General features: G+C 59.8%; 59 protein-coding genes and 1 riboswitch (1 of these 60 only partly in view). Of the genes, 29 read left to right on the plus strand and 30 right to left on the minus strand.

What is annotated here, in order from left to right; translation table 11 throughout:
* From hemC to hemE, 5 genes are all read right to left on the minus strand, one after another.
* A protein-coding gene (hemC, locus tag LG294_RS11560) for a hydroxymethylbilane synthase (RefSeq protein ID WP_404285850.1) crosses the window boundary here: on the minus strand, positions 1-428 show its 5' portion. The gene continues 547 nt to the left of window position 1, outside the view; only the first 428 of its 975 coding nucleotides appear in the window; the start codon lies at positions 426-428; its stop codon lies off the left edge, out of view.
* On the minus strand, positions 425-1630 hold the full coding sequence (locus LG294_RS11565) for a ferrochelatase (RefSeq protein WP_404285852.1): 1206 nt from the start codon (positions 1628-1630) through the stop codon (positions 425-427). The genes hemC and LG294_RS11565 overlap by 4 nt, the downstream gene beginning before the upstream one ends.
* The gene (gene hemQ / locus LG294_RS11570; protein ID WP_404291736.1) at positions 1627-2313 is read right to left on the minus strand and encodes a hydrogen peroxide-dependent heme synthase; all 687 of its coding nucleotides are present in this window, start codon (positions 2311-2313) and stop codon (positions 1627-1629) included. The genes LG294_RS11565 and hemQ overlap by 4 nt, the downstream gene beginning before the upstream one ends.
* Positions 2314-2392: 79 nt before the next feature.
* Complete coding sequence (gene hemG, locus LG294_RS11575; protein ID WP_404285853.1) at positions 2393-3973, minus strand: protoporphyrinogen oxidase; 1581 nt, start codon at positions 3971-3973, stop codon at positions 2393-2395.
* A gap of 117 nt (positions 3974-4090) precedes the next feature.
* Positions 4091-5146, minus strand: coding sequence for a uroporphyrinogen decarboxylase (gene hemE, locus LG294_RS11580; RefSeq protein ID WP_404285855.1), 1056 nt, complete (start codon positions 5144-5146; stop codon positions 4091-4093).
* Between the two features lie 149 nt (positions 5147-5295).
* On the opposite strand from hemE, the gene LG294_RS11585 reads away from it, so the two are divergent.
* The 6 genes from LG294_RS11585 (at position 5296) to LG294_RS11610 (ending at position 12100) form a co-directional block, all read left to right on the plus strand.
* Positions 5296-6645, plus strand: coding sequence for a glutamyl-tRNA reductase (locus tag LG294_RS11585; RefSeq protein ID WP_404285857.1), 1350 nt, complete (start codon positions 5296-5298; stop codon positions 6643-6645).
* A 134-nt stretch (positions 6646-6779) separates the two neighbouring features.
* Positions 6780-7403, plus strand: a complete 624-nt coding sequence (locus tag LG294_RS11590) for a TetR/AcrR family transcriptional regulator (RefSeq protein ID WP_404285859.1) — start codon at positions 6780-6782, stop codon at positions 7401-7403.
* Between the two features lie 64 nt (positions 7404-7467).
* Positions 7468-7689: a DUF3107 domain-containing protein gene (locus LG294_RS11595; RefSeq protein ID WP_404285861.1), complete on the plus strand. Its 222-nt coding sequence runs from the start codon at positions 7468-7470 to the stop codon at positions 7687-7689.
* Positions 7690-7790: 101 nt separating this feature from the next.
* Positions 7791-9257 carry an RNB domain-containing ribonuclease gene (locus LG294_RS11600; protein WP_404285863.1) on the plus strand — a complete coding sequence of 489 codons (1467 nt, stop codon included), beginning with the start codon at positions 7791-7793 and terminating at the stop codon, positions 9255-9257.
* Positions 9258-9524: 267 nt separating this feature from the next.
* Positions 9525-11144, plus strand: a complete 1620-nt coding sequence (locus LG294_RS11605; protein ID WP_404285865.1) for a DEAD/DEAH box helicase — start codon at positions 9525-9527, stop codon at positions 11142-11144.
* Between the two features lie 149 nt (positions 11145-11293).
* Positions 11294-12100 (plus strand): DNA-methyltransferase, encoded by an 807-nt coding sequence (locus LG294_RS11610; protein ID WP_404291738.1) that lies wholly within the window; start codon positions 11294-11296, stop codon positions 12098-12100.
* On the opposite strand, the gene LG294_RS11615 is transcribed toward LG294_RS11610, so the two are convergent.
* Positions 12085-12930, minus strand: a complete 846-nt coding sequence (locus LG294_RS11615) for a PHP domain-containing protein (protein ID WP_404285867.1) — start codon at positions 12928-12930, stop codon at positions 12085-12087. The two genes, LG294_RS11610 and LG294_RS11615, sit on opposite strands and share 16 nt — an antisense overlap.
* A gap of 66 nt (positions 12931-12996) precedes the next feature.
* Between LG294_RS11615 and LG294_RS11620 the strand changes: the two genes are divergently transcribed.
* The gene (locus tag LG294_RS11620) at positions 12997-14544 is read left to right on the plus strand and encodes an aminopeptidase P family protein (RefSeq protein WP_404285869.1); all 1548 of its coding nucleotides are present in this window, start codon (positions 12997-12999) and stop codon (positions 14542-14544) included.
* Between the two features lie 174 nt (positions 14545-14718).
* On the opposite strand, the gene LG294_RS11625 is transcribed toward LG294_RS11620, so the two are convergent.
* On the minus strand, positions 14719-15561 hold the full coding sequence (locus LG294_RS11625) for a general stress protein (RefSeq protein ID WP_404285871.1): 843 nt from the start codon (positions 15559-15561) through the stop codon (positions 14719-14721).
* A 133-nt stretch (positions 15562-15694) separates the two neighbouring features.
* Between LG294_RS11625 and LG294_RS11630 the strand changes: the two genes are divergently transcribed.
* The 3 genes from LG294_RS11630 to LG294_RS11640 are packed head-to-tail and all read left to right on the plus strand — an operon-like array spanning position 15695 to position 18701.
* Complete coding sequence (locus tag LG294_RS11630) at positions 15695-16945, plus strand: magnesium transporter MgtE N-terminal domain-containing protein (RefSeq protein WP_404285873.1); 1251 nt, start codon at positions 15695-15697, stop codon at positions 16943-16945.
* Positions 16946-16992: 47 nt separating this feature from the next.
* The gene (locus LG294_RS11635) at positions 16993-17598 is read left to right on the plus strand and encodes a DUF1003 domain-containing protein (protein ID WP_404285875.1); all 606 of its coding nucleotides are present in this window, start codon (positions 16993-16995) and stop codon (positions 17596-17598) included.
* Positions 17598-18701: an Mrp/NBP35 family ATP-binding protein gene (locus LG294_RS11640; RefSeq protein ID WP_404285877.1), complete on the plus strand. Its 1104-nt coding sequence runs from the start codon at positions 17598-17600 to the stop codon at positions 18699-18701. Before LG294_RS11635 ends, LG294_RS11640 begins: the two co-directional genes overlap by 1 nt.
* A gap of 5 nt (positions 18702-18706) precedes the next feature.
* Here the strand turns inward: LG294_RS11640 and LG294_RS11645 are convergent, their stop codons facing one another.
* Both LG294_RS11645 and LG294_RS11650 read right to left on the minus strand, forming a co-directional pair.
* The gene (locus tag LG294_RS11645) at positions 18707-19099 is read right to left on the minus strand and encodes a sec-independent translocase (RefSeq protein WP_404285879.1); all 393 of its coding nucleotides are present in this window, start codon (positions 19097-19099) and stop codon (positions 18707-18709) included.
* A 67-nt stretch (positions 19100-19166) separates the two neighbouring features.
* Complete coding sequence (locus LG294_RS11650; protein WP_404291740.1) at positions 19167-19718, minus strand: sigma-70 family RNA polymerase sigma factor; 552 nt, start codon at positions 19716-19718, stop codon at positions 19167-19169.
* Positions 19719-19931: 213 nt separating this feature from the next.
* On the opposite strand from LG294_RS11650, the gene LG294_RS11655 reads away from it, so the two are divergent.
* Positions 19932-20612 (plus strand): O-methyltransferase, encoded by a 681-nt coding sequence (locus tag LG294_RS11655; protein WP_404285881.1) that lies wholly within the window; start codon positions 19932-19934, stop codon positions 20610-20612.
* A gap of 48 nt (positions 20613-20660) precedes the next feature.
* Here LG294_RS11655 and LG294_RS11660 read toward each other — a convergent pair whose 3' ends face one another.
* The 3 genes from LG294_RS11660 to LG294_RS11670 all read right to left on the minus strand — a co-directional run bounded on the left by LG294_RS11660 (position 20661) and on the right by LG294_RS11670 (position 22083).
* Positions 20661-20828, minus strand: coding sequence for a DUF3117 domain-containing protein (locus LG294_RS11660; RefSeq protein WP_096284556.1), 168 nt, complete (start codon positions 20826-20828; stop codon positions 20661-20663).
* A gap of 125 nt (positions 20829-20953) precedes the next feature.
* The gene (locus tag LG294_RS11665; protein ID WP_404285883.1) at positions 20954-21298 is read right to left on the minus strand and encodes a DivIVA domain-containing protein; all 345 of its coding nucleotides are present in this window, start codon (positions 21296-21298) and stop codon (positions 20954-20956) included.
* A gap of 2 nt (positions 21299-21300) precedes the next feature.
* Complete coding sequence (locus LG294_RS11670; RefSeq protein ID WP_404285885.1) at positions 21301-22083, minus strand: TIGR00730 family Rossman fold protein; 783 nt, start codon at positions 22081-22083, stop codon at positions 21301-21303.
* Between the two features lie 177 nt (positions 22084-22260).
* Here LG294_RS11670 and LG294_RS11675 point away from each other — a divergent pair, with 177 nt between their 5' ends.
* From LG294_RS11675 to LG294_RS11690, 4 genes are all read left to right on the plus strand, one after another.
* Positions 22261-22992 carry an amino acid ABC transporter ATP-binding protein gene (locus LG294_RS11675; protein ID WP_404291742.1) on the plus strand — a complete coding sequence of 244 codons (732 nt, stop codon included), beginning with the start codon at positions 22261-22263 and terminating at the stop codon, positions 22990-22992.
* A gap of 33 nt (positions 22993-23025) precedes the next feature.
* Complete coding sequence (locus LG294_RS11680; RefSeq protein ID WP_404285887.1) at positions 23026-23853, plus strand: glutamate ABC transporter substrate-binding protein; 828 nt, start codon at positions 23026-23028, stop codon at positions 23851-23853.
* Positions 23854-23991: 138 nt separating this feature from the next.
* On the plus strand, positions 23992-24669 hold the full coding sequence (locus tag LG294_RS11685) for an amino acid ABC transporter permease (RefSeq protein ID WP_404285889.1): 678 nt from the start codon (positions 23992-23994) through the stop codon (positions 24667-24669).
* The gene (locus tag LG294_RS11690) at positions 24666-25586 is read left to right on the plus strand and encodes an amino acid ABC transporter permease (protein WP_404285891.1); all 921 of its coding nucleotides are present in this window, start codon (positions 24666-24668) and stop codon (positions 25584-25586) included. Before LG294_RS11685 ends, LG294_RS11690 begins: the two co-directional genes overlap by 4 nt.
* Before the next feature lie 80 nt (positions 25587-25666).
* Here the strand turns inward: LG294_RS11690 and dapE are convergent, their stop codons facing one another.
* Positions 25667-26761 carry a succinyl-diaminopimelate desuccinylase gene (dapE, locus tag LG294_RS11695; RefSeq protein WP_404285893.1) on the minus strand — a complete coding sequence of 365 codons (1095 nt, stop codon included), beginning with the start codon at positions 26759-26761 and terminating at the stop codon, positions 25667-25669.
* 74 nt (positions 26762-26835) lie between these two features.
* Between dapE and dapD the strand changes: the two genes are divergently transcribed.
* Complete coding sequence (gene dapD / locus LG294_RS11700) at positions 26836-27792, plus strand: 2,3,4,5-tetrahydropyridine-2,6-dicarboxylate N-succinyltransferase (protein ID WP_404285895.1); 957 nt, start codon at positions 26836-26838, stop codon at positions 27790-27792.
* Between the two features lie 67 nt (positions 27793-27859).
* Here the strand turns inward: dapD and LG294_RS11705 are convergent, their stop codons facing one another.
* The 4 genes from LG294_RS11705 to fdxA all read right to left on the minus strand — a co-directional run bounded on the left by LG294_RS11705 (position 27860) and on the right by fdxA (position 31437).
* Positions 27860-28471 (minus strand): hypothetical protein, encoded by a 612-nt coding sequence (locus tag LG294_RS11705; RefSeq protein ID WP_404285897.1) that lies wholly within the window; start codon positions 28469-28471, stop codon positions 27860-27862.
* A gap of 135 nt (positions 28472-28606) precedes the next feature.
* Positions 28607-29887 (minus strand): citrate synthase, encoded by a 1281-nt coding sequence (locus LG294_RS11710; protein ID WP_404285899.1) that lies wholly within the window; start codon positions 29885-29887, stop codon positions 28607-28609.
* Between the two features lie 98 nt (positions 29888-29985).
* Positions 29986-31101 carry a succinyldiaminopimelate transaminase gene (gene dapC, locus LG294_RS11715; protein WP_404285901.1) on the minus strand — a complete coding sequence of 372 codons (1116 nt, stop codon included), beginning with the start codon at positions 31099-31101 and terminating at the stop codon, positions 29986-29988.
* 12 nt (positions 31102-31113) lie between these two features.
* A complete protein-coding gene (fdxA, locus tag LG294_RS11720; protein WP_404285903.1) occupies positions 31114-31437 on the minus strand; it encodes a ferredoxin in 324 nt (107 codons plus the stop codon).
* A gap of 204 nt (positions 31438-31641) precedes the next feature.
* Between fdxA and LG294_RS11725 the strand changes: the two genes are divergently transcribed.
* Both LG294_RS11725 and LG294_RS11730 read left to right on the plus strand, forming a co-directional pair.
* Positions 31642-31902: a hypothetical protein gene (locus LG294_RS11725; protein ID WP_404285905.1), complete on the plus strand. Its 261-nt coding sequence runs from the start codon at positions 31642-31644 to the stop codon at positions 31900-31902.
* 141 nt (positions 31903-32043) lie between these two features.
* Entirely contained in the window at positions 32044-32541 is a 498-nt protein-coding gene (locus LG294_RS11730; RefSeq protein ID WP_404285907.1) for a helix-turn-helix domain-containing protein, read from the plus strand.
* A gap of 47 nt (positions 32542-32588) precedes the next feature.
* Here LG294_RS11730 and LG294_RS11735 read toward each other — a convergent pair whose 3' ends face one another.
* From LG294_RS11735 to thiO, 7 genes are all read right to left on the minus strand, one after another.
* Positions 32589-33017, minus strand: a complete 429-nt coding sequence (locus LG294_RS11735) for a hypothetical protein (RefSeq protein WP_404285909.1) — start codon at positions 33015-33017, stop codon at positions 32589-32591.
* Entirely contained in the window at positions 32998-34908 is a 1911-nt protein-coding gene (gene typA / locus LG294_RS11740) for a translational GTPase TypA (RefSeq protein WP_404285911.1), read from the minus strand. The genes LG294_RS11735 and typA overlap by 20 nt, the downstream gene beginning before the upstream one ends.
* 141 nt (positions 34909-35049) lie before the next feature.
* Positions 35050-35586 carry a GNAT family N-acetyltransferase gene (locus tag LG294_RS11745; RefSeq protein ID WP_404285913.1) on the minus strand — a complete coding sequence of 179 codons (537 nt, stop codon included), beginning with the start codon at positions 35584-35586 and terminating at the stop codon, positions 35050-35052.
* A gap of 22 nt (positions 35587-35608) precedes the next feature.
* On the minus strand, positions 35609-36757 hold the full coding sequence (locus LG294_RS11750; protein WP_404285914.1) for a ThiF family adenylyltransferase: 1149 nt from the start codon (positions 36755-36757) through the stop codon (positions 35609-35611).
* Positions 36757-37560: a thiazole synthase gene (locus tag LG294_RS11755; RefSeq protein ID WP_404285916.1), complete on the minus strand. Its 804-nt coding sequence runs from the start codon at positions 37558-37560 to the stop codon at positions 36757-36759. The genes LG294_RS11750 and LG294_RS11755 overlap by 1 nt, the downstream gene beginning before the upstream one ends.
* A 2-nt stretch (positions 37561-37562) precedes the next feature.
* Positions 37563-37808: a sulfur carrier protein ThiS gene (gene thiS / locus LG294_RS11760; protein ID WP_404285918.1), complete on the minus strand. Its 246-nt coding sequence runs from the start codon at positions 37806-37808 to the stop codon at positions 37563-37565.
* 11 nt (positions 37809-37819) lie between these two features.
* Positions 37820-38938, minus strand: coding sequence for a glycine oxidase ThiO (gene thiO, locus LG294_RS11765; RefSeq protein WP_404285920.1), 1119 nt, complete (start codon positions 38936-38938; stop codon positions 37820-37822).
* Positions 38934-39039, minus strand: a riboswitch (TPP riboswitch). (Overlaps the previous gene by 5 nt.)
* A 79-nt stretch (positions 39040-39118) precedes the next feature.
* Between thiO and LG294_RS11770 the strand changes: the two genes are divergently transcribed.
* Positions 39119-40087 carry a GNAT family N-acetyltransferase gene (locus LG294_RS11770; protein ID WP_404285922.1) on the plus strand — a complete coding sequence of 323 codons (969 nt, stop codon included), beginning with the start codon at positions 39119-39121 and terminating at the stop codon, positions 40085-40087.
* A gap of 93 nt (positions 40088-40180) precedes the next feature.
* Here the strand turns inward: LG294_RS11770 and LG294_RS11775 are convergent, their stop codons facing one another.
* From LG294_RS11775 to LG294_RS11785, 3 genes are all read right to left on the minus strand, one after another.
* Positions 40181-41464, minus strand: coding sequence for a mechanosensitive ion channel (locus tag LG294_RS11775; protein ID WP_404285924.1), 1284 nt, complete (start codon positions 41462-41464; stop codon positions 40181-40183).
* A gap of 440 nt (positions 41465-41904) precedes the next feature.
* Entirely contained in the window at positions 41905-42351 is a 447-nt protein-coding gene (locus LG294_RS11780) for an OsmC family protein (protein WP_404285926.1), read from the minus strand.
* Positions 42352-42355: 4 nt separating this feature from the next.
* Positions 42356-42865, minus strand: coding sequence for a GNAT family N-acetyltransferase (locus LG294_RS11785; protein WP_404285928.1), 510 nt, complete (start codon positions 42863-42865; stop codon positions 42356-42358).
* A gap of 322 nt (positions 42866-43187) precedes the next feature.
* Here LG294_RS11785 and LG294_RS11790 point away from each other — a divergent pair, with 322 nt between their 5' ends.
* From LG294_RS11790 to LG294_RS11800, 3 genes are read left to right on the plus strand one after another with little or no spacing between them, the layout of a single operon-like run.
* On the plus strand, positions 43188-44336 hold the full coding sequence (locus LG294_RS11790; RefSeq protein WP_404285930.1) for an acetyl-CoA C-acetyltransferase: 1149 nt from the start codon (positions 43188-43190) through the stop codon (positions 44334-44336).
* A 43-nt stretch (positions 44337-44379) separates the two neighbouring features.
* A complete protein-coding gene (locus LG294_RS11795; RefSeq protein ID WP_404285932.1) occupies positions 44380-45996 on the plus strand; it encodes a fatty acyl-CoA synthetase in 1617 nt (538 codons plus the stop codon).
* Positions 45993-46808, plus strand: coding sequence for an enoyl-CoA hydratase/isomerase family protein (locus tag LG294_RS11800; RefSeq protein ID WP_404285933.1), 816 nt, complete (start codon positions 45993-45995; stop codon positions 46806-46808). The genes LG294_RS11795 and LG294_RS11800 overlap by 4 nt, the downstream gene beginning before the upstream one ends.
* A gap of 22 nt (positions 46809-46830) precedes the next feature.
* Here the strand turns inward: LG294_RS11800 and LG294_RS11805 are convergent, their stop codons facing one another.
* Positions 46831-47697 (minus strand): sugar phosphate isomerase/epimerase family protein, encoded by an 867-nt coding sequence (locus LG294_RS11805; RefSeq protein WP_404285935.1) that lies wholly within the window; start codon positions 47695-47697, stop codon positions 46831-46833.
* Positions 47698-48518: 821 nt separating this feature from the next.
* Between LG294_RS11805 and LG294_RS11810 the strand changes: the two genes are divergently transcribed.
* On the plus strand, positions 48519-49217 hold the full coding sequence (locus LG294_RS11810; protein WP_404285937.1) for a nucleotidyltransferase domain-containing protein: 699 nt from the start codon (positions 48519-48521) through the stop codon (positions 49215-49217).
* A 7-nt stretch (positions 49218-49224) separates the two neighbouring features.
* Here LG294_RS11810 and LG294_RS11815 read toward each other — a convergent pair whose 3' ends face one another.
* The gene (locus LG294_RS11815; RefSeq protein ID WP_404285939.1) at positions 49225-49812 is read right to left on the minus strand and encodes an HAD-IA family hydrolase; all 588 of its coding nucleotides are present in this window, start codon (positions 49810-49812) and stop codon (positions 49225-49227) included.
* 137 nt (positions 49813-49949) lie between these two features.
* On the opposite strand from LG294_RS11815, the gene LG294_RS11820 reads away from it, so the two are divergent.
* From LG294_RS11820 to LG294_RS11830, 3 genes are all read left to right on the plus strand, one after another.
* The gene (locus tag LG294_RS11820) at positions 49950-50777 is read left to right on the plus strand and encodes an ornithine carbamoyltransferase (RefSeq protein WP_404285941.1); all 828 of its coding nucleotides are present in this window, start codon (positions 49950-49952) and stop codon (positions 50775-50777) included.
* Between the two features lie 250 nt (positions 50778-51027).
* Positions 51028-51483, plus strand: coding sequence for a DUF6176 family protein (locus LG294_RS11825; RefSeq protein ID WP_404285943.1), 456 nt, complete (start codon positions 51028-51030; stop codon positions 51481-51483).
* A 268-nt stretch (positions 51484-51751) separates the two neighbouring features.
* Positions 51752-51952, plus strand: a complete 201-nt coding sequence (locus LG294_RS11830) for a hypothetical protein (RefSeq protein WP_404285945.1) — start codon at positions 51752-51754, stop codon at positions 51950-51952.
* 196 nt (positions 51953-52148) lie between these two features.
* Here the strand turns inward: LG294_RS11830 and LG294_RS11835 are convergent, their stop codons facing one another.
* Positions 52149-52676, minus strand: a complete 528-nt coding sequence (locus LG294_RS11835; RefSeq protein WP_404285947.1) for a hypothetical protein — start codon at positions 52674-52676, stop codon at positions 52149-52151.
* 410 nt (positions 52677-53086) lie between these two features.
* Between LG294_RS11835 and LG294_RS11840 the strand changes: the two genes are divergently transcribed.
* The 3 genes from LG294_RS11840 (at position 53087) to LG294_RS11850 (ending at position 56180) form a co-directional block, all read left to right on the plus strand.
* Positions 53087-54205 carry a hypothetical protein gene (locus tag LG294_RS11840; RefSeq protein WP_404285949.1) on the plus strand — a complete coding sequence of 373 codons (1119 nt, stop codon included), beginning with the start codon at positions 53087-53089 and terminating at the stop codon, positions 54203-54205.
* Between the two features lie 262 nt (positions 54206-54467).
* Positions 54468-55496 (plus strand): S66 peptidase family protein, encoded by a 1029-nt coding sequence (locus LG294_RS11845; protein ID WP_404285951.1) that lies wholly within the window; start codon positions 54468-54470, stop codon positions 55494-55496.
* Positions 55497-55763: 267 nt separating this feature from the next.
* Positions 55764-56180, plus strand: coding sequence for a hypothetical protein (locus LG294_RS11850; RefSeq protein ID WP_404285953.1), 417 nt, complete (start codon positions 55764-55766; stop codon positions 56178-56180).
* Positions 56181-56256: the final 76 nt, after the last annotated feature.

The following is a 56256-nucleotide window of genomic DNA, read 5'->3' on the forward strand; positions in this document are numbered from 1 at the left end:
ACGACCTGCAGATCTTGGCGGAAGGCCAAGAGCTGGGCGGCGCGCCGCGGTGAACCGGTGCCGATCTTCGCCCCTTCGGGCAGTTCGGCCAAGCTCAGCCCATCCCTGGCGCACAATGCGTCACGCACATCTTCACGCTCTGGAATGGCGGCCAGCACCAGGCCCTCCGGCTGCGTGGTCGGCAGATCCTTCAAAGAGTGCACCGCCAGATCGCAGCCCGAGTCCAGCAGGCGCTGGCGCAGGGCCGCGGCAAATACTCCGGTACCCCCAAGCTGCGAGAGCGGTCCGGTGATCACGTCTCCCTCGGTCTTGACCAGGATCGTCTCCACCTGAAGCCCGGATGCTTCGGCCAAACGCTTGGCGGCCCACCCGGTCTGGGTGGTAGCCAGTGCGCTGCCGCGTGTACCTACACGAAAGGTTTCGCTCATGCCTGCGGCACCCCCACTTCGGAATCGACCGCGGCGATGGTCGGACGCAAAGTCCCATCCAGCGCGCGCTTTTCACAGCAATTCGGGCGGCAGACATCAAACCATGGTCCACCTGCAACGACGCTCGCGCGGCCAGCGCGAAGCGCTTGCCCGTTGGCATCGGCCAGGCGCTCTTCGACAAGGTCGACCAAGCCGGAAACAAATGCCTGGTGGGTACCCGGAGTTGCGACCCGGCTAAAGGCCAACCCCAGTTCGGCGCAGCTGTCCTTGGCTTCGGTATCCAGGTCCCACAGCACCTCCATATGATCGGAGATGAAGCCGATCGGCACCACAACGACACCGGCCACACCCGCGGCGGCATCCTCGGCCAACGCGTCGTTGATATCCGGTTCCAACCACGGCACATGCGGTGCCCCGGAACGCGACTGGTAGACCAGGCTGTGCTCCAGGCCTTGAGCCTGGGGAACATTGGCCAGAATGTGTTCGGCGACCGCGCGGTGCTGCGCGGTGTATAGATTCTCGCTTGCCTGCGCGCGCAGCTGCGCAGGTCCCGCGGCGTCCGCGTCGGCCATCGGAATCGAGTGCGTCACGAAGACGATCTTGATTTTGCCCTCGGCGTTGTTCTTTGCCGCAAGCTGTTCGCGGACCTCGGCCAGCGAGGCGCCCAATCCCTCGATGAAGGGTTGCACGAAGGCCGGAGTGTCGAAGAACTGGCGCAGCTTATCAACCTCGAGCACCCCTTCCAGACCGGTATCGCGCAGCCCCATTCCCAGGTCCTCGCGGTACTGGCGGCAGGCCGAGTAGCCGGTGTATGCGCCGGTGCCCATCAGCAATACCTTGCGGTGCCCGTCGCTGGCGATCTCTTTGAGCGTATCGTTCACGAAAGGGTGCCAGTTGCGATTGCCCCAGTACACCGGTACATCGATGGAACGCGCGGCAAGTTCAGCCTGAAGGGCCGCGAGCAGTGCACGGTTCTGCGCGTTGATCGGCGAGACTCCACCGTTCTTGCGGTAGTGCACCGCCACCTCTTCGAGGCGTTCGTCCGGTATCCCCCGGCCAGCGGTGACGTTGCGCAAGAAAGGGATTACGTCATCCTGGCCTTCGGGCCCGCCGAAGGAGGACAGCAGGATCGCGTCATAGGCTTTGGGCGCCATCCGTCCGTTGGCGTCATAGCCGGTGCGTGGATCGAAATCCTGAGTCACTTCAAAACCTCGATGACCTCGGCAGCCGAGATGCGGCGGCCGGTGTAGAAGGGGGTCTCTTCGCGCACGTGGTGGCGGGCTTCGGTGTAGCGCAGGTGGCGCATCATGTCGACCAGGTCGATCATGTCATCGGCCTCGAGGCAGATCTGCCATTCGAAGTCGCTGAAGGCGAAGGCGGCCACGGTGTTCGCCAGCACATTCGGGAATTCGCGGCCAAGCATGCCGTGATCACGCAGCATCTTGCCGCGGTCCGCCGGATCCATGGTGTACCAGTCGGTGGTGCGCACGAATGGGTAGACGGTCATCCATTCCTTGGCGTCCAGCCCGCGGGCGAAAGCCGGCGAGTGGTCCTTGGCGAATTCCGCTTCGCGGTGCACGGCCATCGTGGAGTACACGATCTCGGTGCCTGCCAGCAGCGAGCTGCGGCGAAGTTGGCGCATCGAAGCCTGCAGCAGCTCGGCGGCCGGTCCGTGCATCCAGAGCATCACGTCGGCTTCTTCGCGCATCATCGACACGTCGTAGATGCCGCGCACTGCCACACCGGATGCGGCCAGTTCGGCGACCAGCGAGTCGAAGGCCGCAGCATCCGCCGCGCCCAGTTCCACGTTGGCGGAGCGTTTGAACACGGTCCACAGGGTGTAGAACATGGTCGGGTTTTCACCAGCGGCGTCGCGGTCTCGCATGACCGGTGAATTGTGCTGTACTTCGTAGCTCACTTAGTGCTCTCCTTGATCAACTGATCTATCTAATGCTTAAAACGAGTTAGCGGGCGCTGATGGCAACTGTCCGGCGAGTGTGGCCGATGACTCGGGCCAGCCCGGTGCCGGCAAGCCAGGCACCGACCAGATCCAGGCCTTCAAACTTCTCGACCGCCGATTCCACCAGCGCCCGGCGTTCGCTGGCGGCTTCACCTTGCAGCGGAACCATGTCTTGGTAGCGCGACACGGCGCTTCCCACGACGTCGTCTTGATGCAATTCAACACCGAGAATCTTTGAAGCATCTTTGACTGCCTGCTCAAGCAACGCCTGATCGTCACCGGACTCGACCAACGCATCCTGCGCTCCAATGCGGCCGAAGGACAGCCGTATCACGTGGGTACCCGGACCGGATTGCTCTGCCAGCCAAGGCCATTTGGCACTGGAATGAGTCAAGGCCTTGGCTACCAGGGGCGCTCCCTTGGCGACCAGCGCTCCGGATCCGCGCGGCGCATCGTCGAGTTCTGGCTTATCGACCACGAGCACTACTAAGGCGATGGAGTTGGCCTCGGCGTCTGCGGCGATCTGCTGCTGCTCTTCGAGCAGCAGATTGAGCAGATCGAGCGCCGCTTGCGCCGGGGTGGCAATGACTACCCGGTCGGCGTGGAGCTCCTGGCCCAGCGTATGCACGGTGTACGGCCGCTGCTCCCGGGCGTCATGGCTTATCTGGGTCACCGGCGAATTGCGCACCAACGCCACCGAGGACTCTTTCAACTGCTCGCTGAGCGTGGTGATCAGCGTGTACATGCCGCCTTCCAGGCCGGCGACTCGCGATCCTGCCGGGGCATCGCCTTGCAGCTGGGCGACGGCTTTGGCCAGTGACCCGGTTCGCTGCATCGCTTCGCGCAGTCCCGGAGCTGCCGCATCGATGTCGATACGGGCCGGATCCGTGGAGTAGATCCCATTGACTACCGGGGCCACCAGAGCGTCAAGCACGCCCTGCCCCATGCGATGGCGCACCACTTCGGCGAGCGAAAGTTTTTCAGTGGCCCATTTCTTGGGCATCGGCGTGACCAGATCGGCTGCGGCACGCACTGTGGCGGCCCGGCCGATAATTCGGCGCACCTCTTCGGTGCGGATCCTTGCGGGGATACCCAGCAGGGAACTCGGCGGCAGCGGATTGGCCTCGACGTTCTCGGACTCCCCCTGGATCAGCCAGGCTCCGACGCCGGACGGCTGAGCGATTTTTTCGCTCAGGTTCAGCTCATCCAGGTAAGAGGCGACAGTTCCGCCGCGCAGCGCGAAGGATTCAGCTCCCGCGTCGATGTCCAGGCCGGCGACTTCGACCCGGCGCAGGCAGCCACCGAAGGTTTCCGAGGCTTCAAGGACCGTGACCCGGTATCCGGTCTGGCGCATTTCCCGCGCGGCAATCAATCCAGCGATACCGCCACCGACAACGATTGCGTGCGGAGTATCGTCTTGCGCAGTGCTGTCTTTAGAAGCGCGGGTTTCCGCGGCTGCACGAACCTTTTCCAGCAGGCGCAGGGCATGTGCTGCCGTGTCCCCAGCGATATCTCGGCGGATTTTTCCCGCTGGACGTTCATTTGGTTTTTCTGCCGCTGGGGCGTTGCGCTGATTCTTGGTCATTGGCGCTGCACCTTCCACCTTCAACTCGATGTTCCCCGCAGTCCGGGACGTGCTGGGATTACCGGCGCGTCCCGGATGTGGAGACCTGTCTTTGAAACCTAGCCTAGCCCTGTGCGCTTAGAGCGAGTGGATGAGTTCAACCACTCGCGTGAGCACCGTCGGATCGGTGGTTGGCGGCACTCCATGTCCCAGGTTCACCACGTGTCCGCGGGCCTTGGATCCGCTGGCGACAACCTGGCGGACGTGGGCCTCAAGTACTTCCCAAGGAGCCGAGAGCAAGGCCGGGTCGATATTGCCCTGCACCGACACGCTCTGGCCCAGGCGCTCGATCGCGGTTTCCAATGGGATGCGGTAATCCACGCCCACGGTGTCCACTCCTGAATCGCGCATGGCAGTGAGCAGTTCTCCGGTACCGGTGCCAAAGTGGATCAGCGGCACGCCGGTGTCGCGGACGAAGTCCAATGCACGCGAAGAATACGGGGCCACGAACTTCTGATAATCCGGAAGCGACAGCGAACCTGCCCAGGAGTCGAACAGCTGTGCGGCGGATGCGCCGGCTTCGACCTGGGCGCGCAGGAACTTGCCCGAAGCGTCGGCCGCCCAGCTCATCAGCTTGTCCCAGACCTCAGGTTCGGCATGCATCATGGTGCGTGGGCCGAGGTGGTCACGGCTTGGCTTGCCCTCAACCATGTAGGCAGCCACGGTGAATGGCGCCCCGGCAAAACCGATCAATGGGGTGTTGCCCAGCTCGGCAACTGTCAGCGCCACGGCTTCGCGAATCGGGTCCAGGGATTCATCGGTCAGTTCCGGCAAATTGGCGACATCTTCCGCGGTGCGGATTGGCTTGTCCAAGACCGGGCCGACACCGGGCACGATGTCCACCCCGATGCCCGCCAGGCGCAGCGGGATCACAATGTCGGAGAAGAAAATGCCGGCGTCAACCTTGTGGCGGCGCACCGGCTGCAAGGTGATTTCACTGGCCATGGCAGGGTCCAAGCACGAATCAAGCATGGTCACGCCTTCGCGGAGCTTGAGGTATTCGGGCAGTGAACGGCCTGCCTGGCGCATGAACCACACCGGGTGGTGGCTCGGCGTGCGACCGGTCAGGGCCTGGATCAATGCGGAATCGGAGGTACGTCCATCAACGAAGGGATGGTTCTGCGACAGAGTCATAATCCAATAATGCCAACTCTTGCAGGCAAAAGCCCATTTGTGCCGTTCACCCTCAGGGGAAGGTGAGCAACATAACGAGTCAAAACCCCATCAAATTAGGTTCGCCTGCGTTGTTCAGATGCCCTAATTCGGCCTATTCTTGGAACATTGTGGTTTTCTTATCTCTTGTCGCATCGCATTCGCAGCTCGATCTGGAGACCGTGGCGCAACTGAGCGCCTCGGCCAGCGGGCTAGCCGCCGCATCCATTAATGGTTCGGCGGCTATCAATGGTGCCGTGGTCCTAGCTACCTGTAACCGGTTCGAAGTCTACGCAGATGTGGAAAACGTCGAAGACGCCACCGAGCATCTGGTAAACAAACTTTCCGAGAACACTGAACTTTCCGCGGACTTCCTCGCTCGCCGACTAACCACCTTGGAAGGGGAACCGGTCATCGACCACCTGTTCTCGGTGGGCGCCGGCCTAGACAGCGCCGTGGTGGGCGAACGCGAGATTGCCGGTCAGGTGCGTCGCGCACTGACCCAGGCCCAGCAGGAGAAAACAGCCACCAGCAGCCTGACCCGACTCTTCCAAAACGCCACGCGAGCCGCGAAGGATGTCGGAAGTAGTACAGATTTGGGCTCCCAAGGAAAATCCGTGGTCTCGGTGGCATTGGATCTCGCCGAAGAGCTAATGGATCACAGTCGCAGCTGGAATGACCAGGACATCGTGCTTTTCGGCACCGGCTCCTATGCTGGCGCCACCATGGCTCTGCTGAAAGAACGCGGCGTCAAGCGCATCAGCGTGTACTCCCATTCGGGCCGCGCAACGGATTTCACCGACAAGCGTGGCGGTTTCCCGCTGAGCGATGAACACCTCACCCAGGCCCTGCGCGAAGCCGACGTCATCGTTGGATGCTCCGGCGGTGGAAACCGTTTGGACAGCCGCACCTTGGACGAAGTGCGTGTTAAGGGACACCCGTTGATTGCCATCGATATGGCCTTGACCCACGATTTTGATCCAACGATGTCGCAGTTGAACGACGTTGAGCTCATCACCCTCGAATCGGTTCGGATGGCTGCGCCGAACGATCAGGCCCTGGCCGTGCATGACGCCACCCGGATCGTCACCAAAGCCGCACGCGAATTCTCCGCCGCGCAGCGCGAGCGCGAAGCGGACCATGCGATCGTGGCCTTGCGCGCGCACACCAAGACCGTATTGGACGCCGAAGTAGCGAAGGTACGTGCGCAGCACGGATGCACCGCCGCGGCCGAAGAAGTCGAGCTTGCGATGCGCCGGATGATGCGCCAGCTGCTCCACGTCCCGACCATGCGTGCCCGTGAATTGGCGGCCGAAGGACGTACCGACGAATATGTGGCAGCCCTCGAGACCCTCTACGGGCTGGACCTGACGGGCTCTGCAGCCCCGGCCGCTATGGTGCCGGCGAAGACTGTGCCCGAAGTCCCCGAACCTGCAGATACCGTTGCCTGCCCAGTACTTCCTTTGGAACAAAGCGCTTAAGCACTTTAGACACCCCGAGTTCGCTGGCGAAATTTTCGGCGCGACATGGAATACTACTTCCAAGTAGGTGGCGGTTTTACCGGCGGAGCATTCGCCTGTAGCCACCACACGCAGCTGGTTGAAAGGTCTTGGTCATGGCGGAACTTGGGGAAATTAAAAATCCACGCACGCAACGGATGCCTCGCGAAGCGCGCCGCCGCCAGCTGCTCCAAGCAGCGCACCAAGTGTTCGTAGCCCACGGCTATCACGGGGCTTCAATGGATGAAATCGCCGAAGTTGCCCTCGTCTCCAAGCCAGTGCTCTACCAGCATTTCCCCGGCAAACGCGAACTTTATCTAGCCTTGCTCGATTCGCATCTGGCAGATTTCACTAAGCTGCTGGATGACGCAATTTCCTCGACGAATGAAAATCGACAACGTGTTTTCGCGACGATCAACACGTACTACCAATACATCAAGCGCGAATCGCAGGCCTACCGGCTGATTTTCGAATCAGATGTGCTCTCCGATCCGCTGGTCGCGGCACGCATCGAGGAGTTCAATAATGCACTGGCGATCTCCATTTCAAAGGTCGTTGTCAAAGACACCGACCTGGACGAGGATGAAGGATTGCTCGTGGGCCGCGCCTTGGCCGGCCTCTCCCAGGTTTCGGCACGTTATTGGGCTACCAGCGGCGAACCTGTGGATCAGGAAACCGCAGTGGATCTGATCTCGCGTTTAGCTTGGCGCGGAATTTCACGGTTCCCGAAGGAAAACTAGTTAGATTTGTTTTAGAGGCCCCCAGACGGGACTCGTAATTCTTTCGAGAGGATCATTGACAATCATGGAAATCCGGATTGGCATTCAGAATGTAGCCCGCGAAGTTGTGCTCGAGTCCGAGCTGAGCAACGCCGAAGTGAACGAGCTGGTATCCAAGGCGATCTCCGAGGGAACGATGCTATCGATGAAGGATCCTAAGGGCCGTGAAGTACTGGTCCCACCGGCAGGTATCGCCTATGTTGAGGTTGGTCCCGAAGAAGCACGCCGCGTGGGCTTCGCCCACTAAGCCAAGCTTTTGAGCACTATCGTGGCCGTCCCCATTTTTTGGGGGCGGCCACGATAAGTTAATCGTGGTTTGAATCACTGTTTTGTGATAATCCTAGGTGTGTGACCAATCCACGCATCCACAGCCCCCGCAAGCATCCGGCAGCCAACCTCGACGAGCTGCTGCTCGCCTTGGAAAGCGAATTGGGGGTTCCAGCGCCCTTCGATGAGCAAACCCTGAAAGCTGCCCAAGAAGCCGTTGACAACCTGCGGGCCCCGGAAAATGACGACACCGCGCTGCCATTTTTCACAATCGACCCCGAAGGCGCCACTGATCTGGACCAGGCCATGTATCTGGAACGGCAAGGCGACGGCTACCTGGTGCACTATGCGATCGCCGATGTTCCGGCTTTCGTCACCTTGAACGGAAAACTCGACGAGGTCACAAGGCAACGCGGACAAACCTATTACCTGCCGCAACGCAAAATCAATCTCCACCCTCCCCTGATTTCGGAAGATCAGGGTTCCTTGCTGCCCGGCGCGGTGCGACCGGTATTCCTGTGGCTAATCACCCTGGATTCTGCTGGGGCCATGACCGATGTGCAGCTGCGACGCACGATGATCAAATCCCGGGAACAGCTGGACTATCAAACCGCGCAAGAAAAACTGAATACAGGCGAAGGCGGCGAGCAGCTGAAGCTCTTGTCCGAAATCGGAGCGGTACGCATCGAGCAGGAACGCCTGCGCGGCGGCGCCTCCCTCAACCTTCCAGACCAAGAGGTTGAGCCCGACAATGGTGGCTACAAACTGGTTAGCCGCCAACCGTTGCCCTTGGAAGGCTACAACGCACAGATTTCCCTGCTCACCGGTATGGCTGCCGCCCGGATCATGCTCGATCACGGCACCGGAATTCTGCGCACCATGCCCGCCCCGGAAAAGAAGGATCTGGCGGAGTTCAAAAAACAAACCACGCTGCTTGGCCACGCTTGGGATGGCGAACTTAGCTATGGCCAGTACTTGCGCACTCTTGACGTGAATGATCCGCGACAGCTGGTCATCATGCACCGGGCCGCCTCGCTGTTCCGCGGCGCTGACTACGACGTGATAAACGGACAAAAAGAAGACGAGCTGGAACAGGCAGCTCTGGCCGCTCCTTATGCGCACACCACCGCGCCGTTGCGCCGCCTAGTGGACCGCTTCGTGCTGCTGTGCTGCTACCTGCAAGCCAATGGCAAGCCCCTCCCAAGCGAGTTGAGCGAAGCGCTGGAGCAGTTGCCTGGCCTGATGCGTGAAAGCTCAGTTTCGGCGAATCAGATCGACCGAGCCGCGATCAACCTGATCGAAGCCTACGTGCTGCAGCACCGGGTCGGAGAGAAATTTGAGGCCATCGTATTGCGCGAGGCCACCGGAACGCACAATGGCGACCCAGCCTCCGCCGATGCCAAGGACCGCCCCGGAAGCCTGCAGTTGGTCACCGAACCGATTACCGGAGAGTTCACCGGAAGCGCGGAGCCAGGCACCCTGGTCACCGTCACGCTGCGCTCCTCGGACCCAACTACGCGCAAGATCATGTTCGACATCGTCAGCTAGCACCGCCGGCCGCCGGGAAACTGGCGTGGAGACGCTATGCTTGGGCTATCACTATTTAGGATGCCCGGTCGCACCGTGCTGAACGAAGAGAACAGTTTCGTGGTGACTTCCCAGCGGTCACCATTCCGACACCCGCCTCTTGTGGCGGTTGGCGTGTATGACGCGATCGGCTCCGCTGGACCCGCACCGGCAGGTGCCGGCCCCCTGAAAGCTCAGGGCTGGCAGCACCAGTTCCGGTGCCACAAATGAAACGAGAACACACACATCGTGACCGACACGACGCTATCGACCGAACAGGTCGAACTCCCCGAACCAATTGATACCGCCGACGTTGAGGTTCCCAAGCAGACCTTCGCCGAGCTCAAGGTCCGCGAAGACATCGTCGCTTCGCTACTCGAAGCAGGCATTGAGTATCCCTTCCCCATCCAGTCCCTCACCCTTCCGGTAGCGCTCGGTGGCAACGACATCATCGGCCAGGCGAAGACCGGCACAGGTAAAACCCTGGGCTTCGGCATCCCGGCTCTGCAACGCGTCATCCGCGAGGGTGACAAGGGCTACGAGAATCTCGAATTCCCAGGTGCCCCGCAGGCACTGATCGTTGCTCCGACCCGCGAGCTGGCCATTCAGGTCGGCGCCGATCTGGCGCAGGCCTCGAAGCATTCGAACATCTCGATCACCACCATCTACGGCGGCCGCCCGTACGAAGAGCAGATCAACGCGCTCAAGGCCGGCACCGACGTGATTGTCGGCACCCCAGGACGCCTGATCGACCTGAACCGCCAGCGCGTGCTGAACCTGAAGCAGATCAAGACCGTCGTCCTCGACGAGGCCGACGAAATGCTGGACCTGGGCTTCCTGCCCGATGTGGAGCGCATCCTCGCTGCCCTGCCACCGGTACGCCAGGCAATGCTGTTCTCGGCCACCATGCCCGGCGCCGTGATCACCATGGCCCGCCGCTACATGTCCCGTCCGACCCACATCCGTGCCACCGACCCGGGTGATGACGATTCGCTGACCAAGCGCAACATCCGCCAGCTGGTCTACCGTGCGCACAACCTGGACAAGGACGAGATGGTTGCCCGCCTGCTGCAGGCCGAAGGCCGTGGCAAGTCCATCATCTTCACCCAGACCAAGCGTTCGGCCGCCAAGCTCACCGACGAACTGATCGACCGCGGTTTCAACGCCGGCGCCCTGCACGGCGACCTCGGCCAGGGAGCCCGCGAGCAGTCGCTGAAGGCATTCCGCGCAGGCAAGGTGGAAATCCTTGTCGCCACCGACGTCGCGGCCCGCGGCATCGACGTGGACGACGTCACCCACGTGGTGAACCTGCAGTGCCCGGATGATGAGAAGACCTACCTGCACCGCGTGGGCCGTACCGGCCGCGCCGGCAACACCGGCATCGCAGTGACCTTCGTGGACTGGGATTCGGTGCCTCGCTGGTCATTGATCAACAAGGCGCTGGGCCTGAATGTGCCAGAACCTGTGGAAACCTACTCCTCCTCGCCGCACTTCTTTGCCGACCTGGACATCCCCAAAGGGACCAAGGGCCGCTTGCAGCGTGCGAAGAAGACCGCGCCGGCCGAGGGCGACGGCTCAGCACGCCGCGACGACTCGGAGCGCGCCGAGCGCACCCCGCGCCGCCGCAGCACCGGCAGCCGGAACCGCACCCGCTCCGGCGAAGGCGAGCAGTCCGGTGATCAGGGCGCCAGCCGCCACGGTCATTCCAAGGGCAGGCAGGACCGTCCGGCGCGTGAAGGCGAACGCCACCGCGCTACCCACCAGCACGAGGAACAGCCAGCCGCCGGCACCGACTCCGATCAGGAATCACGCGCCCGTCGCCGGCCACGCCGCCGCACCCGCAGCACCGAGGGTGGAACGCAGGACTAACTAGTTCTCCGTTTCCATTCTTCTTCCGAAAGGATTCAGTACCCACGGTGCTCGCTCAACCAGAGGATTCTACCCTGCCCGAAACCGGTGCGCCCGCAGTATCCGCGGGCGCACCGGCGCAGGAAAATACCGTGCTGCACGGTGACAATATGAAGGCGCTGTCGGAACTCCCCGACGAGAGCTTCACGCTGATCTACGTCGACCCGCCGTTCAACACCGGCCGGAAGCAAACCCGTGCGCAGCGCACCATGGTCCGGGCCGCCGAAGGCGAAGGCGACCGGGTTGGCTTCAAGGGATTGTCCTACAACACCGAGCTGGGAGCCGCACGCTCCTATCACGACAGCTTTGATGACTATCTCAGCTTCATCGAGCCCCGGTTGCTGCAAGCTCACCGGTTGCTCGCCGAGGATGGCACGCTCTACGTTCATCTGGACTACCGCGAGGTGCACTACGTCAAGGTGCTGCTGGACCAGATTTTCGGCCGAGAGAACTTCTTGAACGAATTGATCTGGGCCTACGACTACGGTGCTCGAGCCAAGAGCCGCTGGCCGGCAAAGCACGACACCATCTTGGTTTACGTGAAGAATCTGAAGAAGTACCACTTCGATTCGGCCGAGGTAGACCGCGAACCATATATGGCTCCTGGTCTGGTAACCCCGGAAAAGCGTGCACTGGGCAAACTCCCTACCGATGTCTGGTGGCATACCATCGTGTCACCGACGGGCAAGGAAAAGACCGGATACCCGACGCAGAAGCCCGAAGGGATTTTGCGTCGGATCATCAACGCATCATCGCGTGAAGGCGATTGGGTACTGGATTTCTTCGCCGGGTCCGGGACAACCGGCGCGGTATCCGCAAAGTTGAATCGACGCTTCGTGCTGATCGATCAGAATGCCGAAGCCATCGAGGTGATGCGTTCCCGCTTGCCGGAAACCACCACCTACAAAGAGGCCTGAGCTCCGGTTCCCGCCGCAATAATTCGTTGCAACATGTCCGGCTCGGTGAGATTCTCACCGAGCCGGTTCAGTTTTCCGGCACCATGGTAATCGGAGGAACCGGTTACGATCAGATCGTATTGCTTGGCCAACCGGGTGAGGAAGAGTTTGCCTTCCTCGATGTTGTCACGATGATGGATCTCCACTCCGGCAAGTCCCACATCGATCATGTCGTGGAAGGTCGACTCCGGCACAACGCGGCCTCGCAAGGTGGCCGCAGGGTGCGCGAAGACCGGCACTCCCCCTGCTTCAAGGACCAGACGCACCGCGTCGCGCGGATCGATGGCCGGGTGCGCCACGTAATAGCGCGACCGAGCCGAAAGAATATTTGCGAACGCCTCATTGCGGGTTTCCACGATTCCGGCGGTAACTAGCGCATCGGCAATATGCGGGCGGCCTACCGTGGCGCCGGGCTGGCAATGCTCGGACACCAAGTCCCAGCTGATCGGAAAGTCTTCGGCAAGCCGGTCCACTATGCGCTGGGCGCGTATAACCCGGGAATGACGGGAAATGTCCAGCTCGTCCAGCAACGGCTGATAGCTGGGGTCCTGTAAATAGCACAGCAGGTGCACGCTGATTCCCTGATAGTCCTGACAGGTGATTTCCATGCCAGGGACAAAACCCACTCCGAGTTCCTGAGCCGTCTCGCGCGCCTGGGCCCACCCGGTGGTCTGATCATGATCGGTCAGTGCCACCACATCCAAACCGGCCTGCTTGGCAGACGCGATCAGTTCGGCAGGGGGTTGCGTCCCATCCGAAACATTTGAATGGGTGTGCAGGTCAATTCGCATATCCCTAGATTAGCTCGCCTACTGCTACTTTGCCCGGATACCCGAATCGGTGACACACTTAGAAGTATGACCAATCAAGTTTCTTCGCCTTCGGGCAACGACCAGCCGCTCGAAGATCGCGTCAACAACCGTTCCCAGCGCCCCACCTCGGAAGTCTTCAAGAAGTTCATGGCTTCCTCGTGGGCACCGGACACCTCCCAGCTTCCCGCAGCAGATCCTGCAGCAAGCTACGCCGCCACCCGCCGCGCTGCCCTCTCCGCACAGTTCCCGGGCGAACGCCTGGTCATTCCGGCCGGCCCTGCAAAGGTCCGCTCGAACGACACTGACTACCGGTTCCGCCCGCATTCAGCCTTCGCGCACCTCACCGGTTTAGGCGTCGACCACGAACCGGATGCCGTCCTTGTGCTGGAACCAACCGATGACGGGGCCGGCGATCAGGGCGGGAACCACGCGGCCTCCTTGTACTTCGCGCCGATGGCAGGCCGAGACAGCTCGGACTTCTACCTTGATTCACGCGCCGGTGAATTCTGGGTGGGTCCACGCCCCACGCTGAGCACCATGTCCGCCCGCACCGGAATCCCCACCGAGTCGCTGGACATGCTCGAAAATGCGCTGACCAAGAACTCGGGGCCGCAGGCCCTGGGCGGGATCCGCGTGCGCCTGATGCGCGAGGTCGACCTGAACGTCGAGGCGCTCGTCGATACCTCCCGCATCAACACCGGACAGGACCTGGAGGCCAGCGACGCGCTGGATAATGAGCTCTCCGAGTTCGTCTCCGAACTGCGCCTGATCAAGGACGAGTACGAACTGGCCGAACTGCAGAAGTCCGTGGATGCCACGATCGCAGGATTCGAGGATGTCGTACGCAATCTGGACGTGGCCATCGCCCACCAGCGCGGCGAACGCATCGTAGAGGGCACCTTCTTCGCCCGCGCCCGGCTAGAGGGCAACGAACTGGGTTATGACACCATCGCAGCTTCGGGCAACAACGCGACGATCCTGCACTGGATCCGCAACACCGGTGCGGTGAACGAGGGCGAGGTGCTGCTGCTGGACGCCGGGGTAGAAGCCGAATCGCTCTACACCGCGGACATCACCCGCTCCCTGCCGGTCTCCGGCAAGTACACCGAACTGCAGCGCAAGGTCTACCAGGCCGTGCTCGACGCCGCCGATGCAACCTACGCCGCGGTCCGTCCCGGGCTGAAGTTCCGCGACCTGCACCAGATCGCCACCACAGTGCTCGCCGAACGCCTGCAGGACTGGGGACTGCTTCCGGTTTCCCTGGAAGAGGCGCTGTCCCCCGAAGGCCAGCACCACCGCCGCTGGATGCCGCACGGCACCAGCCACCACCTGGGCCTGGACGTGCACGATTGCGCTCAGGCCCGTGCGGATCTCTACCTGGATGCCGAACTTGTCGAAGGCATGGTGTTCACCATTGAGCCAGGGCTTTACTTCAAGAACGAAGATCTCGCGATCCCGGAAGAGTACCGCGGGCTCGGGGTACGCATCGAGGACGACATCCTGGTAACCGCCGACGGTGCGGTCAACCTGTCCGCAGCCCTGCCGCGCAACCCCGACGAGGTCGAGGCATGGATGGCCAAGCTGCGCGGTTAATGCGCAAGCGCTAACCCAATTGTTGCCAGGGGCAGCCGGTTTCCACCTGGGAAGGCCCGGCTGCCCCTGGTTTTTGCATGCCAGGTTGCCGCGCATGGACCAGAGGGCATGAAAAAACTCGCTATGGCGCTCCGCTCACTGCGGAAGTGCCATAGCGAGTTCTGCGCGCTGCGGCTACTGCTTCTTGGTCTCTTCTTCGGATTCTTCAGCTTCGGCCGGTGGCTGCTCGGTTTCATCCGGGGCGCGTTCGCCGGTCGGCGACTGCACCACGGCATCCTGCTTCACCGTGGGCTCGGCCTGTGCCACGTCTTGCACCTCAGGCTGCGCTGGCGCTGCAGGCTTTGGTTCCTCAACGCGTACACCGTAGCGTGGGCGGCCATCTGGCAGGTCACCGAATTGGCTGGTCGGAGCGGCCTTTGGTTCCTCGGCCGGTACCGTTGTCGCCTCGGCGGCTACCGGAGGCTGCTGCATCGGAGCGGCAGCCGGTGGGGCCGGCTGTGCTGGCGGTTGTGCGCCTGGCGCCTGCTGTGGACGCATCGGCAGCTGCGCGGCCAATTGACGGGCAGTCTGGGAATGCTCGAAGTCAACCACCACGTCAAAACTGGTCGCCACAAACTTGCTCGACGAGGCGAAGTCGCGCTTGCCGCGGCGCATGGAGTAGGAAACCACTCCTGCAATCATCCAGATCGCCATGCCCAGCCCGATGGCCGAAAGGATTTGGTACAGGCCGGTTCCGGTGCCGCCGAAGAGCGAAAGCAGCAGACCCACGAAGAGGCCCATCATGCCACCCTGCGCCGCGCCCGATAGCGCGACCTTCGGGTAGGAAAGTTTGGCGGTCACCCGTTCCACGGTGCGCACGTCATTGCCCACGATGCTCACGGCTGAAACCGGGAAGTTATTATCTGCTAAATAGTCGACCAGTTTCTGGGCATCCAGATAGCTGGTGTAGCGCCCAAGCAGTTCGCCACGGGGCAAACCGTTGGGGCTGATTGAATTTACTCCATGCGGCGAGGTCATACCTACTATTGTGCACGCTAATACTGTGAGTGCGCCCAGTTGTACACCCACTATCGCTGAGGGTGAAAGAATCCTGCCAGCCGACGTGGCCCAACACACCGCTAACGGCCCCTTCGCACGCTAGGCTAGAACGGTGAGCGCACACGTTTCTAAAATCTTTGTCGCCCGGCTACTCGGGCTGGACGTCTTCGACCCCTTAGGCGATCGCCTGGGCCGGTTGCGCGACGTCGTCGTCGTTTCGCGCGGCCCCCAGCGGGCACCGGCTTGTGTCGGTGTCGTCGTCGAAGTCCCGGGCAAACGCCGCGTCTTCGTGCCCATGACCCGGATCCAATCCATGGAATCCACCCAGGTCATCTGCTCCGGACTGGTCAATATGCGTCGCTTCCAGCAGCGCGGGCAGGAAATGCTCGTCGTTGCCGAAATGTTCGACCGCACGGTCACCTTCCTCGATGCCTCCGGGCGCGGGTTGATCGAAGACGTAGGCCTGACCCAGACCCGGCGCGGGGATTGGGAAATCAACGAATACTTCGTCCAGCGCCTGGAAACGACCAGCACCCTGCTCGGGCGCCGCACCCGCCGCCGCAACAAGGTGCTGGTCTCCTGGGAGGAGATCCGCCAGGGGGAACAGAGCGAACCGCAGTCCGCGGATAATTTCGTGGCCACCCACGATGAGATGAAGGCCGCCGACTTCGCCGACGCGCTGCATGAGATGACCGGCAAGCGCCGGCTGGAAGTCGCCGCGCATCTGCAAGATGACCGCCTGGCCGATGTCTTGCAGGAGCTGCCGGACCGCGAACAGGTTGAAATCCTCTCCGCGCTCAGCCTGGAACGTGCCGCGGATGTACTCGAAGAGATGGACCCGGACGACGCGGCCGACCTGCTCGCCGAGGTGGCCGAAGAGACCAAGCATCAGCTGCTTGAACTGATGAACGAGGAAGAAGCCGAAGACGTCCGTCGCCTGCTGGCCTATCCGGAAGGCACCGCCGGTTCGGTGATGACCCCGGTGCCGGTGATCCTCACCCCCGAATCCTCGGTGGCCGAAGCGCTGGCCTCGGTTCGCCTTGAGGAGATCAGTCCGGCATTGGCCTCCACCGTCTATGTGGTGCGCCCGCCTCTGGAGACCCCCACCGGGCGCTATCTAGGCCAAGTTCACATCCAGGCCCTGTTGCGCGCCGCTCCCCCGGAGCCGCTGGGCGATATTCTGGATAAAGAACTTGAGCCGATGTCGGACCTGTCGAGCATCACCGACGTGGTCCGCCATTTGGCGACCTACAACCTCACCTCGGTGGGAGTGGTCAATAACGAGGGCCGGCTCGTCGGTGCCATCACCGTTGACGACGTCCTGGACCACATCCTTCCCGATGACTGGCGCTCGGCGGATTAGGCCACCAAGCTTCAGCATTTTCGATCAGTAGCAAAGGAGTTCACCCCATGGCCGAACAGCGCAAGAGCAACGGGCTGGATACTCCCCTATCGGCACGCAGCCGCCTCTGGCCGAAGTTCTCCCCCGATCCGGACCTCTTCGGTTCGGCCACGGAGAAATTCGCCCGTTTCATGGGAACCCCGCAGTTCCTGTTCTACATGACGATCTTCTGCGCGTTCTGGCTCGTCTGGAATACCGTCGCGCCGGCGGCTTGGCGCTTTGACGATGCGGCCATCGGCTTCACCGCGTTGACCCTGATGCTCTCCCTGCAGGCCTCCTACGCTGCCCCGCTGCTGCTGCTCGCGCAGAACCGCCAGGATGACCGCGACCGCGTCTCGGTCACCGAGGACCGCAACCGCGCCGAACGCAACCTCTACGACACCGAATACCTCACCCGGGAGCTCGCCTCCCTGCGCCTGGCGATGCGCGATGTCGCCACCCGAGACTACGTGCGTTCGGAGCTGCGCAATGTGCTCGAAGAACTGCTCGAAACCACCGATGGCGAAGACCTGCATCTGCGTGCCAAGCGCAAGAATAAGCACAGCAATCCAGCCACCGGATTAATAGACACGGTTGATTCCAACCGCTCTCAGCATCGGAAGGCAAAACCATAGTGACCCAATCCGCGGACCTGCACCGCGCTCTCGAATCCGTGATCGACCCGGAACTGCGCCGCCCCATCACCGAGCTGGGCATGGTGGCTTCTGCGGAACTGGTTGACGGCACCGCACAGGTCAGAATCCTGCTGACCATCGCCGGCTGCCCCATGCGTTCAACCATCGAAGCAGACGTGGCCAAGGCGGTTGGAGCGCTTCCCGAGGTGGCTCAGGTGAAAGTCATCTTGGATGTGATGTCCCCGCAGCAGCGCGCGGACCTGCGCGAGGGCTTGAAGGCTAAGCGCACCGTATTCTCCGACCCGGACTCGCTAACTCGCGTTATTGCGGTGGCCAGCGGAAAGGGCGGGGTCGGCAAGTCCTCAATTACCGCGAATCTGGCGGCCGCCATGGCCGCTGATGGGTTGAAGGTCGGGCTGATCGACGCCGACGTGCATGGTTTTTCGATTCCGGCGTTGATGGGCATTACCGGGAAACCGACCCGCGTCGATGAGATGATCCTGCCACCGGTGGCCCACGGGGTTAAGGTCATTTCCATCGGCATGTTCTTGGACTCGAATCAGCCGGTGATCTGGCGTGGACCGATGCTGCACCGTGCCCTGGAGCAGTTCTTGACCGACGTGTATTTCGGAGACTTGGACGTGCTGCTGCTGGATCTTCCCCCGGGCACCGGGGATATGGCGATCTCGGTTTCGCAGCTGTTGCCGAATAGCGAATTATTGGTGATCACCACCCCGCAGTCCACCGCGACCGCGGTGGCCGAACGCGCCGGAACCATCGCGCTGCAAACCAAACAACGGGTTATCGGCGTGGTGGAGAATATGAGCTACCTGAGCCTGCCCGATGGCAGCAAGATGGAAATTTTCGGAACCGGTGGAGGCCAGCGGCTCAGCGAGTCGCTCAGCACGCAGCTTGGGTACCCGGTCGGCTTGCTCGCCCAGCTGCCCCTGGAAGAGGCGGTGCGGGTGGGTTCGGATCAAGGTGTCCCGGTGGTGCTCAGCACCCCCGTGTCGCCGGTGGCCGCTTCCTTGCGCCAGCTAGCGCAGAAATTAGGACAGCGACCGCGCGGGCTTGCCGGGCGATCGCTGCCAATGTCCTTCTAGAAGTTCTAGGTGGCTTCCGAATCAAAGGGAGCCAGCTCGTCAGTTCCCAGCGGTTGCTGCTGCTGCGTTGCAATGGAGGTTCGCACCGGAGCTTCGGCGGCCTGCGGTTTGGCCTTGGCCACGTTCACGGCGTCGTCGAATTCGTCGATGAGAGCTTCTTTGATGATCCGCCGCGGGTCGTACTGTCGCGGGTCCAGCTTGCGCCAGTCCATGTCAGCGACCTCGTCGCCGACTTCCTCACGCAGCTGCTCCTTGGCACCATTGGCCATACGGCGTAGTTCCTTGACCAGATTAGCCAGTTTTTTGGCGTACTCCGGAAGCTTTTCGGGACCCAAGATCACCACTGCGAGGATGGCGAGAATAATGAATTCTCCGCCATTGATTCCAATAAACTCCACGTATGAAAGATTACCTTGTCGGCTTCAAATGGTTGAAATCACCGCGCCACGGCGGATGACTTATGCGCTAGCCCTGTTTTGCGGTGCGCAATCCCAACGGGATGCGCGGCAAGCTCACGGTCAACGGGGCGCGGTTTGCCGGGTTGCGGTGCGCCAACGCGTCGCGCAGCATGGAACGTCCACGGTGGATGCGCGACCTCACCGTGCCTAGCTTCACGTTCAGGATCTGCGAGACTTCCTCATAGGAGAAGCCCTCCATATCGCAGAGCACGATCGCTGCCCTGAAGTCCGGGGCGAGCGCCTTGAGCGCTTTGGCCACGTCTACATCAAGATTGTTGAATTCGAAGTCCCGCTCGGGGGTGACCGCGGTGCTTGGAAACCGATCCTCCGCGCCTTCGGCAAAACGGTCGAACCGGATTTTTGACTTGCGCCGTGCCTGATCGAGGAAAAGGTTGGTGGTGATGCGGTGCAGCCATCCGCCCATGGTGCCGGGCGTATAGTTCTCCAAAGCGTTGAACGCCCGGACAAAGGCTTCTTGCGAAAGATCCTCGGCGTCCTGGCGGTTGCCGGTCAGACGGTACGCCAAACGGAAGACCCGTTCGCCATGGTCTTGCACCATGGCGTCCCATGAGGGGGTCTCGGTTTCGGGGCCGTCCACGGGGGCAATTAGCTGACTTCTTGCAGTGTTCACTCTACAAGTGTGACCCGAGAAGCTGAGCTGAAGCTAAGAATCCCCTGCGCACCTGCCCGCAGTTCGTCCAAGTTCGACCGAACGCGGTGGGTACGATGGTCTCCGGACCACCCGACAGACAATCCCAAGGACCACACACTCATGCCTTCGATGAATCCAGAACTCCTTGCTAGCTGGGGCTACAGCCAAAACCAGCTGCCCGAGCGCGATCATGTGCTTGCCGCACGCGAACGGGCCGCGGATCTTGGTGTTCGATGCATCGACCCGGCTGGGCGCTCGATGCTCGCCCTGCTCTGCTCCTTGCGCGCCCCGCACAGCATCGTCGAGATCGGCTCCGGGGTAGGAGTTGCCTCCATGGCGATGCTCGAAGCCATGGGCGCCACCGGGACGCTGACGGCCATCGAATCGGACTTGGAGCATGCAAATGCCATGCGCCAAGGCCTGCGTGAAGCGGGAATCCTCTCCGCTCGCGTTCGCATCATCAATGAGCGCGCCGAGAATGTGCTCTCTCGCTTGGCCGACCACGCCTATGACCTAGTGCTTATCGATGCCAGCGCGGAACTGCTGCTGGACTACGTGGCAGAGGCCAAGCGTCTGGTAGGCCCCGGCGGGGTGATCGTTTTGAATAACGCGTTCGATGAACATCGCCTGGCCCGTCCCGCGGTTCGACGCCCATCAACCGTTGCCACTCGCGACGCGCTTCGCCTGCTGCGCGAGGACCCTAAACTGCAAACCCACCTCTTCCCCAGCGAACAAGGATTATTCGTTGCCACGGTGCTGACCGCACATAAAGCGCGCTTGAACCCCGCGTTGGGTGGGTAGAGATAACTGAGGGCCGGCAAATTTGCCGGCCCTCAGTTAGCTAAAGAATTATTCGGTGACCCCAACTAGACAGTTACGCAGTTCAGTTGCTTCCGCACTGTTCAGCTCCACCACCAGACGACCTCCGCCGTCGATTGGCAGTCGCAAAATCAGGCTTCGGCCCTCTTTGGTGACTTCCATAGGCCCGTCACCGGTACGTGGCTTCATCGCAGCCATATGAGCTGTTCCCTTCGTCCGTGGCTAACGCGCGCAACATTTTTTGCTTTGCGCACAACCCAATGTCTCAGTCCACCTTCTGCGATGATTCGTCGCTGATAAGGGACACTTATCTTCTATTATTGCTAATTTTGCGTCGTGTCGCTAATCACACGCCGGGACTCCATGTCACGAATTGTATTTTCCAGTCGCGTAATTTCAGCGGCCAGCACATCTAGCGTGTCATCTACCTGATCGCAGCGGTAGCCGCGCAGTCCCAGCGAGAACTTCACGGAGTCAATATCGTTGGCTCGTGGATGCTCCGGTAACAACACCGGCGGCAAAGACGCTTCATGCTCCACTAGCCCCACGATCGGTTCACCCGACGATTCGAAATGGCGACCCGCCGGAACCGATTTTCGTTGGTTTGAAATCAGTAACGCCACGCCCCCCACGGCCAAGATCGCCAATGCTATGAGAAAAAATGGCATGACTAACTCCGGTTCGCTTGGTTCTTATCCAGGTCCTCCACCATATTACGCAACACGATGTCTACGGCTTCGTCCGGATCGTCGGTGAGGTGGAATAAATTCAGGTCCTTCGGTGAAATTGCGCGTTCCTTGGCCACCACATTCGTCAGCCAATCGACCAATCCACCCCAATATTCGGTGCCAACCAGAACAATCGGGAACCCGGTGATCTTCTGAGTCTGCACCAAGGTCAGCGCCTCGAAAAGTTCATCTAAGGTTCCATAACCGCCAGGAAGCACGATAAAGCCCTGGGAGTATTTGACGAACATGGTTTTACGAACAAAGAAATAACGGAAATTGATGCCGCGGTTCACCCAGGAGTTAAGTCCGGTTTCGAAAGGCAGCTCAATTCCCAGGCCAACTGACGAACCATCCGCTTCGCTGGCTCCCTTATTCGCAGCCTCCATCGTGCCTGGGCCGCCACCGGTAATGGTGATCGCCCCGGACTGAGCCAGGCGTTTGCCGATGTGATAGGCCTGCTGGTAGTACACGCTGTCCGGATCGGTGCGTGCCGAACCGAATACCGAAACCGCAGGCCCGAGTCCTGCCAATGATCCGAATCCAGAGACAAATTCCGACTGGATGCGTAGCACGCGCCACACGTCACTATGCGTGGCGTCCCCCTGCGGGCTCTCCAACAAGTAGCGGTCGAGTTGCTCGGCTGGCTGTTTGTTCGGCCAGCTCGCTTCAACGTGGACCTTGCGCCCTGCACGCGCATTTTCTTCGCTTTTACGCTTATGGACCATGACCTCACTCTATCGGTAACTACCCAACATCTAGCGAATTGCCCGACGCACGATTACAGAACAGTTTGATAACAACTTTTTGTGACGCAATCGCATCCTCGCATTATGTGCGTCACATGAAGTAATGTCTAAATTATGAAAAGCGATCATCAGGCTCAAGCTTCTTCTGACGGCCCCATCGTAGAACTGACTGGGGTCAACAAGCATTATGGGGCACTACATGTTCTGAACGACATCAACCTTCAGGTCACCAAAGGTGAAGTAGTAGTCATTCTCGGACCTTCTGGTTCGGGTAAGTCGACGCTGTGCCGTGCCATCAATCGTCTGGAGACGATTGACGACGGCACAATCACCATTGATGGCAAAGTCCTGCCCGAAGAGGGCAAGGCTCTAGCGACCCTTCGCGCCGATGTGGGAATGGTTTTCCAGTCCTTCAACCTTTTCGCGCATAAGTCGATTCTGGAGAACGTGACGCTCGGACCGATCAAGGTCAAGGGTATGAAGAAGTCCGAGGCGGACAAGCTCGCCATGCAGCTCCTAGAGCGCGTGGGCGTAGCTAACCAGTCCGGCAAGCTACCAGCTCAGCTTTCGGGCGGTCAGCAGCAGCGCGTGGCAATTGCTCGTGCGCTGGCTATGCGGCCGAAGGTCATGCTGTTTGATGAACCGACCAGTGCGCTGGACCCGGAGATGATCAACGAGGTGCTAGACACCATGGTCGGGTTGGCCAAGGAAGGCATGACCATGCTCGTGGTGACCCACGAGATGGGCTTCGCCCGCAAGGCCGCCGACCGCGTGATTTTCATGGCCGACGGCCAGATCGTCGAGCAGGCCACTCCGGACGAGTTCTTCACCAACCCACAAAGCGCGCGTGCCAAGGACTTCCTGGGCAAGCTCATAACCAACCACTAATTCCATCACCGCATTCTGTATTCAGGAGGAATCATGCGTAAGAATCGTTTAGGCGCAGTCGCCGCAATGGCAGCCGTGGCGGCTTTGGCCCTCACTTCATGTGGCGGCGGGAGCGGCGAAGGCGATGCCGATAGCATCCGCATCGGCATCAAGTTCGACCAGCCGGGCCTCGGCTTCAAGGACGGCAACAACTACACCGGATTCGACGTAGATGTTGCCAAGTATGTAGCCAATGAGCTGGGCTACACCGAGGAGAACATCGAGTGGATTTCGGCTCCTTCAGCGAACCGCGAAACCATGCTCCAGAATGACCAGGTCGACATGATCTTCGCAACCTATTCGATCACCGAGGAACGCAACAAGGTTGTCGACTTCGCCGGTCCATACTTCGTTGCAGGCCAGGATCTATTGGTGGCCACCGATTCGGATATCGCGAGTCCCGAAGACCTAAACGGCAAGAACCTGTGCTCGGTCACGGGTTCCACCTCGGCCCAGAAGGTGAAGGACAACTACGCAGAGAACACCAACCTGCAGGAGCTTCCGGGTTACGCAGAATGCGTGACCCAGATGGGTGGCGGCACCATCGACGCAGTGACCACCGATGACATCATCCTCGCTGGTTTGGCAGCCCAGCCTGCCTACCAGGGCAAGTTCAAGGTCGTTGGCGCACCATTCTCCGAGGAGAACTACGGCGTCGGCCTTCCCGATGGAACCGACAAGTGCGGCGACATCAACGCGGCGATCAGCAAGATGATCGAATCCGGCGCCTGGGACGAAGCCTTGACAGCAAACACCGAGGGCACCGGCTACACGCCGAATTCGGAGACCAACCCACCGGAACTCTCGGATACCTGCGCATAGCAACATCCGTAGCAAAGGGGCCAAGCGCATAGTCGTTGGCCCCTTTGCACACCTTCATGTTTCGCGGTGCCCCTTACGGCGGGCACCACACCCATAGCCGCTTGGCCGCAGGTGCGGCCATCGAGATAGAGGCTTACAGTGGACAATTATCTATCGATATTCACTGAATATGACATACCCGGAGCATTCTGGGTCAACATTCAACTAACTTTCTGGGCCGCTTTGGGCGCAGTGCTCCTAGGTACCGTGCTAGCGCTCCTGCGTATTTCCCCGGTCGCCAGCTTCCGCGCAATCGGCGCCGGCTATGTGAACCTCATCAGGAACACTCCGCTGACAATCATCATCCTCTTCGGAGTGCTGGCGCTATACGGGCAATTGGGCTTCACCTTAGGTGGAGATTTCCAGGGCAACTTCTTCCGCTTGGCGGTCATGGGACTTGCGCTGTACCACGCAGCATTCGTCTGCGAGGCCATCCGCTCGGGCGTGAACACCGTGCCGCTGGGGCAGGCCGAAGCCGCTCGCGCCATCGGGCTGAGCTTCTTGCCAGCAGCCCGCGAGGTCATCTTGCCGCAGGCCTTCCGCGGCGCAATCGTCCCGTTGGGTAACACCTTGATCGCACTGATCAAGAACTCGACAGTTGCAGCCGTCGGCTCGGTGGCAACGGAGGCCTCCTCGACAATGAAGACCATGATCGAATTCCGAGCCGATATCGTGATTCCAATCTTCCTTACCTTTGCCATCGGCTTTGTGATCATTGTGATCCCGGTGGGTCTGCTAACAACCTGGCTCTCCAAGAAACTGGCGGTGGCACGATGAGCGCCTCGATTCTTTTTGATTCCCCAGGGCCTCGGGCCCGACGAATCATTCTTGCTATCAACGTCGTCGGCGCGCTGATAGCGGCCGGGCTTCTGGCTTGGATCATCATCGGTCTGACAAACAAGGACCAGATGCAACCTGCCCAATGGGATGACTTCATCGAAAGCAGCACATGGGTCAACTATCTGCTGCCTGGTCTGATGAACACCCTCAAGGCAGCCGTCCTCGGCATCGTCGGCTCGGTGATCTTCGGCCTGATCTTTGGCGTTGGAAGGCTTTCCCAGAACAAATTCATCAACGGGTTCAGCACCGTAGTCGTGGAATTCTTCCGCGCGGTGCCGGTGCTGCTGATGATCGTGTTCTTCAACGTGTTCTTTTCGCGTTCCTTGCAACTGCCTGGAGATACCGCTCTTTGGGCTGTGGTCGCCGCGCTGGTGTTCTACAACGGTTCGGTAGTCGCTGAGCTTGTGCGTTCCGGCGTGCATAACCTGCCCAAGGGGCAACGCGAGGCAGGCATCGCCATTGGCCTGACCCGTGGGCAGTCATTGCGATTCATTGAGATCCCTCAGGCTTTGGTAGCCATGCTGCCGGCCTTGATCGGGCAGTTCATTGTCATCTTGAAGGACTCGGCACTGGGCTACATCATCAGTTTCAATGAACTGCTCTTCTTCGCACGCACCTACTCGTCTCCCAATGGCAACGTCCTGCAGGCACTGATCGTTGCCGCAGCGATCTTCATCCTGATCAACTTCACCCTAGGCAAGATTGCCGAGATCGTCTCGCGCCGTCTAAGCAGCAGGGTGAAAAAGGACAAGACCGGCGGTCAGCCACCTCAACCTGTAGTCGTCGGAGCTCCGTCGGGACTCCCGGTGGAACCAACTCCGAACATCAAGGACGAGCCGAATCCACGGAGCTAGCTGGATTGCCGTTCGCCAGTAGTTGCCTCTCCTTTTGGGGAGGCAACTACTGTTTTAACCGCCGTCCAAGGGTGCTGACCCTAATTGGTCTCGCGCAACCACGCACGCAGGGTATTGAGGCAATCGCGGATCGCCTGCTGCGTGACATGTTCATCGTCGGTGTGGGCAAGCAGGGCATCGCCCGGGCCAAAGTTCACAGCCGATATTCCCAGCGCCGAAAAACGCGACACATCCGTCCAACCGTATTTTGGCTTGGGCTCTTGGCCGAGAATCTTGACCAGCGAGGCCGCAATGGGTTGGTCCAGCCCCGGACGGGCACCTTCCGCGCCATCGGTGCGTTCGACCTCGAATCCGTCGAACAGGGCGCGTACAACTGCTTCGGCTTGGGACAGGTCCTTGTCCGGGGCGAAGCGGTAATTGACCTCAACCTCGCAGTAGTCCGGAATCACGTTCCCGGCAATGCCGCCGGCGATCCGTACCGCGTTCATCGATTCCCGGTAAGCCAAACCTTCGACGTCGACAGTCTGCGGTTCATAGTCAGCCAAGCGTGCCAAGATCGGAGCGGCCTTATGGATGGCGTTCTCCCCCATCCATGCGCGAGCCGAATGGGCTGCCGCACCAGTGGTTCTCACCAGGAAACGGCTCGTACCATTGCATCCGCCTTCGACCGTGCCGTTGGTTGGTTCAAGCAAAATCGCAAAGTCGGCCGTCAGCAACTCTGGAGCGTTTCGGGCCAGCCGCCCCAAACCAGACTTAGCCGCAGCGACTTCTTCGTGATCGTAGAAGATGTAAGTGACGTCGTAGCGTGGATCGGTCAATTCGGCGGCAAGAGCCAGCTGGACTGCGACGCCGCCCTTCATATCCGTCGCGCCTCGGCCGTAGAGCACTCCGTCGACTACCGTGGCCGGGACCGTGCCTCGCGCGCCTTGGGTATGTGGCAGCGGCACTGTATCCAGGTGACCGGCGAGGACTACCCGCCGCTCGCGTCCGAGCCGAGTGCGCGCAACGATGGAGTCCCCATCCCGATGCACCTCCAGGTGGTCCAGCCCGAGCAACGCTTGATGCACCGCGTCCGCTAGTTCCTTCTCATTGCCGGAGACGGACTCGATATTCATGATTCGTTCGGTCAAGCTGGCGACGTCTTCTCGAAGATCTAATTCGTTCACAATACCCATCGTTCTTCACTTTTTGATTGCATTCCGCTGTCATTTATCAACATTACTCGCAGTGCAAACGCTACGATCAGAGAATGACTTTTGAACCCGCAGCAGCATCATTTGACTCCTCAGTACGTTTGGCCTCCGGTCACGGCCTAGCCACCATCGCGACCGACGGCACCGTGCTCGACGTATGGTACCCAGCACCCGTTCTCGGTGTGCTTGCCCAGGCTCCAGAACTTTCAGGCGAACTTGCCGCCGCAGCTTCCGACGATGCACAGCGTGGCACCACTCAGAAAGTCATCTCACTGACCATTGACCTGGATGTGGCGCCGGCCGACACCGCCGATGTGTGGCTACGGTTGCACTTGCTGTCCCACCGTCTTGTCACCCCGAACTCGATCAACCTCGACGGCGTATTCGGGCATCTGGCAAACGTCGTGTGGACCAACTTCGGCCCCTGCCAGGTAGAGGGATTTGAAATGACCCGACTGAAACTTCGTGCCCGCGGCAACGTCGACGTCTTCGGCGTGGACAAGTTCCCACGCATGGTCGACTATGTATTGCCCACCGGTGTGCGTATTGCCGATGCGGACCGTGTCCGCCTCGGGGCGCACCTTGCCGAAGGCACCACCGTGATGCATGAGGGTTTCGTGAACTTCAATGCGGGAACCTTGGGCGCCTCGATGGTCGAAGGCCGGATCTCCGCCTCGGTAGTTGTCGGTGACGGCTCCGACGTTGGCGGCGGCGCCTCGATCATGGGCACGCTCTCCGGCGGCGGCAAGGAGCGCATCACCATTGGCGAGCGCGTCCTGCTGGGCGCGAACGCGGGCGTGGGCATCTCCATTGGAGATGATTGCGTAGTCGAAGCCGGACTCTATGTTACCGCCGGAACCCGGGTGCAGCTCGGTACGAAGTCGGTCAAGGCCCTTGAGCTATCCGGCGTCCCTAACCTGCTCTTCCGCCGCAACTCGGTCAGCGGCGCGGTTGAGGCGCTCGCCCGCGCCGGACAGCAGGTCGAGCTGAATAGCGCTCTGCACGCTAACTAATTCTCCCTACGTATAAAGGTCGAGGGACGCACCAATTGGTGTGTCCCTCGACCTTTATGCGTTGCCCTCAGGGGAAGATGATGGTCACCATTGGTTGAATGTAACCGTGGAAGGCCCTCCCGTCACGCAATAGCGAGGTACTCGCGACAATCGTCGCACCTCCGATCAACCAGGCCCGCGGCTCGGTGAGCGGCACATCGATGAGATGAATCTGTTTTTCATCCGCATCTTGTGCATGTTCAACCCCGTGGTCGATGATGATACGTTCTGCCTCGTCCATGCGCTGCGGAATATAGTCCTTGGACTGTTCACTGAATTTTGCACGGTGTTGATGAGCGAACAAGGTGGCCTGCCCGTAGTGGGCACTAGCCAGCTTCGCTAATTCCGGATAGCAGCCGGCGTCTAAATCCGCCAGCAGATCCACCGTTCCTTCTGCATCAATGGTTGGATTCCGGGAAATGAGCGAATCCCACCAAGAAGTCCATTCCTGCTTGATTTGCCCGGCCGCCACCTGGTGAGTGCCGCGCGCTTTGATTCCAGCAGTCAGTCCTGAATTTGGCCCTACCTCGGTCGGGTCCAGCCCGCCCAACTCGCGTAGGTAAAGAGCCACCAACATACTCGGATTGGTATTTATGGCCAAAGTCCAATTATTGCCACGACGAAAATACACGCGCACCACCTGACTTTTCCACGCATCACTGCGCCCTTGAACCCAAGGATACGCCGATGTTACGTGTTAAAACAGACAACGGCCGGGCAAACACTTTCGTGCTTGTCCGGCCGTTTAGCCCAAACTTGGCTAGCTATCCGAGGCTTAGACGCCCGGGTAGTTGCGTTCGGTCTCACCCATGTACAACTGACGTGGACGGCCGATCTTGGTTTCTGGGTCCTTGATCATTTCGCGCCACTGAGCAATCCAGCCCGGCAGGCGGCCGATGGCGAAGAGGACGGTGAACATCTTCTCCGGGAAGCCCATCGCGGTGTAGATCAGGCCAGTGTAGAAGTCTACGTTCGGGTAGAGCTTGCGTGAGATGAAGTAATCATCGTTCAGCGCAGTTTCTTCCAGCTTCATCGCGATCTCAAGCAGCTGATTGTTCCCCTGCTTGGCCAGCAGGTCGTGTGCGGTCTGCTTGATGATGCGCGCGCGTGGATCGTAGTTCTTGTACACGCGGTGGCCGAAGCCCATCAGGCGAACGCCGTCTTCCTTGTTCTTGACCTTCTCCATGAAGGTCTCAGGAGACATGCCCGAAGACTGGATCTCGCGCAGCATCTTCAGCACTGCCTCGTTGGCGCCGCCATGGGCTGGGCCGGACAGGGCGTGAATGCCGGCGGACACCGAAGCGAACATGTTCGCATCCGAGGAGCCGACCAGGCGCACGGTGGAGGTCGAGCAGTTCTGCTCGTGGTCTGCGTGCAGGATCAGCAGCAGGTCAAGGGCTTTGACCATGTCTGGGTCCAGCTCGTAAGGCTCAGCGGCGGTGCCGAAGCACAGGCGCAGGAAGTTCTCGACCATGTTCATCGAGTTATCCGGGTACAGCAGTGCCTGTCCGATGGACTTCTTGTGCGCATAAGCGGCAAGAACCGGCAGCTTGGCCAGCAGGCGCAAGGTCGAACGCTCGACCTGCGCGTCATCGGTTGGATCCAGCGAATCCTGGTACCAGGTCGACAGGGCCGAAACGGCCGAGGACAGCACCGGCATTGGGTGTGCATCGCGTGGGAAACCGCCGAAGAAGCCCTTGAGCTCTTCGTGCAGCAGGGTGTGGCGGCGCAGCGAACCGTCGAAGGTTTCCAACTGGGTTGCCGAAGGCAGTTCGCCGTTGATCAGCAGGTAGCTGACCTCGGTGAAGCTCGAGTGCTGTGCCAGCTGCTCGATTGGGTAACCGCGGTAGCGCAGGATGCCTGCGTCGCCGTCGATGTAGGTGATCGCGGACTTGGTGGCCGCGGTATTCATGAAGCCGGGATCGTAGGTTACGTTCCCGGTGGTCTTCAAAAGTGGCGCTACGTTAAAACCATCGTTGCCCTCGGCAGCCGGGATAACCGGTAGCTCTAGGTTGGATTCACCAAAATGTAGCTGGGCAGATTTAATATCTGTCATTGCATCTCCTAACCGGAAAGGCTTTAGTTCCGAAAGGTCAGTCGTCACGGTAGAACATACCGCTAATTGACCCGTTCACGCTAATTAGACTGTCATCTTCACCGAGCAGCGGATGAATTCAACCGCTCAACCGCCGCGGCGATCCGTTCATCGGCACCGGTCAGGGCCACACGCACGTGCGACTGCCCGGCAGTTCCGTAGAAGGCACCTGGGCCGGCGACGATTCCAAGCTCAGCCAGGCGCTGTAGCGTCTGCCAGCTTGAACGACCTTCCGTGCACCAGAGGTAAAGCCCGGCCACGGAATCTTCAATGGTCAACCCGAAGTTTTCAAGAGCTGGACGCAATGCTTCGCGGCGCGCCCGGTACAGTTCGCGCTGCACGGCGACATGCTCATCATCACCCAAAGCGACCACCATGGCATGCTGGATGGGGCCTGGTACGATCATGCCTGCATGTTTGCGGCTGTTGACCAACGCCGGCATCAAATTCGGGGCACCTGCAACGAATGCGGCCCGGTATCCAGCGAGATTCGATTGCTTGGACAACGAGTACAGCGAGAATAAGTTATCAAGGTTTCCGCCATTGACCCGGGGGTCCAAAACGCTGGGCACTTGACCTTCGAACTCATCCCAGCCAAGCTCGGCGTAGCATTCGTCGGAGGCCACCACAGCACCGAGTTCGCGGGCTTCGGCGACCAGTTGGCGCATGGATTCCACGTCGCGAACCTTGCCCGTGGGGTTACCCGGAGAATTAACCCAGACCAACTTGACGCGAGCGCGTTCCGCCTCGGTCAGTTCGCTCAAATCGTCCGCGGCGATGGCCGTGGCTCCGACTAAACGAGCACCGATATCGTAGGTGGGGTAGGCGATCTTTGGACGCACCAAGATGTCGTCGACGCCCATGCCGAGCAAGAGCGGGAGCCAAGCCACCAGCTCTTTGGAACCAACGGTCGGCATGACATCGTCAATTCCGAGCCCGGTAACATTACGTCGTCGGGCGTACCAATCGACGATCGCCTGACGCACTTCGGGTGTTCCGTGTGTGGTCGGGTATCCGTGGGAGTTTGCGGCCTCTGCCAGAGCCCGCTGGATTACCTGTGGCGTGTCATCGACGGGGGTGCCGATGGAAAGGTCGACAACACCGCCTGGATGTTCAGCAGCCAATTTATGGTACGGCGCGAGCTGATTCCAGGGGTAATCGGGGAGCTCAAGCATATATAGGGGAACCTAGCCTTGGTTTTGCGGGGGCAGGACGCTGATCAGCGCGTGATCATTTCCTGTGTTTCCAATCTTAGCGGCGCCGCCCGGTGAACCAAGTTCGTCGAAAAACTCGACGTTTGCCTTGTAATAGTCGGCCCACTCGTCAGGAACATCGTCCTCGTAGTAGATCGCTTCGACGGGGCACACCGGTTCGCAAGCACCACAGTCGACGCACTCATCTGGATGAATGTACAGCGAACGTTCGCCTTCGTAAATGCAATCTACCGGGCACTCTTCGACACACGCCTTGTCTTTAACGTCGACGCACGGCTGGGCGATGATGTAAGTCACGGGTGCTGAGACCTTTCCTAGCGCGAATTTCAGATTTCACTTCAGTTTCACGGATTTAACAACTGCTCGTTGAATCCGCAATAAGCTCTAGATACAGTCTAGTCCTGATACCCAAACAAGCGATCTCGCACACTCATCCTGTGACGTAATCGACGATTCACATTTCGTTGTGCGACTGCGAAAGTGAATTCTTCTTACAAATACATGACGGAAAATATGCTGAAATTTGAAGAACTGACTCCCGGTGACCGCATTGTGGTCCGCTACCGACTTACTGAGTCATCCGCAGCGACCGGAAACCGCGCTAGCAGCGACGTACTTGGAGAGGTCATCGAGGTGAACGAAAATAAGATCCGCATCAGCACTCGGCGCGGCCCGGTCGACGTGGAGCGTGAAAACATCACCCATGCCAAACGGGTTCCCCCGCCGCCGGTACGCCGTTCACGACCGCCAACACTGAAGTAACCGCGTCGGCAGGGCAGCGGCTATCCGCAAGGTCCCAATGAGCTCACATGACTTGTTGGGACCCGCACGCAGACTGCTTACTTTTACGACATGTGATTTGAAGATACCAATCACTGGATCAGTTTCGCGTATGCTGGCAACATGCCGTCCGACGAACATGTCCAAGCCCGCGCTCGAGCATTGAGCTCGCCGTTGCGGCTTAGAATTCTGCGCCTGTGCCTCCATGAGTCCCGCACCAACAAGGAAATAGCTGACATACTCCAGCTGAACCCAGCGACCTCATTGCATCACGTACGCACGCTGGTGAGCAGCGGTTTCCTCACCGCTGAAGAAGCCCGCCGCGGAAACCGTGGGGCGAAGGAAGTTCCGTATCGCAGCACTCGGCAATCTTGGGGTACCCGCATCCCCGATGCCGCTCCCCTGCTGGTGGACACATTCTTGCAGGAAATCAATGGACTTGAGCCCCAAGAGATTCAGGTCATCCGCGTGGGCTTGAAACTTTCCGAAGCTACGCAAAAGGAAATGATGGGGCGGATCCGTTCGGTCATCGAAGACTATGCGATGCGTGAACCTGAGGAAGACGGCGTAGCCACCTCATTGTTCCTCGCCCATCACCTCGACGTAACCGGCACTAAATAGTTCTTGGTACGAAAAAATCCCCAGCCTATGGCCGGGGATTTTTTAGCTTAACGCTGCCGTTTACGCAGCACTCGCAGTGCAGCAAATAATGAGATCACTGCAGGCACGATCATTCCATACATCCACAGAAGGGACGCGATGGTCGGGCCTGGCAGGACCTGAAGATACTGCAGCGGCAAGATCAACGAGTCGTTTCCGAAATAGGAAATCGAACCGACGACGAGGTAACAGCCGATGAAACCAACCGCTCCGGCCCAGAGCTTGCCAGAGGCAATCACGGACCAGTAAACGAGTAGACCCAACAACAGCCACGCCACCAGCACTCCCCAAACCAGCGGGATATCTCCCGCATAGGTCAGCGAAGCGTGGATTGCCGTACCGAGTAAACCTGCTACGACGGCAGCAACCAGACCACGCACCAGCGCGCTCAGGTTGCTGCCTGCAGTCAGCGGCTGGTTAGTTCTTAGCTCGCGCACGAGTTGCCTTGGCACGATCGCTTGCGTTCAACAGAACCTTGCGGATACGCACTGCATCCGGGGTGACCTCGACGCACTCGTCTTCGCGGGCGAATTCGAGGGACTCTTCAAGAGTCAGGTTGCGCGGCGGGGTCATGTTCTCGAAGGTGTCCGAGGACGCTGCACGCATGTTGGTGAGCTGCTTTTCCTTGGTGATGTTCACGTCCATGTCATCGGCGCGCGAGTTCTCGCCGACGATCATGCCTTCGTAAACCTCGGAGGTCGGCTGCACGAAGAAGTTCATGCGCTCCTGGAGCTTGATCATCGCGAACGGGGTGACGACGCCGGCACGGTCGGCCACGATCGAACCGTTGATGCGGTATTCGATCGGACCGGCCCATGGCTCAAAGCCTTCGGCCAGCGATGCTGCGATACCAGCGCCGCGGGTTTCGGTCATGAAGCGGGTGCGGAAGCCGATCAGGCCACGAGCTGGAACCATGAATTCCATGCGAACCCAGCCGGTGCCGTGGTTTGCCATGTTGGTCATGCGACCCTTGCGCGAAGCCATCAGCTGGGTGATTGCACCCAGGTATTCCTCTGGCACGTCGATGGTCATGTGCTCCATTGGCTCGTGAAGCTTTCCATCAATCTGCTTGGTCACAACCTGCGGCTTGCCAACGGTCAGCTCAAAGCCTTCGCGGCGCATCTGCTCCACGAGGATCGCCAAAGCCAATTCGCCACGGCCCTGGACTTCCCAGGCATCCGGACGCGCGGTTGGCAAGATGTTCAGCGATACGTTGCCGATCAGTTCCTTGTCCAGGCGATCCTTCACCTGGCGTGCGGTGACCTTGGCGCCCTTGACCTTGCCGGCCAGCGGCGAGGTGTTGATACCAATGGTCATCGAGATTGCTGGTGGATCAACGGTGATCAGCGGCAATGGCTTCGGGTTCTCAAGGTCGGTGAGAGTCTCACCGATCATGATGTCTTCGATACCTGCAACTGCAACGATCTCGCCCGGTCCGGCCGATTCGGCAGGAACACGGGTCAGACCCTTGGTGGCCAGCAGTTCGGTGATCTTGACCTGCTTCATGGTGCCATCCTGGCGGGCCCAGTTAACCTGCATGCCCTTGCGCAGCGTGCCGTTGAAGATGCGCAGCAGTGCGAGGCGGCCAAGGAATGGCGAGGCGTCAAGGTTGGTCACGTGGGCCTGAAGAACTTCACCTTCGGTGTAAGTCGGGGCTGGCACGTGCTTGATGATGGTCTCGAACAGTGGCTCGAGATCTTCATTGTCTGGAAGGGTGCCATCGGCTGGCTGAGTCATTGAAGCGTAGCCGGCCTTGCCCGAAGCGTAAACGATCGGGACATTCAATACCTTGTCCAGATCCAGATCTGGAGCTTCGTCGGCCAAGTCCGAGGCCAGTCCGAGCAGCAGGTCCATGGAGTCGGAGATGACGCCATCGATGCGGGAGTCGGGACGGTCGGTCTTGTTGACCACGATGATGACCGGCAGGTCTGCGACCAGTGCCTTGCGCAGCACGAAGCGGGTCTGTGGCAGCGGGCCTTCAGAGGCGTCGACAAGCAGAACCACACCATCAACCATGGACAGGCCGCGCTCGACCTCGCCACCGAAGTCGGCGTGACCCGGGGTATCGATGATGTTCATGGTCATCTTCTTGCCCTCGGCAGCTGGGCCGCTGTAGAACACGGTGGTGTTCTTAGCAAGAATGGTGATGCCCTTCTCGCGTTCCAACTCGCCGGAGTCCATCACGCGATCTTCGGTTTCACCGTGGCTTTCGAATGCACCAGTCTGCTGGAGCATTGCGTTGACCATGGTGGTCTTGCCGTGGTCAACGTGCGCAACGATAGCTACGTTGCGCAGGTCGTCGCGACGGATGAGAGTTGTATCTGACATACGGGAAGGCTCACTTCGTGTAGAGAATTTAGGGTCTCGGAGGCGGGGCCACAGTCGACCCAACATACTATTTTACGCGCTTGATGCAATTGCTTTGTTTATCTGTGGCGCAACATACAGAAATCACTTGATTAACGGGATCTAGCCGCGTGTTGAAATCCAATAGCGGAGCTTCATATTTCCGCCGTTTTCTTCAACCGAGGGACGGTTTTGATCCAATTGGCCGCCGCACGCGATAATTGTTGCTCGCGAGGCGGCGTTCTGCTTATCACAGGTTACCAAAGCTGAGTCGACACCGTGGAAGTCCAACTCGGCGAGGGCAAACCTGCACAGTTCTGTGGCGATTCCCTGTCCGCGGAATTTCGGGACAACACCATAGCCCAGGTGTCCGCCGACTTCGCTGAGAAAATCGTTGAGTTCGTACCTCACTGAAACTCGGCCAACCAGTTGACCGTCTAGTTCGGCAACGAATAGTCCGCTGCGTACCCAGCCCTCGGGGACGAACTCGCCGCTGCGCCCCTCGGCCATGCGTTCGATGTACGCATCCCAGTTTTGGCGTGCGGACCAAGTTGGAAGAAAATCGAAGTCATCGTCCAGCAAGTCGCGATGAGCGGCGATAGCCTGCCTTTCATCATCCGGAACAAGCTCTCTGATCACTAGTTTCTTGGAACGCTGCATAGCATCAGTATGTCAGCACCGGCTAGTAAGTCACTATTTCATGGTGGATTTCGGCAAGCCAACCAAGGGTCCCACCGCGCAAACTCCGTACCCGGGCTCTGCCTTCGGGAAGAGCCTCGTTCAATTCCGTGGCGGCGCGCAAAGAACGGACACCGGTTTTGCACACGATGACCGTCTCGGTTGCCGAGTACCTCTCGATCTCCCGCCATCCTTCGTTGGCTAGTCTTTCCAGCGGTAGGTGGACACTGCCGGGAATGACCGCAAGCTCGCGTTCCCACCCCTGGCGAACATCTAGAACCAAGACCTCCTGGTTGGCCCGAAGCAGTTCGAATTCACTTGCGTCTAGCTCTTGAGCGGAGTCCGAAACCGCACAGGACGCAACAGCATATTCACCGAGCTCGGTGACCGCAGCACGGTACGGATCACGTGCAAACGTCAAAATGCGAACGCTGGCATCCAACGCGTCGTAGAGCCATAGTTTTCCGCTCAACGGTTTTCCAACTCCGGTGATCAATTTCAGCGCCTCGGTGGCCATCAGCGATCCGATGACTCCGCAAAGGGCTCCGAATACTCCGCCCTCGGCACAGGAAGGGACCGAGTCAGCTTCCGGGAGGTCGGGAAAAATATCTCTGAGCATTGGGCCCACCCGAGGGTCGAACACCGAGACCTGACCGGAATACTGGAAGATGGTGCCCCAGACCAGCGGAGTCCGGGTTAACTCAGCTGCATCATTTGACAGGTATCGGGTGGCGAAATTATCGCTGCCGTCAATCACCACATCGTGTTCGGCAAAAAGTTCCAGCGCGTTGCTGGCGTCCAGCCGCTGCGCGTAGAGCCGCACAGAAACTTCGCTGTTCAGTTCATCTGCCAGGCGGCGCACCGATGCAACCTTGAGTTGGCCTTGGTCCGTTTCGCGGTGCACGGTCTGGCGTTGCAAATTGGAGAGTTCAACGGTGTCCGGATCAATCACACTGAGCTGGCCGATTCCGGCGGCGATTAGGTAGCTGGCGATCGGGCTTCCCAATCCCCCAGCGCCCACGACCAAGACCTTCGCGTTCGCGATGCGTTCCTGGCCTTCGACACCCACCCCGGGCAGGGACAGATGGCGGGTATACCTCGCGAGTTGTGCGGGGCTTCGCGGTGCGCGCGGTGGCGCCAACTTAGCAGTCATCAGAATTCTCCGACGAGTCGCTGCATCATTCCCGCGGTGGGAGATGAGGCCAGCGCGAGATCGCGTTGCGGGATGCGACCGGCAAGGTATGCCGCGCGCCCAGCGCGAACCGCGTCGCGCATCGCAGCGGCCATCAACGGCGCGTTTTGCGCGCGGGTCACCGCGCTGGCTAGCAGCACCGCATCGCAGCCGAGCTCCATCGCCTTGGCCGCATCCGAGGCGGTCCCCACCCCGGCATCCAGGATCACCGGAACACCAGCGCGCGCGGTGATCGTTGAAATATTGTGCGGATTCAGGATCCCCATTCCCGAGCCGATCGGGGATCCTGCCGGCATGACCGCAGCCACTCCGAGCTGTTCCAGACGCATGGCCAGCGCCGGATCGTCGTTGGTGTAGGCGAAGACCTTGAATCCGTCGGCGACGAGCTGCTCGGCCGCGGCAAACAGTTCGATCGGATCCGGAAGCAGCGTATGCTCATCGGCGATCACCTCAAGCTTGATCCAGTCGGTTTCCAACGCTTCGCGCGCCAGCTGGGCGGTGAGCACCGCATCTCGCGCCGTGAAGCATCCGGCCGTATTGGGCAACGGACGCACCCCATTGCGCTGCAGAAGTTCATAAACGGATCCGGATCCGGCCGCCGCGAAATGACGAATGGCGACGGTGGTCAACGCGGTGCCCGAAACACGCAGCGCCTGTTCAAGGGTATGCATCGAGGTAGCCCCGCCGGTGCCAAGAATCAGCCGGGAGCCGAAGCATTGCCCGGCGACCTGGAAACTATCTGTTTCAATTGTCAGCTCTTCCATCATTAGCCTCCCTGTGCTGCGGTAACGAGTTCGACCCGGTGACCGTGCTTCAATTCAAAGTCATTCCAGCCACTGCGCGGGACAACTGCGCAGTCCACCGCGACTGCAACACCTAATCGCGATCCGTCGCTGGCCCGGCCGTCTGCCCCGATGTTCTTGCCCAGGTGCGCGGTGAGAAGTTCCCGCACGGTGCTGCCTGCCGGCACTGTGGCCGCCTCGGCGTTGAGGAAAAATTCGATCTGTTGCATTGATTTGGCTCCTAGAGTCCTGTGCTGTTGGCAAGTTGTGCGCCGAATCTGTCGAGTGAGACGCTGTTCAGCTGCTGCTCATCCACCGGGTTTCCGAGCAGCAGGTCGGTTCCTAAGCGTGCGCCGAACGGGGTGAGCAGCACCCCATGCCGCGAATAACCGGTGGAAATCACCAGCCCGTCATCGACGCGGCCGATCAGCGGCCGATCATCGGGTGTGGCCGGTCTGGCCCTCACGATCGCCTCGTTCAAGGTGGTGTCGACGATGCCGGGCACGAGCCTGCGTGCGTTGTCGAGCAATGCATGCATTTCTCCCACGTTCACCTGATCTTGGCCGTCTTCGCGGCTCGACGCGCCCAGGACGAGGCTTCCATCGGTGCGTGGCACCAGGTAGACCGGTTGCCGATGCACGATCCCACGCACCGTACGCTTGATCAGCGGGGAACGCACCGGGCCTTGCAGTCTGAGAATGTCGCCGTAGACCGGGCGCAAGGGCAAATTGGGAGCGCCTTCCAGCGTGCCCAAGCCATGGGCTAGCAGCACCTGGTCGGCCCTTATTTCTTGGCCCGTCGAGGTCATCACCCCGCAAGTCCGTGAGCCATGGCGCATCAGCCGCACGGCCGTGTTCCGCACAATCGACGAGTCGAATTCGTCGATCAGGATGCGCAGCAGAGAGCGCGGATCAAGTTGCTGATCCTCGGCGCAGAAGATGGCGCCGGCGATGCTTGCAGCCAGCGCCGGTTCCAGTTTGCGTGCAGCGCTGCCAAGGAGCCGTTCGGCACTGAACCCCAAGGAGGTTTGCAGTTCCTTGAGCTGAAGCAGTGCTTCCATGTCGGCTGTTTCCGCGGCGACGACGATCGTTGAGTTCTCTACGTACGCTGGTTTCCTGCCGGTGGACTGTTCCACCCGGTCAATGAACGCGGGATATTCCTTGGCCGAGGACGCCATCAGCTGGTGCAGACTGTCCTGGCCCCAGGTGGTTTCGGCAGTCGGAGCGAGCATTCCTGCTGCTGCGTGGCTAGCTCCTAAGCCAGGTGCTGCGTCTATTAGCGTGATTTCCGCACCGCGGGAGCGCAGTTCGAATGCGGTGGCAAGACCGATAATTCCGGCGCCAACAATGGCAATATGCACGAAGGCATTTCCTTCCTACGGCGGCATGACCCGCATCAGGTGTAGCGGTCGGCACAAAGCCCTCTCAGCCCAATGTTGCTTGGGCTCCCGCGGAGTACTTGGATTATAAGCATGCCACCGGTCACAATGGCTAACTTCATGACTTCACCGGGTGGATCTGCCTGTGTTTTACTCATTGGCATGAGCGAATTCAACGGTCCGGAGGATTTATCTACCGATCATCGACTTGCCCGAGTTGTCATTGATGGCGAAAGGCAACTCCTTTCGCCTGCCGTCCGCCACGATCGGCAGGCGTTATTGCGACTACTCCATGAAGATTTCGAAGAGGTCGGCGCTTCAGGCAGGTGCTACTCTCGCGCGCAGATTATCGAGCAGCTCGGCAATGAACCAGTCGTCGAATCAACTAGGGACGATGTGCACGATCCTCGCGTGCGGAAGCTCAGTGATTCATTGGTGATGTTGCGGTGGCGAACTCGGCCAGAGAATTTGAGCCAACGCACCTCGCTCTGGGTACATACAGCTCAAGGTTGGCAAATGCTCTTTCATCAAGGCACCCGCCAGAACTCCACGGCCCAGATTGCCGCCGACCATCCCGCCTCCGATGAACAAAGCACAGCATTCTTGCGTCCGCTTCGTACCTCGGATGCACCGCAAGTCCTCGCGGCATTCAGTTCAAACCCAGATATGGCCCGGCAAGGCATGGTGAGCACACTGCCTGAGGCCGAGGACTACATTCAACTGCTGCTCAAGAACCCTGCGCAACAGGTTCCGCTAGCCGTCGTCAAGAATTCTGCGCTCATCGGCCTGGTCTGCGGGTCCATCGACGAGTCAAACCTGAACGCCTGGGTTTGGTATTGGCTGCATGCAGAGCATCGGGGCCGCGGGTTGGGCAGCCGCGCATTGGCCGCCCTCGCCGCTGAGCTATTCTCCACCTACCGTCTGCAGCGTCTGGAGTTGGGATTGCGCGTGAACAACCCGGCGTCGAAGCAGGTTGCAGAACGCAGCGGCTTCATTCTGGAAGGGCGCGAGCGCGGCAAGTTCTTGATCGATGGCCAGCGGATCGATGTCCTGAATTATGCGCGGTTGGCCAGCGATCCCATCCCGCCGATCAAGCCGCTGGGACTTCGCATGGAGGCGACGGAAGGCTGAATTGCCCAGGGCCCGCTTCCGGGACCGGACAGAAATGGCAAAGAGTGGAACCGGTTGCCCGGTCCCACTCTTTGCCATTGAGCGTTCTAAGTACTAGAACTCATTTGGAGGTGTCGGTGGCGTGGTTGGCGCCGGACGGGTTGGCGACGTGCGGGTTGGTTCAGTGCGCAATGGCGCGGTACCCGGGGTGCCGGGAGCGTCCATTTTGCTCAAATCGATTTTCTCCAGCGTGCGAGCCGCGGCGTCGCGGCCACCAAGGCCGAAGGCCAAGGCCGCTGCCAGAGCTGCACCAATCACTATGGCACCGAATGCCATATTGATAATCGAATCTGCCAGACCCATGTATTTCAGACCCATCGCGATGAACAGCGCGATAGCCGTGTAGCGGATAATCTTCGAGGCGGTGGTATCGCCCATCAGTCGAGCGATCACACTTGCTAGCACGAAGCCGATGGCGATGATGACTCCACCGAAGATGACCTTGCCGCCCAATTCCAGCACCTCGTTGAGGATGTTGGTGATTGCCGGGAAGTTCAGCATGCTTGCTGCCATGACAGCGAAGAACAAGATAATTGCGATCTTCACGATGGTGGCGATGATGCCCGATGCGCTCTGTCCCTCAGGAACAACTCCCCAGCCTGCCACTACTCTGTCGGTCCCCACACCGCGCAGCGTCGATTCAAGCAGCTTGCCAACAAACTTGGCAATCAGGAAGCCCACGGCCAGCAGGATCAGAGCCATGATCACTTGTGGGATGGCGGTCAAGACGATCTGCAGCATCTCCTGTGCCGGTACCGAAATAGCTTCGATTCCCAACACCTGCAGTGCAGAAATAGCCACAACCAGCAGGATCAGCGCAAACACCACATTTGCGATGACATCCACGATGGTCCGCTGCGTACGCAGGGATGCCTCGGGATCAATCTCTTCACCGTGCGCAGGAGTTAGCTTGCGAACGACAGAACTGAAATCGACCGTTCCCAGACCGGTCTGGATCAGCTGCTTGATCACATTGGCGATCACGTAGCCAATGATGAAGATGAATGCCGCACCTATGAGGTTAGGCAAGAAGCCCATGATTCCGGCGAGCAAGTCCTGCACCGGTGTCAGGACCTCGGTCAGCGAGAAGACTTGGAGAATGGCTACCAAACCGAAAAGCCAAACGATCAGCGACGCTACTTTACCTAGCGAATCTCCGATCTGCTTGCCATCGGTGCCTTGCTTTTGGAGGAACTTGATCTTGGTGACGAGCTTACCAACAGCCCATTTGACAACTTTGGCCACGAGCCAAGTGATGATGAGAATAACAAGCGCGATGGCAACTTTTTGCAGCATCGACGCCCAGTCAATGTTTCCTAGAACGTTCTGAGTTTGCATCTCTGCTCCTTCAACGTGGGGATAATTTAGACCCTACGACGAGGATTATTTGCTGACTAGGGCAATGACAGAACTGTCAGCATTCGACGATGGCAATAATCGAGATCAAAGAACGAAATCCGCAGAAGAAAAATGTGATTTCAACTGATAGCGCGCTTTAGTTCTAGATTTAACACGAAATCACTGTACTTGAATATTTTGGCTTTGCCCCCGCGCTCAAGTTCGCCTTTCAGGGGTTGACTAAGGGCAACTCGCGAGTTTCTTAATTCCCAGTAACCTGTGCTCGGCTTCGCCGTGCGGGGCGGCACACCAGAAATTCATAATTCCGGCCATGCCAGCGCGACAGCTGGCATAGCCGGTTAGATTGAATGTGGTGGAGCTCGGACCCGCAAAATAGCGTCGAAGCGGGTTACCTGAGCAATTTATTTACCGCTGGCCAATCAGGATTCTGAGTCGGAGCCCTTGATGGTGCTGGTGACTTTGGAGCCCAGTTCGACGGTGCGCGAAACCGTGCAGTATTTGTCGTGAGAGAGCTTCACAATACGCTGGACCATTCCAGCTGCCTTGCGGCCTTCTTCGGTGTCGGGGAACTTTAGATTGAAGGACATATCGATGTCTTCCATCTGGCTCGCGCCACCTTCTTCGACTTTGTAGCCGGTAGCGGTAACCTCAAATTTCTCTGGTTCGGCACGCCTGGTCGTCGCGGCATCCACGTCAATCGACGAGCACCCAGCAATCGCCGCCAGCAATAGTTCGACAGGGGTGAGCAGGCCCTCCCCCTGGCCGAATTCGATGCTCGCACCGCTTTCGAGGCTGGTCGCCTGGTAGCGGCGCGAGGCCAGCCGCTCGATGGAAACTTCACGCAGGGATCGAGTATTTTCAGTCATGCATCTATCGTTCCACGGGTTGCTCGCGGACGCTTGCATGACGCAGGGACATCCGCGGATTCTTGGCGTCGGCAGTTGAATGATCAGCCTGCCCTGCCGGCTCGAATCCGCAACGTTTATAGAATTCCAACCCAGCGGCGTTCTGCGCGCCGATGACCATTTCGATATCTGCACACCTAGAAAGTGCAAAGTTGGCCAATGCCCTGCCGATGCCGAGCTGGCGATGCTCATGGTGGACCCATAAGAGCGCCACGCTCTGCTCGTCCATGGCCATGAACCCCACGACACGCGCGCCCAGGTTGGCCACGAAGACTTCCGATCGCCGCGCATAGACGGTTTCCAAGGTCGAGGCGACGGAAGTCACATCGCTGGCCGAAAGGAAATCCAGGCGCCCCTCGACCGAGGAACGCCACACGTCCAACAGTTCAGGGACTTCTTCGATTCCCGTCCATGGTCGAACGCTCAAGGGTTCGCTGGAGGCTTGCTGCGGCTTGTCATGGTACTGAGAATCCATTGCTTCTCCTCCTCCGGCAGGTACACAACGCATCCTACTAGTTCGTAACTTAGCGCTTCCCGGTTCTTGTGTTCAAGTGAAGACCACCGTTTGCCCCTCACAGGGCCACGCAACCAATTCCCGCCACCAATCAAGCAGCCCCTTGCCGCTGCCGCCGACCAAACCGATGCCCGTTGGGTTGCCACAAGCGATGTGACCTAGACAACATGAAGTTAGTTCGACATCCTAGTAATAGGATCCCAATCATTCGATTACGTCGCTTCACCACTGAAAACACAAGTGATGCCAGGTACGCGAACCACTGTCCTTTGGAGGAGAACCCATGGCCGAGGCCTACATTGTCGATGCACTGCGCACACCCGTGGGTCGCCGTGGCAAATCGCTCGCGGCACTGCACCCGCTGGATCTCGCGGCTGCACCGCTGGCTGAACTGGTCAGCCGAAACGGCATTGATTCGACGCAATATGACGAAATCATCCTCGGCTGCATCGACCAGGTAGGACCAAACGCCATGGACATCGCCCGCAGCGCGTGGTTGGCTGCGGGCCTCTCGGAACAGGTCCCCGGAACCACGATCGAGCGCCAGTGCGGCTCCGGCCAGCAAGCGGTGTCCTACGCGGCCCAAGCGGTGCTCAGCGGCACCAGTGATCTGGTGATCGCCGGCGGCGTGCAATCGATGTCCAGCATTCCGCTGTCCTACTCCAATACCGCCGCCGCGCAATTCGGCTTCCCCGACCCGTTCACCGGCTCAGCGCGGTGGGCCCAGCGCTATGGGGACCAGGGGATCTCGCAGTTCCGCGGGGTGGAGATGATGGTCCAGAAATGGGGATTCACCCGATCCCAGCTCGAAGATTTCTCCGTCGCCTCCCACGAAAAAGCCCTCAACGCCCAGGAACGAGGCTACTTCGAGCGGGAGATCCTGCCGCTTGCCGAATTGCGTGCCGATGAGGGACCTCGCGCACCGGACCGCGCAAAAATGGCCTCGCTCGCACCGATTATCGACGGCGGCTTGCATACCGCAGCCAGCGCCTCGCAGATGTCCGACGGCGCCGCCATGCTGCTGATCGCCTCCGAAGCGGCGGTCAAACGCTACGGCCTGAAGCCGCGCGCCCGGATCCATCACATCTCGGCCCGCGCCGCTGACCCGGTGATGATGCTCTCGGCACCGATCGACGCCACCGCGCATGCGCTGGCCCGCACCTCGATGAGCTTGGAGGATATGGACCGCATCGAGATCAACGAGGCTTTCGCCGCAGTCGTCCTCGCCTGGCAGCACGAAACGCAGGCGAATATGGAAAAGGTCAACGTCAATGGCGGCGCCATCGCGCTGGGACATCCCATCGGCGCCACCGGTGCCCGGCTGATGACCTCGCTGCTGCATGAGCTGGAGCGCAGCGATACCCGTTGGGGGTTGCAGACCATGTGCGAAGGCGGCGGGCAGGCGAACGTCACCATCCTCGAACGGCTCTAAGGCCCGACCGGGCTCACGATTACTCGAAAAAGGACTCCCGCTCATGAATGATTCCCTGCCGGCAAGCGAACAGCCGAACACGAGTTCTGTGGCCATCACGGATTCGAATAACACCATCGGCGCGATGCTGCGACGCAGCGTCTCGCGCAACCCCGAAGCCAGCGCATTGCTCTTCGAAGACCGCCAGTGGACCTACCGTGAGCTTGAAAGCGCGGTGCGGCGCGTGGCCCGCCGGCTGCTGGATGCGAATCTCCCGCCGGGTTCCCGCGTGGCCGCCTACGGGGCAAACTCCGATGCCTACGCGATCCTCTTCCTGGCCTGCGGGCTCGCCGGGCTGGTGCATGTGCCGGTGAACTTCGCGCTGAAAGGCGAGGAGCTGAGCTACCTGCTGGAGGATTCGGGCGCAGTCCTGGTGGTAGCCGATGAACAGCGGCTCGCTCTGGTCAATCAGATTCGTGAGCAGGACCGGGCCCCGGCGGTGGAACAGGTATGGGCGCTTTTACCTGCCGGCGCCGCCGAGCCCGCGATCTTGGACACCGCCCTGGATTCCGGGGCCGTGCAGGCACCTGCGGCACAGCAGAGCTCCGGCGACCAGCTGGTGCAGCTGCTGTATACCTCGGGCACCACCTCCGCTCCCAAGGGCGCGATGATGACCCACGCCGCCTTGATGGCGCAGTATATTTCCGCGATCATCGCCCTGGACTTCACTGCCGAGGACCGCCCGCTGATCGCGATGCCGCTGTACCACTCCGCGGCGATGCACGTATTCCTGCTGCCCTATCTAGCCCTCGGTGCACGCGTCCGGCTGCTGCCCAGCCCCGATATCGCCGAGATCCTGAAGCGGGTCGAAGCCGAACGCATCGGGTCGCTGTTCCTGGCCCCGACGGTGTGGGTGCCGCTGAGCAACCACCCGGACCTTGAAAAACGCGACTTCTCCTCGCTGGCCAAAGCCCAATACGGTGCCTCCATCATGCCGGTGACGGTGCTGGCGCGGCTGCGCTCGCGCTACCCGGCGATCGGCTTCTACAACTGCTTCGGCCAATCCGAGCTCGGTCCGCTGTGCTCGGTGCTGCGCCCCGAGGAGCACGAAGCCCGTCCGGCTTCCTGCGGCCGTCCGGTCTTCCATGTCGAGGCCCGGGTGCTCAACGCCGCCGGGGAGCTAGCCGAGGCAGGTGAACCAGGTGAGATCCAGTACCGCTCCCCACAGGTTATGAGCGGCTACTGGAACAAGCCCGAAGCCACCGCCCAGGCCTTCGTCGACGGCTGGTTCCGTTCTGGTGACCAGGTCACCGTCGATCGCCGGGGCTACATCCAGGTGGTGGATCGGATCAAGGATGTAATCAACACCGGCGGCGTGCTGGTGGCCCCGCGCGAGGTCGAAGACTGCATCTACGAACTAGAGCAGGTGGCGGAGGTTGCAGTGCTCGGCATTGCCCACGAGCGCTGGATCGAAGCCATCACCGCGGTGGTGGTGCTCAAGGAAGGCGCCGAACTGAGCGCCGAAACCGTGCGCAGCCATGTGAAGAGCCGGATCGCCGATTACAAGGTGCCCAAGCGCGTGGATTTCGTGGCGCAGCTGCCGCGCAACCAATCCGGCAAGCTGCTCAAACGCCAGTTACGGGCCGAACGTGTCCCAAATGAAAGCGGGCCGAGCGCATGAGCCGGCCCGACCCCATCACCACGAAGGAACCCGCAAATCAGGCAGGGGCGGCAACCGCGATCCGCGTCGAGGCTCGGCCCGGAATCGTGCGCATAGTATTCCAGCGTCCCGGGCAGGGCAATGCGCTGAATCTGGGGTTGGCGCGCGAAACACTGGCCGCGCTGCGCGACGCGGAACAGGATCCCGAGGTGCAGGTACTGACGTTGACCGGCGAGGGCCGGTATTTCTGCGCCGGAGGTGACGTGCACTCCATGGCCGCGCTTGCAGCCCAGGACCGTCCGGCGTATTTGGCTGAGCTGGCCGGGGCAGCCCACGAGCTCGCGTTGGCGATCGTGCGTTCCCGGCTGCTGGTGATCGCGGCGGTCAATGGCGCCGCGGCCGGAGCCGGACTGGGGCTGCTGCTTTGCTCCGACTGGGTGCTGGTCTCCCAGCAGGCTCCGCTGGTGGCCGCGTATGCTTCCATCGGGTTGAGCCCTGACACCGGGGTCTCCTATTTCCTGCCCCGCATTCTCGGACATCAGCGCGCGGTCGAACTGACCCTTGGTGGGCGCAAGCTGGTTGGCGAGCAGGCCGTCGAATGGCAACTGGCCAACGAAGCTGTCCCTGCCCAGGCGTTTGCGCAGCGTCTGGAGCAGCTGGAAGAGAGCTTCACGCAGGGTGCGGTGCAGGCGATCGGCCCCACCAAATCCCTACTCCGCGCCGGGGTTGTGCAGGAGCTCGAAGCCCATCTGGAAGCCGAGGCATCGAGCATCGCCCGCCTGTCGGAACACCCCAATTCGGTTCGTCTGGTCAACCGGTTCGCCGGCAAATAAGGCACGCTACCCGGCGCAATGCTCAGCGGAGGCCGCCGGCTTGGAGATTGCGCAGGTAGGCCAGCGAGTCGGCGGCCAGGGCATTCTGGCTGCTGGCCAGCGGCCGCCAGATTGCTGCAGCCTCGACGAGCGTGGCGCTGTGCGGGCTGAAGGACTTCACGCACAGCGGTCCGTCGTAGCCGGCGAGGTCCAGGGCATGGACGAACCCGTGCCAATCGAAATGGTCAGCTCCCACGATTCCGCGGTCATTCGCGCTGAGCTGCACATGGTTGATGTGCTCCGTGGCCCGGGCCACCGCGGCGGCGATGTCCTGCTCCTCGATATTCAGATGGTAGGTGTCCAGCCCCATGCCCAATCCAGGGCCCAGCAAGGGTTCCAGCGCATCGAAGCACTGGTCGATGGTGTTCAGCAGCGAAGTTTCGTGGCGGTTCAACGGTTCGATGGCTAGTGTGATGTCGCGCGCAGCAGCGTGCTCGACCAGTGGAGCCAATGCGACGCGCAATTGCGCATAGGCTGCCCTGCGCTGTCCTTCGTCCAGCGCAAACAGCCTGCCTGTGGCGGTGTACAGCGGGCCGGCGACGGTGGTTGCGCCGAGCGAGGCCGCTGCGTCGATGCAGCCGCGGAGGTAGTTCTGCGTTGCCTCGACCTCTGCCCGCGGCACCCCGATCAGGTTGTGCCCCGCAAGCATCACCGCGGCAAGCACCGGGTGCAAACCCAGTTCGCCCAGCAGGTCCTTGGCCCGTTTCGGATCCCAGTCGCCGAGCTGTACCAGCGGCAGCTCGATGGCATCGAACCCCAGCTGCGCCGCTTGGGCAGCCACATGCGCCAAGGATTCGTCGGTCAACCTGGAGGTCCACACCCAGGTGCTCACCCCGAGTTTCCGTTGCATAACCCTCCGCCTCCTGAAATGGGCCGGTCGGTGCGACCTGCCTGCGCGCTGTCTGCCGTCGTACTTTCAGGTTACGCCCGGAACAACGCCGCGGATAGGGCGGCCGTTGATTCGCAAAACATCCGGGACTAACCATCGGCAAATTCTCTATTCCGCAATGGGCACTGACCCGCTCGACCGGGCCGCACTCCCCGCCACCATGTGGCAAACGACTAATGCTATGTACGGACTGCTCAAGAATTCCCACGCCACAGAAGCTGAGCCGTGGGGAACGACGTTCCCGACCGGTCACGGGGACCACTGGAACACCGCGACAACGTTTGTGAGGAGTAACGACGCTCTCTGGATCGAAGCAGTTCAGACTGCCAGGTATCCCTTCTCTTGCGGACGGTGCAGTGCCAAGGGTTACAGACAGAAGTGCTGACGACTGCGGAAACTGACAGTTTTGCACTACCGTACAAACGGCGGTTTTTATGAACCGGAAACGATCGTTTTCGGTGCGAGCGTTCGGCGTCCGAAGGCAGGGCAAGATCGTTCCGTTTCACGCTCCGTCACCGGTCACTTCACCGGATGGGGCTAACGGAACGGTCGGCTTTCCTGTGAATCCATAAAACTTCTACCATCCAGGTCAGAACGCGGCGCGTTCCGGTAGCCGACGCCCTTACGGTACGTTCCAAAACGTCATTCCGGACAGACCCCAATCGGGACGACGACTCTGATTCGGTAGCCAAAAGTGGTGCTCTGCCTGGTTCCTGTTGCGGGCACGACGATTTTGCGTACATTTGGCGACCTCGGCACAGAGAGTAGGGCATCATGATTTTATGGATCCAATTACGATTGCACGTTCGTTCGTGGAAGAGCTGCATGCTGGTGCTGACGCGTCGATTCTTGGCGGGAGTGCAGCTCTCGGCAGGGCAACGTCAACTTCCGACCTGGATATAGCCATCCTCTATGAAGGCGGAAACGCGAATTACGCGGAGACAGTCCGGTATCGCGGATGGATCGTGGAAGCATTCGTTCATACCCCGGCGAGTTTGGACTTCTGGTATGAGAAGGAAAAAGCCGTGAGATGTGCCGTCATTGGCGATATCTGTGCCCGAGGACTACTGCTCACTGACAACGGCCCCGGCAAAACTTGGCAAGATCAAGCGCGCCTTTATATGGAACAGGGGCCGTCGCCACTGACCGACGGCGAACGAGACTTGCGGCGGTACGACCTCAGTTGCTCACTGGATGACCTCATAGGATCCACCATTTCTGCTGAGACGTTCGCTATTGCCTCTGAAGTATTTCACCAGGCCGCCGAGTTGCTGCTGCTCCAGCATCGAATGTGGTTGGGCAAAGGTAAATGGGTGGTCCGTCGTTTGGAACAGATACCTCATGACAAAGGAGCATTAGAGCTTCTAGCCTGGGCGGCATCAGGTGGCAAGGACCAACACAAGTTGGTCAAAATCGCGGGAGACATCCTGAAAAATAATGGCGGGTACTCGATGGAGGGATTCTTGCGAGGTGCCCGGTAGCCCTTCCTTATAAGACTCCGATGGACGTCAGTGCCTCGCGAAGCGAATGGACACCTTTGAAGTGATGGGTGACGAAACCTAAGTCGACAGCGCCGCCAAGTTTGGACGAGGAATCATCAGTGAAGAAGATCTCTGGGCCTTCAAGACCGAGCACGTCAATAACATGCTGGAATACGCGCGGATCCGGTTTGATGTAACCGATAGTTGCGGAATTGAAAACGTAGTCGATGTGTTGCTGAATGCCCTGGGCTTTGACTTCGCTGGGGATGGTGTCAGTGCCATTCGTCAAAATTGCCACTATGGTCCCGCGACCACGCAGTTCATCGGTCAATTCCAACATGGCGTCATCAGGCTGAGGGCTCAGTTTCCCCCATTCTTCCGCTGCACCATATGCGCCAAGGGTCCGGCCGATTTCATGCACCCATTCAGCCCGTGAGATGCGTCCCGTTGTAACTTCCGTGAGCAGGGGCTGAGAGAAAGCCGTTGCGTCAAGGCTGCCAATGTCGAGAGCATGACGGCGTTCAATTTCAGCCACGTTATCCGGAAGGAGGTGGCGCATTACTCCATCAAGGTCAAAAACTACAGCACGGATCATGCTGACATCCTGCCAAGAATCCAGTTTCAAACAAAACTGGTGCTCGTTGTCCCGCAGGAGGTTCCTCATCTAGATCGCCTGTGACGGCTGATCTGTCACGATTCATCCTGGGCAGACTGTTTCCGTAAGCTTGGGTGATGCAACACCTTCTGCGTTTAGACGAGTGGTCCGTCTCGGACCTCCACGCCCTGTTCCGTCTCGCGAGTGAGTACGCGCAAGAGCGCGGACCGCGCCGGGACGGTTGCGCGGTGCTTTTCTTTCCCCCGACCAGCCTGCGCACGCGGGTATCTTTCGAACGCGGTGCGTCGATGATGGGCTTACAACCGGTCACATTCCCGCCCGAGACCCTCGACAAGCCCGAAGCGCTGCGCGACGTTGCGGGATACCTTGCACAGTGGGCCGATATCGTGATCGCCAGACATCCAAACATCGGAGTCCTCGAACAGCTCGCGGCCGCGAATACCCTGCCCGTGGTGAATGCTATGACCGATGTGAACCATCCGTGCGAAGTCCTGTCGGACCTGTATGCGCTCTCGGTCACCGGCGACCCGGTGCAGCTGCGGTATCTCTTCGTCGGCGCCGACGGGAATATCGCCCGAGCATGGCAAGAAGCTGCGCGCGCGTTTCAGCTCGATCTGGTCCAGTGCTGTCCAGCCGAGTTGGCGAGTCCGGGCGCGATATGGAATGGCGACCTTCGGGACGCCGCCAGTCGGGCCGACGTCATCATTACCGATGGCCCGGGCCGGCACGCAAAGGCACTCGCCCCCTACCAGATCACAACCGAAGTTCTCGGCTGGGCACCCGCCGGGGTGCGCTTGACGCCCTGTCCGCCATTCGTGCGCGGACGGGAAGTCTCCGCCGGGGCAATTGCCAGCCCAAACTTTGTCGGCTACGGATTCAAGTCGGCCTTGCTGCCGGTGCAACAGTCAGTTCTTTCGATGTTGCTTGATTCCACGGCAAGATAGCCGACCCACGCTGTCGGGGGATGCTGATTCGCTGTCTGCCCAGGAGTCCAAAGCTTGACTGCATGGAGACAGCTGTCCCCTTGCACAATGCAATTCACAGCCGGTTGGGTCCCTGTCATGAGGACCGTCAAGGACCATCCCGGTGAAGGTTCCGCTTGAGGACGTTCTTCTAGAGGACCGTCTTACGGGACGGTTAAGATCGGGGTTGCGAGTCACACCTTTCGATAAGCCAATCTGGCAAGATTGTGGCATGGATAACAAACTGCCCAGTATTCCGTTCCGTCCAACAGCGCGCGATTTTCCGGGTCATCCGATGCCTTTTTCGGTTCCAGATGGGCTTCGACTCGAACTTAGTAGGTCGCGGATCGTTGAGGGTGAGGAAGGAGGATTCGATGAGTGGATGTCCGTGCTCAATGATCGATACGACGAATGCCTCGCATCGATACCAGCCCAAAGAGCTGTTTTTGAAGCGACTTTCCGGCATGAGGAAGCCGATGGGTCAACATGGATTTACCACCTAAGTCTCATGGGGACGGAAGGCTCAGGCCTCGACGAGGAACACTCGATAGACGCGACTCACGCCGCATACAGCCGCCAGGTCAAAGAACCCGGCTGGGAAGAACTAACGCCAAAGTTCATGCTCACGCCAGATCATATTCGCTCTGCCATGCTCAGTTGGGTAAAGAGCGGTGAAGAACCCAGATAGATTTCTTCACCAGCAAGCGCGCAGCAGGTTCCCTTACGGGGCGGGCTCATGCTCCTGAGTAGGTAGGAACAGTTGATTGGATGTCCGGCGGCCGTCCTGGAGGTCGGCGCGCTCCGGCCGCGATTTCCACATTGTGACGAACGCGAACACGGATATAAGGAAAGCAGCGAAGGCCTGCGCGTGGAGGACGAGCCACAGTCCGTTCTGGTGCGGGAGCAACAGGCTCATGTTTCCTGCCTCGTCTGCTCTATTGACGAAGAATTCATCGATGGGCGTCCAGAATGCTACCGCCATGACGCTGAGTCCAAACATGAACAGGGCGAGGGCGAATATGATGATCGATCATGCTGTAGGTCGCCGTCTTGAGGTCCTTGAAGGCATCACCGATGAGCTCCTAGTCTTTTACGTGCGGGGATCACCATCCTATCGAGAACGGTCAATGGTGGCGGTTCCCTACGCAGATCCGTGAATGGATCAGTTTCGTCGTTGCCGCCATGGGTCGACACAACTGGCTTCGTCGCAACGGTCAGGAAAGCAAGATTGCTGTATTGGCGGTCCCGGATCCGTTCGCACCATCCACCATCCCGTAGAAGGTTCCCCTTACGGACGTGCTAGCGCAGTGCCGACATCTTCGGGTCTGGAAGTTGAACCCGAAAGTCGTGTAGTTACGGATGTAATTGAAAAATGAATTGGTCATCAGACGACCAACGGTGCAGATCATCGCAGCGATAGCCGCGTAGCCAAAGCTGCCCATTTACTGCACGAAGGTAGAAACCTTTTGGATACTCATCGTCGCCGCTAAGCGTCGGAGCGGCCACTGTATAAGAACCATCGGGTGCATGGCCTCGACTCATCACGAAGTCTGTGGACGAATCCTGTCTGGTCATAGCTAAACGTAGATACGGACCAGCGGTCGGAGGGCAAAGTTTCAATCCGTGCTTTTGAGCCGCGTCGAAGACTTGCTTAAGTGTTCCGCCATCTGGCAAGCCTAAATCACTCACACTGCGTTCAACCACGCTAATAACGTGTTGCTTATTGGTATCACCAAACACCGCATCGCCGAGCAAAATCTGTGCGTGGGCGTTGAGCTGTATCTGTTGCGAGTTGAGTGCGGCGATAAGGTCATACCGGGAAAGCCCGCCAACCGTAACTTCAAGTGAATCGCCATCGGGAAGAGTGTCCAAGTTATTCACACGTTCAGCTTATAGTGGGCGATTCGCACTTAGCATTACTCTTACGGACGTTTCACTAGAGGACCCCCAACCGGAACGTTCAGAATCCTATTCCGGTCAGACCCCTTGTGGGACGTTGGACGAAAAGATACTCCTCGAAATCTCTCTTTGCGTAGTCATTTCAGATCTGTATCCGTCGGGATAGCGACATCCAGAATGAACTACACGGAGGTCTATTTCCTGACAATCCAGAGAAATCTCTCAAACCGAGGACTGCATCCTGCTACCCTTGGGATCATGCGTAGCTCAATGCGATTTACCAGCCCCCGACCGTTTACCGGTCGCGAGGGCTTCGAGGCGCGCGCCTAGGTCCTTGTGGCGGAGCGGATCGGGGGAATATCCACCGATCCAACTCGAACCAAGGACCCACCATGTCTAACTATCTCTCCCCCGCCGAACTCCACGAGACGTTAACGCTCCGCGACCTCTCCGACCCTGACCACGGCCCGCACGCCATGCAACAACTGTTGGACCACGTGGCAACCGCCCTCACACATTCCTGGGACGTACCTGCCCGAACCGTGAGAAACAGCCCTCTGGTCTCCGTCACCGACAACTACGACAAACTCGGCTTCGCCCCGTCAACCGTAACCCGCGACCAAAGGTATTCACGCTATGTGAGTCCCACGGTGATGCTCAGGAGCCACACCTCCGCCTCGGTCCCGCCCCTGCTTCGGGACCTGCCAAAAACCACCGTGATGGATGAACTCCTCGTGATGCCGGGGCTGGTGTATCGCCGGGACGCCATCGACCGGACCCACGTCGGAGCACCCCACCAAGTCGACCTCTGGCGGATATCGTCGGCACCAACCCTGACGCCAACCGACCTGGAATCCATGGTGGCCGTACTGGTCGAAGCCGTCCTGCCCGACGCCCACTGGCGGACGATACCGGCCGTTCATCCCTACACAACCAACGGGATGCAGATAGATGTGCTGATCGAGGGCGAATGGCTGGAACTTGCCGAATGCGGAATAATGGCCCCGCACCTCTTCTCCGAGGCAGGACTCGACCCGGAACAGTGGTCGGGCCTCGCCTTGGGCATGGGCCTTGACAGGGCTTTGATGCTTCGCAAGGGCATCCCCGATATCCGCCTCCTGCGTGCCCGCGACGAGCGTATCGCATCCCAGATGCTGAATCTGGAGCCATATCAACCGGTCTCACTGCTTCCCCCGATCCGGAGAGACATCTCCATCGTTGTACCTGATTCATTCGACGATGAGATCCTTGGTGACGAAGTCCGCCAGACACTCGGGGACCGCATGGATGACCTTGAATCCGTCGAGCTGCTGGACCTGACACCCTACAACGATCTGCCCCTAGCGGCTCGGGAACGCCTGCAGATCGACCCCGGACAGGCCAATGCGCTGATTCGCATTGTGCTCCGGCCGATCGAAAGAACGCTGACAGCGCCGGAAGCCAACGTCATTCGTGATGACATCTACAAGGCTCTCCACCAGGGCATGGTCATGGAACTTATTGCGAGCTGACCAAACGCAGGGCGCGGTCGGTGACGATTCCAGACCGGCCGCACCCCAAAGCCATGTCTCCAAAATGCGGGGCAGAAGCATCTACCTCTCGGACTCTGTAGGTCAGTAGCCACCCAAAGAATGTTTGGTCATGGTTCTCCTTACGTGCGGGTCATCGCAACGAAGTGGACTCTGGATTACCAATGCATTCGCCTTTAATAAGCGACACCATCACGGTGATGAGGACTTTTAGCTAATCATTGTTGCGTGCAAGGATGACTTCATGAAGATTCGATACCCTAGGCCATTGGTTCCAGGCGACGTCATTGGCGTTACGGCCCCGTCGAGTGGTGTGCCCGGATCACTGCTGGGTCGACTTGGCTTTGCCGTCGAGCAATTGCGTGACTGTGGTTATGCGGTGGAAATAGGCGACTGCATGGACGGCTCCACGCATGTCAGCGCGCCCGTTGAACAGCGCGCCGGGGAACTAATGAGGATGCTCCTAGACCCCAAGATCCGAGCTGTTGTTCCTCCGTGGGGAGGAGTCACGGCAATCGACCTGATTCCCCATCTGGATTTCAACGCACTCGCCTCCGCAGACCCAACTTGGCTCGTGGGGTATTCCGATATTTCAACGTTGCTCACCCCGATTACGCTTCGGACAGGAATGGCAACACTGCACGGTAGCAACCTTATGGATACTCCGTATCGCGTCCCGGAATCATTGATGTCATGGATCAAAATCGCGTCACTCCCCGCCGGAACAAGTTTCAGGCAAACATCGCCGGGCGTTCATCGGGTCAACGACTGGGACGATTGGGAAAGCAAGCCAAAAATAACGGAGCACACATGGAACGGCACCGGAGCCTGGGAACGACTCGACAACGGCCGGAACGATGTGAACGTTACAGGCCGCCTGATCGGCGGCTGCATAGAGACCGTGGTCAACCTCGCCGGTACCCCGTGCCTCAACACCGAGGCATTGCGGAGAGGCCAAGGTGGTTCATTGATCATCTATGTAGAAGCATCCAGTGTTGAGGCCACGACAATTTGCCGTCATCTCCACGGCATGCGCATGGCCGGATTCTTTGACGGAGCCAAAGCCATCCTCGTTGGACGCACAGGTGCCCCTGACTCTACGACGCTCACACAGAACGAAGCCGTCCTCGATGCCCTAGGAATACTCGGCATGCCCATCATCGGCAACGTGGAATGCGGCCACGTTCCGCCGCAACTACCGATCGTCAACGGCGCGCAGGGTCATTTGGTATTCAACGAGAAAGACCGGTATCTAGAACAGAAACTGGTCTGATCCGACTCTATCGGCGCTGAGCGGCCGCGCATCGAAACTGGGAGCACTCGGCTGCCCCCTGTTCATGTCCCAGTAGAGGTTCCCCCTGCGGACTGGACTAATCATGAGTCCCGCCCGAGGACGCGGATGGGTGCTCGGGCACCCGTCCATCATGGAACAGTTCCGCGACTAAGGCATGGTGCATTCGTAATAAAACAGGTGGGTGGTTCTGTCCATGAACGACAAGACGCCCTAAGCTGGCTAAAAGAGTGCTAGTGAGAGGCTTCGATGAAAAAGTTTGCCACGTTCGTCAGTGCAGCTTCCTTGGTTCTGGCATCGAGCCTCGTGTCGAGTTGTTCGCGCGACGATTTGTGCCTGCCCGCCCCGTTGGCGGTGTCCTCGCCCGGCGTTGAAGCAGGATCGACGCTCACGGTGTCCGCGCCACCGGCCACGTGCGATCTAGGATATGCAGCGGGAAAAACATACATTCTTGACCTGATTCCCGAGAATCAGAATCCTGGGATGCAGGATCTCAAGGCTCAATACGTCCGGGTGAACGCCGACGGTTCCTTCTCGGCTGACATCATGGTTCCCGTCGCACTCCCTCCGGGCGATGCCACGGTCCTCGTAGCCGGAAGCCCTCTCGATGATTGCGGAACATCTGGCTCCTGCGCGGCTTACTCGATTGCGTTTAAGATTGAGTAGTTGGATTGGGCACGGGCGAGCACTTTTCGTCCCAGCGCGGGTTCCTTGAAAGAGAATCGCATCGACGTTGCGGCGA

It is taken from the genome of Glutamicibacter arilaitensis, assembly GCF_044793945.1.
In the GTDB taxonomy this organism is placed as follows: domain Bacteria; phylum Actinomycetota; class Actinomycetes; order Actinomycetales; family Micrococcaceae; genus Glutamicibacter; species Glutamicibacter arilaitensis_B.

Coding starts and splice junctions, on each gene's coding strand:
- hemQ (WP_404291736.1), bottom strand. CDS start 2,313: ATGCGAGACCGCGACGCCGCTGGTGAAAACCCGACCATGTTCTACACC.
- hemG (WP_404285853.1), bottom strand. CDS start 3,973: ATGACCAAGAATCAGCGCAACGCCCCAGCGGCAGAAAAACCAAATGAA.
- hemE (WP_404285855.1), bottom strand. CDS start 5,146: ATGACTCTGTCGCAGAACCATCCCTTCGTTGATGGACGTACCTCCGAT.
- LG294_RS11590 (WP_404285859.1), top strand. CDS start 6,780: ATGGCGGAACTTGGGGAAATTAAAAATCCACGCACGCAACGGATGCCT.
- LG294_RS11595 (WP_404285861.1), top strand. CDS start 7,468: ATGGAAATCCGGATTGGCATTCAGAATGTAGCCCGCGAAGTTGTGCTC.
- LG294_RS11610 (WP_404291738.1), top strand. CDS start 11,294: ATGAAGGCGCTGTCGGAACTCCCCGACGAGAGCTTCACGCTGATCTAC.
- LG294_RS11615 (WP_404285867.1), bottom strand. CDS start 12,930: ATGCGAATTGACCTGCACACCCATTCAAATGTTTCGGATGGGACGCAA.
- LG294_RS11620 (WP_404285869.1), top strand. CDS start 12,997: ATGACCAATCAAGTTTCTTCGCCTTCGGGCAACGACCAGCCGCTCGAA.
- LG294_RS11625 (WP_404285871.1), bottom strand. CDS start 15,561: ATGACCTCGCCGCATGGAGTAAATTCAATCAGCCCCAACGGTTTGCCC.
- LG294_RS11635 (WP_404285875.1), top strand. CDS start 16,993: ATGGCCGAACAGCGCAAGAGCAACGGGCTGGATACTCCCCTATCGGCA.
- LG294_RS11650 (WP_404291740.1), bottom strand. CDS start 19,718: ATGGTGCAAGACCATGGCGAACGGGTCTTCCGTTTGGCGTACCGTCTG.
- LG294_RS11655 (WP_404285881.1), top strand. CDS start 19,932: ATGCCTTCGATGAATCCAGAACTCCTTGCTAGCTGGGGCTACAGCCAA.
- LG294_RS11660 (WP_096284556.1), bottom strand. CDS start 20,828: ATGGCTGCGATGAAGCCACGTACCGGTGACGGGCCTATGGAAGTCACC.
- LG294_RS11665 (WP_404285883.1), bottom strand. CDS start 21,298: ATGCCATTTTTTCTCATAGCATTGGCGATCTTGGCCGTGGGGGGCGTG.
- LG294_RS11670 (WP_404285885.1), bottom strand. CDS start 22,083: ATGGTCCATAAGCGTAAAAGCGAAGAAAATGCGCGTGCAGGGCGCAAG.
- LG294_RS11680 (WP_404285887.1), top strand. CDS start 23,026: ATGCGTAAGAATCGTTTAGGCGCAGTCGCCGCAATGGCAGCCGTGGCG.
- LG294_RS11690 (WP_404285891.1), top strand. CDS start 24,666: ATGAGCGCCTCGATTCTTTTTGATTCCCCAGGGCCTCGGGCCCGACGA.
- dapE (WP_404285893.1), bottom strand. CDS start 26,761: ATGGGTATTGTGAACGAATTAGATCTTCGAGAAGACGTCGCCAGCTTG.
- dapD (WP_404285895.1), top strand. CDS start 26,836: ATGACTTTTGAACCCGCAGCAGCATCATTTGACTCCTCAGTACGTTTG.
- LG294_RS11710 (WP_404285899.1), bottom strand. CDS start 29,887: ATGACAGATATTAAATCTGCCCAGCTACATTTTGGTGAATCCAACCTA.
- dapC (WP_404285901.1), bottom strand. CDS start 31,101: ATGCTTGAGCTCCCCGATTACCCCTGGAATCAGCTCGCGCCGTACCAT.
- LG294_RS11725 (WP_404285905.1), top strand. CDS start 31,642: ATGACGGAAAATATGCTGAAATTTGAAGAACTGACTCCCGGTGACCGC.
- LG294_RS11730 (WP_404285907.1), top strand. CDS start 32,044: ATGCCGTCCGACGAACATGTCCAAGCCCGCGCTCGAGCATTGAGCTCG.
- typA (WP_404285911.1), bottom strand. CDS start 34,908: ATGTCAGATACAACTCTCATCCGTCGCGACGACCTGCGCAACGTAGCT.
- LG294_RS11745 (WP_404285913.1), bottom strand. CDS start 35,586: ATGCAGCGTTCCAAGAAACTAGTGATCAGAGAGCTTGTTCCGGATGAT.
- LG294_RS11750 (WP_404285914.1), bottom strand. CDS start 36,757: ATGACTGCTAAGTTGGCGCCACCGCGCGCACCGCGAAGCCCCGCACAA.
- LG294_RS11755 (WP_404285916.1), bottom strand. CDS start 37,560: ATGGAAGAGCTGACAATTGAAACAGATAGTTTCCAGGTCGCCGGGCAA.
- thiS (WP_404285918.1), bottom strand. CDS start 37,808: ATGCAACAGATCGAATTTTTCCTCAACGCCGAGGCGGCCACAGTGCCG.
- LG294_RS11770 (WP_404285922.1), top strand. CDS start 39,119: ATGAGCGAATTCAACGGTCCGGAGGATTTATCTACCGATCATCGACTT.
- LG294_RS11775 (WP_404285924.1), bottom strand. CDS start 41,464: ATGCAAACTCAGAACGTTCTAGGAAACATTGACTGGGCGTCGATGCTG.
- LG294_RS11780 (WP_404285926.1), bottom strand. CDS start 42,351: ATGACTGAAAATACTCGATCCCTGCGTGAAGTTTCCATCGAGCGGCTG.
- LG294_RS11785 (WP_404285928.1), bottom strand. CDS start 42,865: ATGGATTCTCAGTACCATGACAAGCCGCAGCAAGCCTCCAGCGAACCC.
- LG294_RS11790 (WP_404285930.1), top strand. CDS start 43,188: ATGGCCGAGGCCTACATTGTCGATGCACTGCGCACACCCGTGGGTCGC.
- LG294_RS11795 (WP_404285932.1), top strand. CDS start 44,380: ATGAATGATTCCCTGCCGGCAAGCGAACAGCCGAACACGAGTTCTGTG.
- LG294_RS11800 (WP_404285933.1), top strand. CDS start 45,993: ATGAGCCGGCCCGACCCCATCACCACGAAGGAACCCGCAAATCAGGCA.
- LG294_RS11805 (WP_404285935.1), bottom strand. CDS start 47,697: ATGCAACGGAAACTCGGGGTGAGCACCTGGGTGTGGACCTCCAGGTTG.
- LG294_RS11810 (WP_404285937.1), top strand. CDS start 48,519: ATGGATCCAATTACGATTGCACGTTCGTTCGTGGAAGAGCTGCATGCT.
- LG294_RS11815 (WP_404285939.1), bottom strand. CDS start 49,812: ATGATCCGTGCTGTAGTTTTTGACCTTGATGGAGTAATGCGCCACCTC.
- LG294_RS11820 (WP_404285941.1), top strand. CDS start 49,950: ATGCAACACCTTCTGCGTTTAGACGAGTGGTCCGTCTCGGACCTCCAC.
- LG294_RS11825 (WP_404285943.1), top strand. CDS start 51,028: ATGGATAACAAACTGCCCAGTATTCCGTTCCGTCCAACAGCGCGCGAT.
- LG294_RS11830 (WP_404285945.1), top strand. CDS start 51,752: ATGGGCGTCCAGAATGCTACCGCCATGACGCTGAGTCCAAACATGAAC.
- LG294_RS11840 (WP_404285949.1), top strand. CDS start 53,087: ATGTCTAACTATCTCTCCCCCGCCGAACTCCACGAGACGTTAACGCTC.
- LG294_RS11845 (WP_404285951.1), top strand. CDS start 54,468: ATGAAGATTCGATACCCTAGGCCATTGGTTCCAGGCGACGTCATTGGC.
- LG294_RS11850 (WP_404285953.1), top strand. CDS start 55,764: ATGAAAAAGTTTGCCACGTTCGTCAGTGCAGCTTCCTTGGTTCTGGCA.